At 46.1% G+C, this 57,671-nt stretch carries 44 protein-coding genes (1 of these 44 cut by a window edge); 16 read left to right on the top strand and 28 right to left on the bottom strand.

All coding sequences use genetic code 11. From position 1 onward, the window contains the following. Nucleotides 1–18: 18 nt before the first annotated feature. Both G9G54_RS14735 and G9G54_RS14740 read right to left on the bottom strand, forming a co-directional pair. Nucleotides 19–645, bottom strand: a complete 627-nt coding sequence (locus G9G54_RS14735) for a type 1 glutamine amidotransferase family protein (protein ID WP_165178622.1) — start codon at nt 643–645, stop codon at nt 19–21. Between the two features lie 109 nt (nt 646–754). After that, nucleotides 755–1,717 (bottom strand): helix-turn-helix transcriptional regulator, encoded by a 963-nt coding sequence (locus G9G54_RS14740; protein WP_165178623.1) that lies wholly within the window; start codon nt 1,715–1,717, stop codon nt 755–757. Nucleotides 1,718–1,997: 280 nt separating this feature from the next. Here G9G54_RS14740 and G9G54_RS14745 point away from each other — a divergent pair, with 280 nt between their 5' ends. The 8 genes from G9G54_RS14745 to G9G54_RS25710 all read left to right on the top strand — a co-directional run bounded on the left by G9G54_RS14745 (nt 1,998) and on the right by G9G54_RS25710 (nt 10,635). After that, the gene (locus tag G9G54_RS14745) at nt 1,998–3,500 is read left to right on the top strand and encodes a hypothetical protein (protein ID WP_165178624.1); all 1,503 of its coding nucleotides are present in this window, start codon (nt 1,998–2,000) and stop codon (nt 3,498–3,500) included. Nucleotides 3,501–3,521: 21 nt separating this feature from the next. Then, nucleotides 3,522–4,625, top strand: coding sequence for a pentapeptide repeat-containing protein (locus G9G54_RS14750; protein ID WP_165178625.1), 1,104 nt, complete (start codon nt 3,522–3,524; stop codon nt 4,623–4,625). Between the two features lie 12 nt (nt 4,626–4,637). After that, complete coding sequence (locus G9G54_RS14755) at nt 4,638–5,150, top strand: imm11 family protein (protein WP_023989775.1); 513 nt, start codon at nt 4,638–4,640, stop codon at nt 5,148–5,150. A 12-nt stretch (nt 5,151–5,162) separates the two neighbouring features. Next, entirely contained in the window at nt 5,163–5,792 is a 630-nt protein-coding gene (locus G9G54_RS14760) for a hypothetical protein (protein WP_165178626.1), read from the top strand. 31 nt (nt 5,793–5,823) lie between these two features. Further along, a complete protein-coding gene (locus G9G54_RS14765; protein ID WP_023989777.1) occupies nt 5,824–6,279 on the top strand; it encodes a DUF4280 domain-containing protein in 456 nt (151 codons plus the stop codon). A 24-nt stretch (nt 6,280–6,303) separates the two neighbouring features. Beyond that, on the top strand, nt 6,304–9,270 hold the full coding sequence (locus G9G54_RS14770; protein WP_165178627.1) for an HNH endonuclease signature motif containing protein: 2,967 nt from the start codon (nt 6,304–6,306) through the stop codon (nt 9,268–9,270). An 18-nt stretch (nt 9,271–9,288) separates the two neighbouring features. Beyond that, nucleotides 9,289–9,762 (top strand): SMI1/KNR4 family protein, encoded by a 474-nt coding sequence (locus tag G9G54_RS14775; protein ID WP_165178628.1) that lies wholly within the window; start codon nt 9,289–9,291, stop codon nt 9,760–9,762. Nucleotides 9,763–10,482: 720 nt separating this feature from the next. Further along, nucleotides 10,483–10,635: a hypothetical protein gene (locus tag G9G54_RS25710; RefSeq protein WP_181127247.1), complete on the top strand. Its 153-nt coding sequence runs from the start codon at nt 10,483–10,485 to the stop codon at nt 10,633–10,635. Between the two features lie 524 nt (nt 10,636–11,159). Here G9G54_RS25710 and G9G54_RS14780 read toward each other — a convergent pair. From G9G54_RS14780 to G9G54_RS14825, 10 genes are all read right to left on the bottom strand, one after another. Then, nucleotides 11,160–12,041 (bottom strand): carbohydrate ABC transporter permease, encoded by an 882-nt coding sequence (locus G9G54_RS14780; RefSeq protein WP_013311404.1) that lies wholly within the window; start codon nt 12,039–12,041, stop codon nt 11,160–11,162. A 55-nt stretch (nt 12,042–12,096) separates the two neighbouring features. Then, nucleotides 12,097–12,978 (bottom strand): carbohydrate ABC transporter permease, encoded by an 882-nt coding sequence (locus G9G54_RS14785; RefSeq protein WP_165178629.1) that lies wholly within the window; start codon nt 12,976–12,978, stop codon nt 12,097–12,099. 26 nt (nt 12,979–13,004) lie between these two features. Then, nucleotides 13,005–14,348 (bottom strand): extracellular solute-binding protein, encoded by a 1,344-nt coding sequence (locus G9G54_RS14790; protein WP_165178630.1) that lies wholly within the window; start codon nt 14,346–14,348, stop codon nt 13,005–13,007. 136 nt (nt 14,349–14,484) lie between these two features. After that, nucleotides 14,485–15,285, bottom strand: coding sequence for a response regulator (locus G9G54_RS14795; RefSeq protein WP_165178631.1), 801 nt, complete (start codon nt 15,283–15,285; stop codon nt 14,485–14,487). Nucleotides 15,286–15,287: 2 nt separating this feature from the next. Beyond that, nucleotides 15,288–17,054: a cache domain-containing sensor histidine kinase gene (locus G9G54_RS14800; RefSeq protein WP_165178632.1), complete on the bottom strand. Its 1,767-nt coding sequence runs from the start codon at nt 17,052–17,054 to the stop codon at nt 15,288–15,290. Between the two features lie 278 nt (nt 17,055–17,332). Further along, nucleotides 17,333–18,325 (bottom strand): Gfo/Idh/MocA family protein, encoded by a 993-nt coding sequence (locus G9G54_RS14805; protein ID WP_165178633.1) that lies wholly within the window; start codon nt 18,323–18,325, stop codon nt 17,333–17,335. 213 nt (nt 18,326–18,538) lie between these two features. Next, nucleotides 18,539–18,982 carry a HEAT repeat domain-containing protein gene (locus G9G54_RS14810; protein ID WP_029515623.1) on the bottom strand — a complete coding sequence of 148 codons (444 nt, stop codon included), beginning with the start codon at nt 18,980–18,982 and terminating at the stop codon, nt 18,539–18,541. 118 nt (nt 18,983–19,100) lie between these two features. Further along, nucleotides 19,101–19,442, bottom strand: coding sequence for a cupin domain-containing protein (locus G9G54_RS14815; protein WP_023989787.1), 342 nt, complete (start codon nt 19,440–19,442; stop codon nt 19,101–19,103). Nucleotides 19,443–19,532: 90 nt separating this feature from the next. Continuing rightward, the gene (locus G9G54_RS14820) at nt 19,533–20,771 is read right to left on the bottom strand and encodes a PTS ascorbate transporter subunit IIC (protein ID WP_230486389.1); all 1,239 of its coding nucleotides are present in this window, start codon (nt 20,769–20,771) and stop codon (nt 19,533–19,535) included. Nucleotides 20,772–21,103: 332 nt separating this feature from the next. Next, nucleotides 21,104–22,126, bottom strand: coding sequence for a substrate-binding domain-containing protein (locus G9G54_RS14825; RefSeq protein ID WP_165178636.1), 1,023 nt, complete (start codon nt 22,124–22,126; stop codon nt 21,104–21,106). 335 nt (nt 22,127–22,461) lie between these two features. On the opposite strand from G9G54_RS14825, the gene G9G54_RS14830 reads away from it, so the two are divergent. Further along, complete coding sequence (locus G9G54_RS14830) at nt 22,462–23,655, top strand: glycoside hydrolase family 5 protein (protein ID WP_165178637.1); 1,194 nt, start codon at nt 22,462–22,464, stop codon at nt 23,653–23,655. 302 nt (nt 23,656–23,957) lie between these two features. Beyond that, on the top strand, nt 23,958–24,593 hold the full coding sequence (locus G9G54_RS14835) for a LysE family translocator (RefSeq protein WP_165178638.1): 636 nt from the start codon (nt 23,958–23,960) through the stop codon (nt 24,591–24,593). A 431-nt stretch (nt 24,594–25,024) separates the two neighbouring features. Here the strand turns inward: G9G54_RS14835 and G9G54_RS14840 are convergent, their stop codons facing one another. The 3 genes from G9G54_RS14840 to G9G54_RS14855 form a co-directional block, all read right to left on the bottom strand. Further along, nucleotides 25,025–25,606 (bottom strand): NAD(P)H-dependent oxidoreductase, encoded by a 582-nt coding sequence (locus G9G54_RS14840; protein WP_165178639.1) that lies wholly within the window; start codon nt 25,604–25,606, stop codon nt 25,025–25,027. Between the two features lie 74 nt (nt 25,607–25,680). Further along, nucleotides 25,681–26,265 (bottom strand): TetR/AcrR family transcriptional regulator, encoded by a 585-nt coding sequence (locus tag G9G54_RS14845; RefSeq protein WP_165178640.1) that lies wholly within the window; start codon nt 26,263–26,265, stop codon nt 25,681–25,683. Nucleotides 26,266–26,704: 439 nt separating this feature from the next. Further along, nucleotides 26,705–27,328: a DUF4183 domain-containing protein gene (locus tag G9G54_RS14855; RefSeq protein WP_165178641.1), complete on the bottom strand. Its 624-nt coding sequence runs from the start codon at nt 27,326–27,328 to the stop codon at nt 26,705–26,707. Nucleotides 27,329–27,775: 447 nt separating this feature from the next. Here G9G54_RS14855 and G9G54_RS14860 point away from each other — a divergent pair, with 447 nt between their 5' ends. Beyond that, complete coding sequence (locus G9G54_RS14860; RefSeq protein ID WP_165178642.1) at nt 27,776–28,189, top strand: DUF4183 domain-containing protein; 414 nt, start codon at nt 27,776–27,778, stop codon at nt 28,187–28,189. Nucleotides 28,190–28,349: 160 nt separating this feature from the next. Here the strand turns inward: G9G54_RS14860 and G9G54_RS14865 are convergent, their stop codons facing one another. Further along, nucleotides 28,350–29,087: a cyclase family protein gene (locus G9G54_RS14865; RefSeq protein ID WP_165178643.1), complete on the bottom strand. Its 738-nt coding sequence runs from the start codon at nt 29,085–29,087 to the stop codon at nt 28,350–28,352. A 380-nt stretch (nt 29,088–29,467) separates the two neighbouring features. Between G9G54_RS14865 and G9G54_RS14870 the strand changes: the two genes are divergently transcribed. After that, nucleotides 29,468–30,751 carry a pectate lyase family protein gene (locus G9G54_RS14870; protein WP_165178644.1) on the top strand — a complete coding sequence of 428 codons (1,284 nt, stop codon included), beginning with the start codon at nt 29,468–29,470 and terminating at the stop codon, nt 30,749–30,751. A gap of 146 nt (nt 30,752–30,897) precedes the next feature. Here G9G54_RS14870 and G9G54_RS14875 read toward each other — a convergent pair whose 3' ends face one another. The 5 genes from G9G54_RS14875 to G9G54_RS14895 form a co-directional block, all read right to left on the bottom strand. Then, nucleotides 30,898–31,965 carry an ABC transporter ATP-binding protein gene (locus G9G54_RS14875; protein WP_165178645.1) on the bottom strand — a complete coding sequence of 356 codons (1,068 nt, stop codon included), beginning with the start codon at nt 31,963–31,965 and terminating at the stop codon, nt 30,898–30,900. 214 nt (nt 31,966–32,179) lie between these two features. Beyond that, the gene (locus G9G54_RS14880) at nt 32,180–33,559 is read right to left on the bottom strand and encodes a sensor histidine kinase (RefSeq protein ID WP_165178646.1); all 1,380 of its coding nucleotides are present in this window, start codon (nt 33,557–33,559) and stop codon (nt 32,180–32,182) included. 2 nt (nt 33,560–33,561) lie between these two features. Further along, nucleotides 33,562–34,272: a response regulator transcription factor gene (locus G9G54_RS14885; RefSeq protein WP_103049395.1), complete on the bottom strand. Its 711-nt coding sequence runs from the start codon at nt 34,270–34,272 to the stop codon at nt 33,562–33,564. A gap of 168 nt (nt 34,273–34,440) precedes the next feature. After that, nucleotides 34,441–34,947, bottom strand: coding sequence for a hypothetical protein (locus G9G54_RS14890; RefSeq protein WP_165178647.1), 507 nt, complete (start codon nt 34,945–34,947; stop codon nt 34,441–34,443). Between the two features lie 159 nt (nt 34,948–35,106). Then, complete coding sequence (locus G9G54_RS14895) at nt 35,107–41,331, bottom strand: WIAG-tail domain (protein ID WP_165178648.1); 6,225 nt, start codon at nt 41,329–41,331, stop codon at nt 35,107–35,109. Between the two features lie 189 nt (nt 41,332–41,520). On the opposite strand from G9G54_RS14895, the gene fabV reads away from it, so the two are divergent. Both fabV and G9G54_RS14905 read left to right on the top strand, forming a co-directional pair. After that, nucleotides 41,521–42,708 carry an enoyl-ACP reductase FabV gene (gene fabV, locus G9G54_RS14900; RefSeq protein WP_165178649.1) on the top strand — a complete coding sequence of 396 codons (1,188 nt, stop codon included), beginning with the start codon at nt 41,521–41,523 and terminating at the stop codon, nt 42,706–42,708. A gap of 298 nt (nt 42,709–43,006) precedes the next feature. Beyond that, nucleotides 43,007–43,159 (top strand): DUF1540 domain-containing protein, encoded by a 153-nt coding sequence (locus G9G54_RS14905; RefSeq protein WP_013311427.1) that lies wholly within the window; start codon nt 43,007–43,009, stop codon nt 43,157–43,159. 155 nt (nt 43,160–43,314) lie between these two features. On the opposite strand, the gene G9G54_RS14910 is transcribed toward G9G54_RS14905, so the two are convergent. Together G9G54_RS14910 and G9G54_RS14915 are read right to left on the bottom strand one after the other, a co-directional pair. Next, entirely contained in the window at nt 43,315–43,554 is a 240-nt protein-coding gene (locus tag G9G54_RS14910) for a hypothetical protein (RefSeq protein ID WP_165178650.1), read from the bottom strand. Nucleotides 43,555–43,647: 93 nt separating this feature from the next. Further along, nucleotides 43,648–44,019: a DUF4190 domain-containing protein gene (locus G9G54_RS14915; protein WP_165178651.1), complete on the bottom strand. Its 372-nt coding sequence runs from the start codon at nt 44,017–44,019 to the stop codon at nt 43,648–43,650. Between the two features lie 223 nt (nt 44,020–44,242). Here G9G54_RS14915 and G9G54_RS14920 point away from each other — a divergent pair, with 223 nt between their 5' ends. Further along, nucleotides 44,243–44,830: a hypothetical protein gene (locus tag G9G54_RS14920; protein WP_069080313.1), complete on the top strand. Its 588-nt coding sequence runs from the start codon at nt 44,243–44,245 to the stop codon at nt 44,828–44,830. Between the two features lie 11 nt (nt 44,831–44,841). Here the strand turns inward: G9G54_RS14920 and lpdD are convergent, their stop codons facing one another. The 5 genes from lpdD to G9G54_RS14945 all read right to left on the bottom strand — a co-directional run bounded on the left by lpdD (nt 44,842) and on the right by G9G54_RS14945 (nt 55,846). Continuing rightward, nucleotides 44,842–45,189 carry a prenylated flavin chaperone LpdD gene (lpdD, locus tag G9G54_RS14925; protein ID WP_165178652.1) on the bottom strand — a complete coding sequence of 116 codons (348 nt, stop codon included), beginning with the start codon at nt 45,187–45,189 and terminating at the stop codon, nt 44,842–44,844. A 302-nt stretch (nt 45,190–45,491) separates the two neighbouring features. After that, nucleotides 45,492–51,005, bottom strand: a complete 5,514-nt coding sequence (locus tag G9G54_RS14930; RefSeq protein WP_165178653.1) for a S8 family serine peptidase — start codon at nt 51,003–51,005, stop codon at nt 45,492–45,494. A 567-nt stretch (nt 51,006–51,572) separates the two neighbouring features. Beyond that, the gene (locus G9G54_RS14935; RefSeq protein ID WP_165178654.1) at nt 51,573–53,198 is read right to left on the bottom strand and encodes a S8 family serine peptidase; all 1,626 of its coding nucleotides are present in this window, start codon (nt 53,196–53,198) and stop codon (nt 51,573–51,575) included. A gap of 507 nt (nt 53,199–53,705) precedes the next feature. Then, a complete protein-coding gene (locus tag G9G54_RS14940; RefSeq protein WP_165178655.1) occupies nt 53,706–55,487 on the bottom strand; it encodes a SulP family inorganic anion transporter in 1,782 nt (593 codons plus the stop codon). 29 nt (nt 55,488–55,516) lie between these two features. Then, nucleotides 55,517–55,846, bottom strand: a complete 330-nt coding sequence (locus G9G54_RS14945; protein WP_013311437.1) for an ArsR/SmtB family transcription factor — start codon at nt 55,844–55,846, stop codon at nt 55,517–55,519. 544 nt (nt 55,847–56,390) lie between these two features. Here G9G54_RS14945 and G9G54_RS14950 point away from each other — a divergent pair. After that, nucleotides 56,391–57,671 carry the 5' portion of an RtcB family protein gene (locus G9G54_RS14950; protein WP_165178656.1) on the top strand. The gene runs 177 nt beyond the window's last position, so 1,281 of the gene's 1,458 nt are visible here — the first part of the coding sequence; the start codon lies at nt 56,391–56,393; its stop codon lies off the right edge, out of view.

The following is a 57,671-nucleotide window of genomic DNA, read 5'->3' on the forward strand; positions in this document are numbered from 1 at the left end:
AATTTAATGCTCATACCTTTATTGGATTGAATTCATCAACTCATAGTAATATTTGGATGCGCGAGTCTTATTTAGACTATACCAGGCTTCTAATGTTTTAGAAGAAAACACACCCAGAGCTTTCAAAACGTGTACGGAAAATTCCAACGGAGCTGTTCCAGATGCAGTGATTAGTTTTCCATCCGTTACAGCAGACTCCGTTTTGTAATACTTTTCGCCCGTGTAGGTGGGACAGGTCATTTTGAGATATTCCAGGTCATTGCTTGTATGCCAACGTGAATTCAGCAATCCTGCCTGAGCAAGTCCCATAGTAGCACCACAAATCGCTGCAACCCATATCCCTTCCTCTAAACACCTTTCAGCAATTTTTAAGATGGGTTGGTGAATGGTTTCTGTCCATGTATCTCCACCGGGTAAAATCAATGTATCTATGCTTTCAATGCTGCACTCATCCAGTGTGATGTCAGGCAGGATTTTCAATCCCCCCATTGTGGTTACAGGAGTCTTTTCCATTCCCACGGTAACTATTTTGGATGGAACCAGCCCCTTTTTATAATATCTCCCCGAGTTCAGTTCGGCAGTTAAGTAACCGATCTCCCAGTCTGCCATGGTGTCAAACACATAAAGATATACCGCACTATCCATTTACATATTCTCCTTATTTTATAATTTATCAAGTAATACCAACCCTCGGTAATCCATGACTATCCTCATTATAAAAAAGCTTCACTGACATCTGCTGTCAGTGAAGCTTTTAACGTTGATAATATTCCATTAACTCCGACGCAACAGCAACAAGCTTTTTCTTCAAACTCTGTGGTTCGATGACTTGAATGGACTTCCCGTAGGGTAGGAGTAAATAAGGGACATATGTATGAAGTGATTTTTCCTCAAGCAAAAAGATGGCTTGATTGGATGTCCGCTCTTTCAGATGATGCCCCAAAAACCAATGCAGACATAAGTCATCCAATGCCTCTGGCCTGCCTTCGATCATTAAAGAAATTAAACCGTCCTTGCCTACTAAATCAGGCAACAGATTTTGCATAAAAAATTCACGGGCCGAAAAAGCTTCGGAACGCTTAAATATGATTGGAGTACGCTTGATTTGTAGAATCCGATCTGCCCGAAAGCTACGTATCTCATTTCTTAGGTGACAAAATGCAACAGTGTACCATTTGTTGTTCCAGTAAACCATTCCATAGGGGTCTATCACCCTATTCTTGGGTTGTTCTTCATGGCTTGTGCGATAATCCATTTCTACAGAGAATTCGTTGGCTACAGCTTGCTCCAATTCCGCCAATATCGGCTGAAGAGAAGGGTCTCCCATGCGATTAATCACTTCAAATCCGGCTAAATGACGGCTAAGTATACTTTCCTGCTCTTGATTCGAATACATTTTCAATTTTGATGTTGCATTGTCTAATGCCTCACTCAAAGGGTATCCAGCCTCTTTTGCAAAAATAGCAGCATGAAGGAGTGCCTTTTTTTCCTCAATATCAAATAGTAAAGGTGCTCTGATGAAATTATTCAGCAAGCTATACCCGCCATTATGACCCGTGTCGGATATTATAGGCACCCCACTGGCACATAGTGCATCAATATACCGATAAACTGTCCTTATATTTATTTCTAACTTTTCGGATATTTGTTTTGCAGTCATTTTTACGCCCGAATTCAACATCCATAGAATGGCCAGCATATTATCGTTTTTTGGCATAACATGAACCCTCATCTCTCATTAAAGTTCAATCTTTTATAAATATCTTCTTATACTCTCTCTTACCATCTATTATATGCTTTTTTCCACCTTATACTTCCCTCTCATATCTTCTAATTCCAGATTTAAACATAGTAAATACCACAATGAATGGTTCATTCTGTAAACTAACTCTCTCTTTTAACCGATAAATACATATGCTGGATTTATCAATAACCACATTACTAGCTGGGAATCTCATAATAACATTTACCAAAAACAACTATAGAAGGAGACACCTATGGAAAACACCGTGACGTACGGTCATATCGAAATCATGCCTTATGAATTTGTACGCCTTCATGAACTTAAAATCTTAAAAACAGTCAATGACCATGCCCGAATGATCTGTACAGGTATCATTTCGGAGAAAAAGCGAGAGCTGTACGTACGTGCTTCGGATGAAGAAACCCAGGTCAAAGCTTTTGTTACAGACCAAAATGGCAATCGACAGCCCCTTTTTCGAGGCATTGCCTTGGATGTGGAGGAAAAAGTCGTTCACGGGGTCCATTACCTGACCGTCGAAGCCATATCTCATACCTACGAGTTAGATATTAAGCGGCATCAACGCTCTTTCCAGAACCCCAAGCTCACCTATACGGGCCTGATCGAAAGTATTGTATCGAACTACTCCAAAGCCGAAGCCATGGATGTTGTGTCCCATAAGAAGCCCATCGGCACTTTTATCATGCAATATGATGAGACCGATTGGCAGTTTCTGAAACGGATGGCCTCCCACTTCTACTCTCCGCTCATTCCTGCGGTGGGCTATGGAGTGCCGAAGTTTTATTTTGGCCTGCCTATGGGACTCAGCAAAGGAGAAATTAAATCTACCAATTATAAGATCACCAAACGGGTTGCGGATTTTCAAACAGCCTCAGAGAACCATATCCCTGGCGTACGTGATGCTGATTTTATCCAATATGAGGTCGAGACGGAGAAATTACTGGAACCTGGCTATGAAGTAACCTTTCAAGGTCATAAGTTGATCGTAGCTGAGGTGCTAACGGAGATGAAAGACGGGGTGCTGACCCATACCGCCAAGCTGTCACCACGAAGCGGCTTACGTCCAATTAAAGACTATAATCGCTCTATTATCGGCGCTTCCATTCATGGCAAGGTACTGAGCGTTCGTCGGGACAAAGTCCGCGCCCAGCTCGATATGGATGATCAGCAAGACCCGAACACGGATTACTGGTTTCCCTACTCTACCATTTATGCATCTGCGGATAACACGGGCTGGTATTGCATGCCTGAAGACGGAGACAGCATCCGCATCTATTTTCCCAGTTATAAGGAAGAAGAAGGGTACGCGATCAGCTCGGTTAAAAGAGAACCACAACCTTCCGGTGGAAAAGCTTCTGTTACTTCTGGACATGCCACAGCTTCTGCTTCGTCTGCTGGATCAAAGTCTTCTTCGGCACTGTCTGCGGCAGCTCCTGCGCCAGATCGAATGGCTGACCCTGCCATTAAGACGCTGCGAACCAAATACGGCAAAGAAATCATGCTCGCTCCGGATCAAATCGTTATTTCCGGGAATGGCATGTCTATTGTCATTAACGATAAAACAGGCATTGATATTGTAAGTGGAAAAAATGTGAGTATTAGCGCGGCTTCGGATATTGTTATGAGTTCCGGTAACATCCAGCTTTCCGCCGGAAAAATTGAGCTGTCTGGTAAAGGCAACACGATCACGTTGGATGACAAAACCACCTTCTCCGGCACGGAAATTAAGATGAACTAACGGAAGGCGAGAAACTAGCAGATGGATAAACAAGCGGCATTACACCATTTTAAAGAGCATCATTTTACACCTTTGCTGGACATTCAGTTGGACAGACTGGAAGCCATGTTTCATCGCTACCAAGCTCAACTGATCTCCGATTTCAAAGAATCGTTTAGGGATTTGTGTATACACATTCTGAGCATGCAGCAACAAGGTCAAAAAGAACCCATTGGATATATACACTACTCGTTTTTGCGCACTCAGATACTGGAGCAATCCTACCTGTATTTAGTCGAGGCTTATTCTGCAGAATGGTACGAAGATGATTCCGATTGCAAGTTGACCTATGACGCATCATGGGCCTATGCACCGATGAGTACCATGTTGGAAACCTTGGAACAGGAACGAAAAATATATATGGGGACGATTACTTCTGTGGACGTTGAACGAATGATGCTGGAATCCGCTCCTTTTTTCCACCAGTTTGTGAACTCCCTCCTGCGCTTAGGGATGGCAGAAGTGGTTCAAATGCCTGAGTATCTCGCCATTCATAAAGCTGATCGTGTAGCTATCCGAACGGGCGAGTACAAGGATATCAGCGAGAATCTATATGTCGAAGATCAGAAATCGCTTCTTGCAGATCAAGTGAGAGAGCAATTGATACATTCCAGTGAAGAAGAACCCTATGTTTACGAAAACCTAAAGCGGCTCTCTCTTCCCCACATTCACCTGATGCAAAAGGATTTGCGCTATAACGATTTTAGCCACAGTGACTTACGGGAAAGCCAGTTTCACAGCTGCATATTGATCGGAAGCATTTGGCAACGAGCGAATCTGGCAGGAAGCAGCTTTCAGGGATGCCTCCTGACCGACACGGATTTTAGATATAGCGATTTGAGAGGTGCTCACTTCAATAGTGCCAGCGGACAGCCGTATCGGGAACATGGAGTTCGGGTGCCGGGGCTATGTGGACTTCGTTTTGAACACGCCAACCTGGATGGGGCCGATTTTACAGATGTACATTCGTTTGAACATGTGTGTTTTGAGGGGGCTACAATGCAAGGAACCCTTGTCCCGCGAAAGTACCAACAGCATTGGAAACTAAGCGAAGCACAGCGTCAATCTATTGTGTGGACGGAATAAGGAGGAATGTGTATGCGCCATTATTATGTGCTGGTCGATGATCATCGTATTTCCCGAAACATTAAACCGATGAATTTAGACCTTTTTAAAACGCCATTTGTTGGCATGCCTCCGGCTCAGGTTTTAGATGTTCATGCGACAGAAGATGCCGAGTACACGGACTGGCTACCGTTTTCACCCTCACAACCGCTATTTTCCGATCCTATGAAACGGATTCTAGAACTATACAATACACAAGCTCGTTTTAAGCAGTTGTATATCGTGAACCGGGAACCCAGCCGTCAGGAGCTATATTGGATTCCATCTGTTACCTCCGTGGATGGTATTTCGGAACAGACTGAATTTTATCCGCATGATCAAACCCTGAAACGCCTTGTGCTGGATAGTCAAAAGGTGAATGGACACCATTTTTTCAGACTCTCCAACGTGAGGGAACCTTATTTCATCATTAGCTTAGAGGCTGCTGAAAGTTTGCTGCGACGGAGTTTGAGTGGTTTTCGGCTACAAAAGCTAGAACTCTTATAAGGAGGTTCAACCTTGACGGAGCATTGGGATGAATTTTTTTTGAAACTGCATCATCAACAAACGTTGAAAGAGCAACTAAGTACAGCGGAAAACGATGAAAGCTGGATGATGATATCTATTGAAGCGGCGATGGAGGGAATTTTGAAAGGCTCACTAACCCTACCGAATGAACAGGAAATTCGATTTCAAACCCTTTCTGTCTTTGAAAATCAACACACCATTTCCCTGCCTGACTCTCTTATTCCAGAAGTTCGGGCTGGACAGACGGTAGATCCGTCGAAAAGCTTCGTTGTTCAGGACAAGCTGGGTGGAATCCTGTTAGGTCTGCACCAAAGCAGGCAAGAACTGAACCCCACGCAAATAGAAATCTATCAACAGCAGATGATTGAGCAAACGAGTCGCGCACAACCAAGTATGAAGCTCGTGGATGAAAAGGCTCTTTCTATTCATGATACCGTCATTGGTTGTTATGAAGCTATTTTTCTAGTTTCCCCCTCTCCCTATTATCAGATTGTCTTTGTGCGTTCCTGGCATGGCAAGGCTGTGATCGGAAGTTGCCAATTTAAGCTGGAGGATGCTCCCCTCTGGGTTCCCTTAACCTATGCCATGCTGCACACCGCAACATGGTCGGAGCTTTCTTGATTCTATACCTTTTATTCAAGGAGGTACTTGTATGTTTTTACCTTTACTTATTAAAGCTCTGGCTCAAGGTGCACTCAGCGGAGAACATTCTTATGTGGTGAGAGGAGCCAAGTTACAGTGCAGTCAAGGAACAGACCCTGGTGTGCTCAATATGATGTACAGCCACGGTGTTTTCATTAAAGATAAACCCGTTCTGAACGTGGACGATGCCATTTGTGGAGCCAATATTAGCAAAATCAATGCTTTTGGATTGTGTAAATTGAAGCAGGGTCTTCCCTGTGAACCGGAGATTGCTTTTGGGTCCAAGTGGACAGGCGGTAAGGAAGACGTATTGATTGAGGGGGCACCTGCCCTACTCAACAATTCTACCTTAATGTGTAGCTGTCAAGGTGTACAAGAGGCGATATCCTCCTTTTTTGGTGCAGACAGCACGGGATCGGGTGGTGGAGGCATTATCTCCATTACAGATGACGGACAAGATGGCTGATTTTAACAGGCAAGGAGATTAAGGATGAACATCGTAGCGAAAGACCGCTTTACCTATCAGCACTTACATGTTACCTGGCCCTATGGCAAGCTGCGTCTTCGTAATGTCCATATGAGTCACGAGCTCGGAGAACATGCTAGACTGGTGATCACGGGTAGTCTAGAAGCCGATCAAGCACACACAATCATTACCAAAGCAAGCAGCGACGACAAAGTCGAACTCTGGTATTCCGATGCCAAAGATCAAAAGCATCCCTTATTTATGGGACAACTGTACTGCGTAGATGTGGAGCACAGACATCAGGAGATCGTGGTAACTCTCGACGTCATTTCTCATAGTTTTAAACTAGATACGCAGCTCAAAAACCGCTCCTTTCAACACATCAATCAAAAGTATGCGGAGATTGTAGATGCGGTGCTGGCCGATTACAAAGGCTCGGATAAGATTGATGAAGCGTTTGAGAAAAAAGAAACAGGCCAATTCATCATGCAATATCAGGAGACAGATTGGACTTTTTTAAAACGGCTGGCTTCGCATGTGGGAGCCCTTCTCGTCCCTAATATCGTTTCACACCATGCTCAAATTTGGATCGGTATTCCGCAAGCCAGACAGCATATTCTTTTGAAAGAGGTTCCTTTTTCGTTGCAGCGCAAGATTGCTCCCTATCTGGATCAGGAGGCGAATGGCTGGAGATCTGCCAGCATCGGAGATTACACCCGGTATACCTTTGAGTGGGATCAAATGCTGCAATTGGGAGATGAAGTCGAACGCAATCACGAAACCTACGTCATCACCAAACGTGAAGGACAGTTGATTCGCGGTTTGGTTACTTGGTCGTATGAATGCGCCCTGTTGGCGGGCTTGAAGGTCCCTAAAATATATAATCGAACGATCATTGGCGCCGCTATTGAGGGGAAAATATTAGAGGTCAGCCGGAATCAGGTTCGATTGCATCTGGATATAGACGATCAGCAGAATCCCAAGGATGCCCAATGGTTCCCCTATTCTGCTGAAGGTAATCAGGTTTGGTATCTGATGCCGGAAAAAGGTGCGCAGGTGAAGCTGTATTTTCCAAGTGCTGACGAAGACGATGCGATGGTCATACAATCGGTTCGAACGAAACCATCCAGCATTGCTGTCCCTTCATCTCACGCAGCTCAAGGTGCCGTGGTCGAATCGCCTGCAGTACGCCACCAGCGTAAAACAGCCGATCCCGGGGTCAAATCCTTTGCAAATCCGCAGGGAAAAGAAATTTCCTTAGGGAACTCCGAACTGTCGATGAGTGCTCAGGAAGGATCACTATACATCTCCATGAATACCCATAACGGTGTCAGCCTGAACAGCACCCAACGTGTACAAATTCAAGCCACAGGCAGTCTTAGTCTTTCGGCAGGTAGCATCCTGCTGCAAGGAACCAACGGCTTACACTTAAATACGACAACCGATACGTTGGATCTGGAGCAGGAAGTTAACAGCGTGAGTTCAGAAATCCAGCTTAAAGCTTCCCTCCATCAATACTACCCAGAACCGATTTTGTCTGACTTTGAGAAGCAAGTCGCTGAAAACGGAATCCAAAGTGTGCTCGGAGCACGCGTTAAGGAAAATGTAGGCGCCACGCTCAAGGGAGAATGGGATGCGGGTATAGAGTTTTTAAGCGGGGTATGGGACTCAGTTGTCGATATAGCGGATATGGGGACCATGGTAATGACTCCTTTCGTTATGCCGGGAAATTACACTGGTAAAGGTTTTCTGGAGCGCAATGAGACGCTCGAGGGTATTAAGGGCGGTGCGAAGTTTGGCTGGAACTATATTGCCGATTCATTCCAAGGGAAAAAAACAAAGAAAGATGTAGTTCACGACCTTGAAACCGTGTGGGACGGCATAAAAAGCATACCCGATCCGATTGAGCGAAAATTGAATAATTTCTTCCCTAATCCATTGACCGATACCAAACAGGAAAGTTACGATGCAGGATATGACAGTATCAAGGCCGTTGAACGTGGAGCCGACATTTATACAATTGTCAAAGGTGGAGCAAAATTAATTAGAAATCTAGGAAAGCTGGGCAAAGAAGAAGCCTCCTTATCTAAGGGGCTCAAGGAAGCTGAAGAAAAGAAAGCCAGTAAAGGAGGAACACCGGGGTTATTCGGAGATTCAGCAAAGGCCGACTCTGCTCTAGCCAAGGTTGGAGATGGAAAATTCAAAACGAATGCCATCCGTTTTCCAACCAATTTTGAATCCTTAGGGAGTTACTTGCAAAGTGTAGCTAGAAAGATGAACATCCGTATAACTAAAAGGTTACCCATTTTCGAAACTGCTGGAGGTCATTATCGGTTTCATGATCCTGGTCCCGACGTCCCACATTCTAAAGGTTCCGGTGCAAAGATTTCGCCTGAGAGACAAAAACAGATTGATGCGTTAGAATCAGGAGAGTATACGGGTAAGAGCACTAAGGGGACGGGAGAAGGTGGCAATGGTAGTAGTAGTAAGCTACCTTATTTAAAAAACATTGATGATTTCTTGTCAGGTAATAAGAAATTTGATGAAGTATTAGATGACTTTGCTACAGTTTATGCAGAGAAAGTTAATTCAAACGTCCCTTGGAAGTGGAGAAATGTACCAGGGGGAGATACTCTAACACAAAAGCAAATTAAGTTGATTAGAGAACGAGCGAAAGAACTAGAGAAAATACCTGATATACCTATGAAGCCTGGTACAAGACATCCTGATTTTGAGAAAGCTGATTTAATCATAAAGTTTGATGGGAAACCTGTTATTTTAGAGTTGCCGAAAGACTATTGGAAGAAATCTGATCCTAAACAGTTCCAATGGCTTGATTCACAACTTCCAGGTGGAACACGCCCACCTGGAACAACATGGCATCATTCTGAAATTAACGGTAGAATGGAATTAGTACCTTTTGGAATACATAATTCCATAAATCATAAGGGTGGAAGAGCTCCAGGTGGTTGGGCGCATGCTAAAAGATAAGAATAGGGAGTGAAAAAAGTGAGATTAGATGTTAATACAATTGTTTTTCCATTGCCAACCGACGAATTATTAAATGTAGTTGAGCGAAGCTTGAGAGTCTCATTTCCTGATACTTATAGGAATTTTATTAAGGAAAATAATGGAGTTGTGCCTATCACAAATGTGTTTAGTTTTAATCATCATGAATATATAATTGAAAAATTTCTTTGTATATTGAATGATAGTGAAGCTGATCCTATTAATGGATGGTATGATATTGAAGTTATTATTACTCAAATAGGTGATAGATTAACTGATAATGAAGATTTAGTGGGGATGAATGTAGTTCCTATTGCGGCGCTTTTTTCAGGGGATTTTATTTGTTTGGATTTTAGAGAAACGGAAGAGCCTACTGTAGTTATTTGGTTTCATGAAGAGTCGGAGGAGTTTTCTCCTGTGACACAAAGGGTCGCCCCAAATATATCTGAATTTTTTGAAACGCTAAAAGAGTAGTGTTTTTCTAGTTCATGTTAGCACGTGATGAATAGACTTCACCCAGTGCCGAATAAGTCGGGCGTCTAAGTCCAAGTGGACCTAACTCGGTAATGCCCGTATAAAGATTTGTTTGTACACGCATCAATGCTTAAATTTCATCCCCTAAATTACTCTATTCCGTTACGTTTGAACAGGTCGATTATGGTTAGGTATCACCATGATTGACCTGTTTTTTGTTATTCTTATTACTTAAATAAATTTTTTACGACATTTAAATTTCATGTCCAAAAATTTCTTAATGAAAAATATATTTCTAAAGATAATTCAACATCTCACTACACAAAACAATGAATTTCCATTCCTCCCCATCAGAGTTAACATACACACACTTCAACCACGGGAGGGAAATATGCTATGTCAAATTAACCAGATTGGTTTCTGGAAGCATTACGCCACTATTTTATCGACAACATGATTTAAATGTAGCAGAATGTCTACAAGTTTCACCAATTTCTAACATGTCTATGATTAGAAGCAAAAACCCACTCAATGAGCGGGCACTCAATGTGAAGACGTGGGGAATCGCCCCTGCTCCAAACTTTTTCTGCTATTCTTTAACTATTTATTGTTCCTCAGGCCCTACATGCCAAGAATTGAAAAGTAATTCCCTTTGCTATTAATGGATCTGAAGATAAATTTTTATTTGATTTTCGGAAAGATAAAAATGAACCCCAAATTTTGTTTCAAAACCATGAAGATTTAATTTTAGAAAGTGAAATAACCGAAGAGGAATTAGAAGAAAAATCACTTGAAGACTGGCAAGACGAAACATTAGATTTTGTATGTGAATCATTCGCAGCTTTTCTTAAATTAATTTCTCCTAGAGACTAAATGGATTACTCTTTAAAGCTACTGCCCTAAACATAGCTGTAAAATAAATGAACCTAATTATATAGATTCGGGAGTGAATTATATAGAGAAATCATTACTAAATATATATTAAATTCATTTACTCTTTTATTTAAGATGGGTCACTCTAAAATTTTGAAAGTCCATTCCAATTTGAATCATAAGAGGAATGGACTTTTTCAATTTAAAGAAGAAATAAAAATAGCAGTCCCACCAATCTCCCTGCACCAAAACAATAACTTGCCATCCCCCTATCAGAGTTACCAACCACATCATAATCTCTGATGGATTCGCAATTGGCCGGCATCATAAATATCAACATGTTTGCTCATCATTTATTTTCAGAAAAGCTTAAATCTATGGATTTTCCACTTCATTTATGTATTCCCCATCAACTCAAACTAAACTCACGCAAAAAATACACCCTCTAGCATTCATCGGACAAACCAAGAGGTTTGTTCCAATGTCTACACTAGGGGGTGCTCTTCTAACCAGGGGAATTTGTTTTACCCCTTAACCGACCCGGCCGCGATCCCTTCCACAATCCGGTCACTCATGATGAGGAACACTAGCAAAATGGGCAAAATGCTGATCATCAACGTAGCTCCGATAGCTCCCCAGTCGGTCGTATATTGTCCGATAAAGTTCTGGACACCAACGGTCAGTGTTTTGTTTTCGTCCGAGCTGATGAACGTATTGACGAAAATAAACTCATTCCAGTTATAGATCATGTTAATAATAGATGTCGTTGCCATGACAGGGGTTGTCATGGGCAGCACGATTCGGAAGAACATCCGGTTGACGGAGCAGCCGTCCATAACGGCCGCTTCTTCCACTTCACGGGGCAAGGCGTAATAGAAGCCCAGCAAGATCATCATCGTTGTCGGCAGATTAAAAGCAACATACGACAGGATGATGGAGAGTGAAGTATCTGTTAAATGCAGTTTGAGAAACATACTGAACAACGGAATCAAGGTGGAATGGACTGGAATCATCAGTCCGACCATAAAGAGCCCGAGAACCAGCTGGCTTCCTTTCCACCGCATACGTGTAATGGCAAACGTTACAAAGCTGGCTAGCAGCACCGTTAGCGCCACGGATATGACCGTAATCCACACACTATTGAAAAAGTACCGCCCGATGTTGCCGCTGGTCCACACATTCATATAGTTCTCCCAATGCGGCTGGGACGGGAGTGCAAACGGCGGAAGGTTAAACACTTCCTGATTATTTTTAAGCGAGAACAGCATCAGCCACACCAGCGGTAAAAGCTGCGTCACCGCCAAGATGATTAAAATGATATACAAAGCGGCATAACCGACCCGAGTTAACATTTTGCCGCGGGTAGCGACTCCAAGCGGATAGTTGGCGGCTGCCTGGGTTTTCATATCCGTTCCTCCCTCTTCCTGTCCTTTGTTACCCTCATCTGTTTGCAAGACTGGATTATGAATACTGGATGGTTTCACTTGTGGCCGTAACCTTACGGATCAGCCACGTAGCGATCAGACAGATGAGCAGCAGGGCAAAGGCTGTAGCGCTGCCGTATCCAAAATCAAAGCTGCGGAATGCCTGGTGGTACATGTAAGAGGCCATCACTTCACTGGCTCCATTCGGTCCACCGTCCGTCATGACATAGATCAGGTCAAAATATTTGAGCGAGCCGACAATCGATAATATGATCGTAACGTTAATCACCTCGCGCAGCAGGGGCAATTTGATACGAGTCGCAATCTGCCAGGCACTGGCCCCGTCGATCCGGGCAGCCTCCATCAGCGTTTCGGGAATGTTTTTCAGCCCGGCATAATAGATCAGGATATAAAATCCTGCATATTGCCAAATAATCGGAATGAACAAGGCCAGCAGCACCAGAGACGGATTGGCTAACCATTCAGGCGGGTTGTGAACTCCGACCGACGTCAGTAAGGAATTGAGCACTCCGTTCGTTGGATGATATATTTTAAGCCATAGCTGTGCGATCGCTACAGAAGACAGCAGCATGGGAATCAGATAAATTTTCCGCAGCAGATTCGCTCCCTTGATTTTTCCTGACAAAATCATCGCAATGGCCAGATAACCGATCAGACTAATTCCTGAAAACAAGGCCAGCAGCAGCGAATGCCAGGCACTTTGCCAGAATGCACTGTCTGTGAGCAAATGTTGATAGTTGTCCAGCCCCACAAAAGTCATAGAGCCAATTCCATTCCACTGATTCAAGCCGTAATAGCCGGTCAGTACGATGGGTACATATATAATAGCGAATAGCAATAGTAGAGAAGGCAATACATATAGAGCAATGACGAGCTTATTCGACATGACCTTTTCCACGGTCGGACCTCCTTAGGTGGTCAATTTCAATTTCCTTTCTCGATGGCAGCCTTATGCTGGTCGGCAAATTGTTGCGGTGTCACCGCTTTACCAAACAACGCCTGAATCATATTCAAGTGCACCTGCGCTGCATTCGGCTTCATCTGTACATCGGCGAACAATGTAATGCTGCTAGCTTGATTCAGTCCGTTCAGCAAATCGACATACAGCTTGGGCAAATTTTCTTTGGAGGTGTCCACTTTCGTCGCCGGAATAACGCCTGCCTGTGTGACCGATTGTTCTCCCCATTTGACTACGAAGTATTCAACGAACGCTTTGGCCTCTTCTTTCACCTTGGAATTTTCCGAAACGAACAAGCCTACTCCCGGACCTCCTACCCAACTGTTCTCGTTGCCCTTGCCGCCTGCAACCATCGGGAATTTAAAGAAGCCAATTTGATCTTTAAATGCTTGTGGGATTGCGGGATTGGTCGTAAAATTCGGCAATTCCCAAGTAGCCATCAAATACATAGCTGCCTTATCGTTCATAAACTCGGATTTTCCCTCATCATTGGACAAGCCGTTAAATCCTTTGTTAAAGGCATTCATATCCACAAGCGTCTGGACTTCGGAGGCCGCCTGAATTAAACCAGGGTCATCGAACGATCCTGAACCGTCAATCGCTTTTTTCAGCGTTTCGTTACCCGCTATACGGTCCGCCAGATACATGTACCAGAGCGAGCCAGTCCAGCGGTCTTTATTGCCCAATGCAATCGGTGCAACTCCATGATCCGTAAGTGTTTTCACAACCTGCTTAAACTCGTCAAATGTCGCAGGTACCTTCAAGTTGTATTTTTGGAATATGGCTTTGTTGTAATAAATAGGTGTAATATTCAATTCAATCGGAAGCGCATACGTTTTGCCATTCAGCGCATAAGCTTCGGTCGTTCCCGGTACAAATTTGTCCTTCAGCTTGGAACCATTCAACAGGTCATCCATCGGTGTAAATAATCCACCTTTAACGTAAGGCTCCATAAAGCCCGCTGCCCAGGTGATGCCGATATCCGGCAATTCATTGGAAGCTGACAGCACTTTGAGTTTGTTTTTGTATTGTTCATTTTCCAGCACTTCCTGCTGAATGACGACATTCGGATGATCCTTTTGGTATTGATCTATAATCTGAGTCACAAGCTTGCTCTGCTGTGCCGAGCTTCCCTCTGGCCACAGGTGCATCATTTTGAGTGTAACCTTTCCCCCTTCTCCACTGGAACCGCCTTGACCATCCTTACCAACACTGCAACCGGATAGCACCAGCATGAATGACAGCAGCAGGGTCAACCCAGCAAACCATTTTTGATGTGAGCGCTTACGTAAACCATACTCGTTGGACATCGTTAGACCTCCGTTTGTTGTAATTATATTTTTTGTAACCGTTATCATTTGTAAGTTTAGCACTCCATTCCTGCTTCCAACAGGGTACGCTCATTGGGTATAATTCCACTTTTATTGGGTTTGATCTGCCTATACGTCAGTCGATATTCTCCGGCCCTGTACGCATCTGCTGCCTGTAGCGGCTGGGGCTTACCCCCTCCGTCGCTTTGAATACTTTAATAAAATATTTATCTGTTCGGTAGCCTGATCGCTCGCCGATTTGGGCAATCGTTAACTGAGTATGCAACAGCAACTCCTTAGCCCGTTGGATCCGTAGCCGATGCAGATATTCGCTGAAGGACAAACCACTTTGCTCCTTGAATAAAACACTAAAATAGCTGGCATTCAGGTGTGAATGCGCGGCAGTCTGCGCCATCGTAATGGATTCGTGAAGATGCTCCGCCATATAAGTGAAGGCACGCCGTACCGGATCACTAAGAGTAGCCGCCTGGAGATCAAGCTCTAGCAGAACAGGGTCAGCCAGCTTGTCCAGCTTCTCGTACCGCTGTCGCTCCTCTTCCAGCCGAAGCGCTTCATTTACCGCATTCAGCAGCTCCTGCTTATCAATCGGTTTGAGCAAATAATTGACGGCTCCCAGACGAAGAGCCTGCTGGACATAATCAAACTCCGCATAACCCGAGATGACAATGATCGCTGGTCGTCGTGAATCCCGTTCCAGAGAGCGGATTAAATCCAGCCCACTGAATTCCGGCAACCGGACATCCGTAATCAACAGATGAACGGTCTCTGCACGCAGTATATTTAACGCTTCCAAACCATTACCAGATGTCACAATCCGGTATTTCCCGGCGGCCCATTGCTCCAATGTCTGGTGTATCCCCTGACGTGTTCGCTGCTCATCGTCTACAATGACAATGGTTTTGGATGAAACTCTCATTCCTACCGCCCTCCATATTCATCAGGAATTTCAAAAGTGACCACAGTTCCTTCCTGCTCAGCACTATGTATCAGCACACCGTCCGTTGGATAAGATGCGCTATCATAATAAAGAGCAAGCCTGCGCTGCACATTCACTAGTCCCATACCGGTTCCCTTGCTCTGGCAGGCTGCTCCCCCCATCAACGCTGTACGCACAGCTGCAAGTTCTTCCAGTGTCATTCCAGGTCCGTTATCTATGACCGCGATCTTGGTCCAACCCGATCTGGTCGAAGGAGTGACACTAATTTCAACACGGCCGTTGCCGATGCGATTTTCGACACCATGCAAAATGGCATTCTCTAGAATAGGCTGGATCAGCAGTTTAGGAAGCGGAATTCTGGCTGCCTCCGAAGGCATATGAATTTGCCAGCTCAGACGTTCACCCAGACGCATCTCCATCAGTTCCAGATAACGACGGATTTGCGCCATTTCTTCCCCGAGGGTCACCCAAGAGTCATGGTGAGCCGGTTCGATAACATAACGAAACAGCCGCGACATGGACACCATCAGCCCGGCAAGCTCCTCTTCTCCCTTCTCCTGTAGTGACCAGTTGAAAGCATCCAGCGTATTAAAAAGAAAATGCGGATTGATCTGCGCCTGCAGAGCTTTAAGTTCGGTCTGGCTTTGTAAAACCTCCTTCTCGCAAATAACACGGATCAATTCATTGATATCGACAATCATTGTGTTGTACTCTGCGTTCAATTCTCGCAGCTCGACCGCTGCTGCCGGTTCTGGATTCAGGGCCAATGCCCCTTCCCGTGAACGACGCATCGCCTGAATCAAGTGACCTATCGGTCTTGTAATCAACGTAGACAACATAAAGGACATGAACAGGAATAGCACGGCACCAAGAGACGCGGAAATGATAAGTGTAGTCCGTAAAACCGTAATTCCGTCTGTGACGACGCTAACCGGAATCAGGATCAGCAGCGACCAGCCCGTCCGCTCCGACTGCTGAACTGCCTTCACATATTCCCGCTCCCCAATATGAACCGTCTGTGTCTTGCTATGCAGAACACCTGACAAATCCGCCTGGTTCATAGGTTCGCCCGACAGCAGCTGACCTTGACGATCTACAAGCAGCATGGTTTCATCCGCTTCTTCATTGACCGCTGACGCACCATTCAGTCCAAAATAACTTCGCTCCATACGGGTAATCAGGTACCCTCCACGTGAGAACCAGCGATCCACCAGGCTCACCTGCCGAATTGCCAGCAGTGACCGGGGGTCTTCGGGATCAATGCCGATCCAGACCAGTCTTCCTTTCATCTGATTCGCTTCCCGGATGTCTGCCTGTCCAATACGTTCCTCCAGACTGCCCTCTCTAATCGGAAACAACATCTTTCCTTCGGCGGTATACAGCTCCAGTGAGCCGACACTCGGCATATATGCCTGATAGCTATGCATCACTTGCAGTAGTGATTGACGCTGTCCGAAATTCACCTTGACCCCGTTGCGCTCCTCCAGCAGAATATGCTGAACAGACGGGTGATTCGCGACCTGCTCCGTCAAGCTATCCATCTGGCCGATTAATGCATCCAGCCTACCGCTTGCTTGTACCGCAGTCTGACCAATATGCCGCTCGGCACTGTCTTTTAACAGGTGAGACACATTGAGATAAATGAACGCCCCCGCCACACTCATCATAATGAGCATCACCAGTATAAATCCGATAAAAATCTGATTACGTAATGTGTTTAATGGCTGAAACCTTGACCTTGAACGCATAAGCCTTCTCCCCCTGAACCATCGCAGAAAAATGGGTGATGATAACGCTTTCCTTTTCCTATTCTATCGCATCGTTCGTCTTTGTTGGCATATTTTCAGCAGAGATTAATCAAAAGGGGCAGGAATGCTATGAAATAGAAAGGTCGTAGGGTAAACGAAAAAAATGACTCCCGACAAATGCAGGAGCCATCTACTGACCAGTTACACCGAAGCTTCTTTCAAATCACCCAAACTAAGGTACCGTCTAGGCTCCGAAACTTGTATATGAAATGGGTATCCTATTGGAGCGCAGCCAAAATGCGGTCGCACAGCTCCATCGTTTTCACGTTATCCCGTCCACTTGAATCAGGCGTCCGTCCTTCTTGGCAGCAGTTCATGAAATGTGCGATTTCACCAACAAAACCGCGCAAGTACAAATCACGGTATCCGCCCGACATCGCGGAGGCTGACGGTGTCAGAACCGTATCGTTTTCCGCAAGGGATTTCCAAGGAAGCTCTGTATGACTCTCCGACTTGTGAATGATCAGTGTATTCACCTCATCCGCGTTCGCAAAACCATGATCAAAGGTTACCGTGAACCCTTCGCTCTCGCGTGTCCATGCTGTCATACCTGCGAAGTATAGGCTACCCACTACACCATTTTCAAATTTCAGGGCAATCGTATGGGAAATACACTCGCCGTTATCGTTCGCAAATCCGGTAACCTGCACCACTTCTCCAAACAAATAACGTACCAGATCGACCATATGAACCGCCGCCAGCTTCATGAAATCTTCGCCAGTTTTGCAAAACAGGGTACTGTCCACGAGGAATTTCGCCTGAAACGAGCGTGCGGCTCCAAGTGAGCCACCCTCAATCAATTCTTTTAATTTTATGTATACAGGCGCGTAGCGCTTCATGAAACCGACCATCAGCACGACACCCGCTGCTTCTGCCGCATCTGCAATTTGGGCCGCTTCCTCGGCATTCCAGCCCAGTGGCTTGTCTACAAAAACATGTTTTCCAGCCTTAATGCAGTCTAGTACGAGCGAAGGATGATCTGCCGCTTGTGCAATCACGACAACTCCATCATAGTCTTCCTGCTCCAGCATAGCCTTGTAATTGTCATAAGGTGTGCCACTGCTTCCAAACCGCTGGAGTGCCGTCTTCGATCTGCTTAGATCTCTAGTCGCAATCGCCTGAATTTCAGCACCTGCCCCAATAACAGCAGGATATATATTCGTTGAAGCGTGAAAGCCAGCCCCGATAAAACACAGCTTCGCCTTGCTCATGTTAGTCCCTCCCATGTACACACTAAAATAATCCGATCCCATCGTACCATATTGCCGAAGTATATATACAGTGGCATAAAGATAAAGGACATGATTCTTAAGGAGAACAAGCTAAAAAAACCTTAACAAAGATAATCCCTTATCCTTGTTAAGGCTCTGTCTGTATCACCAGCAACAATCCTTAAAAATACATTCAATTACAGGGTTCAGACATTATCTTGTGGATAACGAAGCCCATTTTTGCTCCAGCCACTGATCAAATTCAGCACCCTTGTCGCCTTCGTAGATGTCATAAATATCGACTCTCATCTTGTGCAGCTTCTCGCGAAAATCGTTATAGGTATGGTCGGCTGGTAGGCTTTTTTTAATCCGCACCAGAATCTTCGTCAGACCCTTAACAAGTTCACCCTCTTTGCGAACAGGCGGCTGTACATTCTCGCCCCATTCCTGAAGTCTGCGGTAAGCGGCTTCCTGAACGGCATATACCGTATCATGATTCAAACGGTGTGTCAGCAAGTCAATCGTCTGCTGGTTCTTCCATGCACCCAGATCATTTACCGCGGCTAGGCGTGTTTTCCAATCGGAGGTTCGGTTTGCAGCTACTTTAAGCTGCTCATATACTTCTGCAAATTCTTGCTGAGTTTCGTTGTTCTCCAAAATCATCTCATCCTTTTCTAAAAATCACTATATTACTGTTCATCACGATTGCCGTTTGTTAAATATAACATACTTGCAGGTCTTCTTCTAAAAAAGATAAAAATGAAATGATCGGACGTTACAGGAAATCTGCACGTGCTGGTGTAAATGCATCTAGCAGAATACCGCCATCCTCCAGTGGGATACAGCCATGAAGAGTATCGGATGGAAAATGGATGCTGTCTCCTTCTTTGACGGTCTGCACTTCCTTGGTTTCGCCATTATCGATCATGAACTTAAAGCTTCCCTTTATTACATAAGTGACTTGTTCATGGACATGCTTATGCAACAGAATCTCCCCTGTTTGGGCTTTAGCAAACATCACTTTGACATACATAAGCTGGTCACTGTGGGCCAGCACTTTCCGGGTGGTATTACTGTCAACGATATCAATTTGAATATCTTGATCGTTAAAAAACATGGATAATTCCTCCTCTTTTTAAGCGCAAATGATTTTGACGCAAATGATTTAGATAAGTTATTTTGGAAAAATCTCATAAATCGATTTAGTTTAAAACCAGCGGAAAATAAGCCAAAGTACTCCTGAAAGGGTAGTAAAGTCGGGATCGGCGAATGTTACTCCTTCGGCACCCAAAAAGGAAAAGAGCGGCAAGGTGAGGGCCGGCAGCAGACAGAGCAAGAATCCATTAAGACAACTGGAAATAACAGCTCCTCTGAAACCACCGCTGGAATTGCCGAATATCGCGGCTGCACCACCAGCGAGGAAGCAGGCCATGATCCCCGGCACAATGACAGGCAATCCGATAAACGGGAAAAGAAAGACGCAGGCAACGCCTGTGAAGAAGCTGACCAAGAAGCCTACCAACGCGGAATTGGGTGATTTATCGAACAGTACCAGAACATCCACACCAGGGATTGCTCCAGGTGCGAACACTTGGGAGAAGCCTTTGAAAGCGGGTACAATTTCAGTTGTAAAAAGCTTAACACCTGCTTTTGCGATATACAAGCCGGCAGCAAAAATAGCTGACTGTTCGAGAATGAAGACGATATATTCTTTGCCATCCGATAATTTGCTGACATAATCAGAACCAGCAACCAGTCCAGATACCAGTAAAAGCACAAGCATCGTCAAGGTCGTTGCAACATTGGGGTCGCGCAAAAAACTGATGCGGTCATTAATTTTCACATTTTCGGTGTCATTTTCACGGTTGCCAAAAACTTTCCCTAAATAGGTACCCAGAATGTAAGAGGTCATGGAAGCATGAGCAATCGTATATTCATCCGATTTAATAATGTTTTTGCTGGCATTCCGGAGTAGGTAAGGAAACACCGCCATATAGCTCCCAATTACCAAAGAACCGACGATAATCGTAGTCAGCGAACTGAGACCCAGACCTTTCATAACGGCTGTAGCGGCAAAGCTCATAAACAAAATCAAGTGAAGAGACAAATAAATGTACTTGAACTTGGTCAGGCGTGCAAGCACGATGTTAAGGATCATGGAAAAGAGCAGAATGAGCGCAGCATCCGCCCCGATCTGATCAATGGTCAGTGCCATAATGGCTTCATTGCTTGGTACGACACCTTTAAGGTTGAACGCATAAGAAAAAATTTGGCTGAAGTTAGTGAGAACGCCACCTAAAATGCCGCCGCCGACCTTGATCATGGTGAAACCCATAAAAGAAAGGGTAGTTCCCGTAATGATCTCTGATACTTTCTTCCTCTGGAATATAAGGCCGAGTAATGTCACAATCGCGATAATGATGGATGGCTCCCTGATAATGCTCATAAACATTTTCATAGTGATCTCCGACTTTCTTTTATTTATTTTCCATTCTTACTAAATCGATTTAGTAATACTCGAAAAAAATTTCCCTCTCGGGAATGTAAAAAGAAGCAGAATCATTTTTTGTGAATTAAATCACAACTTACTCCATACATTATTCGTTAAGTTCCATTCCTCCCCTCTCTTCAATCGCAATCATCACTAAAATCAGGACATACATAAATGAAAGGGTATTCATGACTCGAATCATAAGATCATTATAGCTCTTTATTTTCTTTTTACAATAGAATTCATAAAAACGTTTTCAAAAAGATAAAAAGGACTTATTCAATCATTCAGTTCAGTTTTTGGACAGATTCTCTGTGGTTAATGACCGGATTCATTCGGATGATTTCTGACAGCTCCTCATGATCCTGTTCTTTTTGATCAATTTTCTCCAGCAGTAGCCTCGCACTTCTTTTCCCCATTTCAAAACTCGGCTGGGAAACGGTTGTGATCGGCGGATTATAAAAAGATGCAAAGGATACATCATCTATGCCAATCAAGGAAAAGTCATTAGGTATGGTCAGATGATTATTTTTTGCATAAATCAGCACCTGCTCCAAAATCATGTCATTCGTAGCAATAATTGCGGTGGGCGGATTCTCCATGTGGAATAGTTGTCCAATCAGATTAGGCATTTCATCCAACCTGCCGCTTTTGATATAGTTTTCATTCACTGATATGTCATGTTTGCCCAACGTATTTCGATAACCTGACAGCCGCTCACTTCGTGTGGTGATCGCTTTTTTGCCTAAGGGGAACGTGATAATCCCAATGTTGTTATGACCATGCTCAATGAGTGCTTCAACCGCAAGCTCGCTGGCCTTTTCATTATTCAATAGCACCGTATCCACGCTGATTTCATCGATTTTCCGGTCCACAAACACAAAAGGATAGCCATTCTTGGCAAGGGAAACATATAATTTCTTGTTCTCTTCCGTCGGGAAAATGATAAGTCCATCCACTTGCCGAGCAATCATCGACTGGACATACTTTTTCTCTTTGAGCGAATCATCATCGGTATTGCAGACAATGACCTGGACATTTTCCAGTTGGCATTCATCTTCAATGGCACGCACGACTTCTGTTGTAAATCTCGATAAAATGGTTGAAGAAATAACCCCCACAATGAAGGTCTTCTTCTGCTTGAGACTACGTGCCACCTCATTAGGTATATAACTGAGATCCTCAATCGCTTGCTCGATCTTCTTCTTGGTGTTTTCACTCATATAGTTGTACCTCTTTTGCAGAAACTGCGAAACTGTACTCTTCGACACCCCGGCACGTTCTGCAACTTCCTTCATCGTTGTCACCATAATTACCCTCCTTTCTTTTTCTGCATGTCAGGCGTATTAATTTTCAAATATAATTCTGCAACCTGTATGTAAAGTGAATTTCACTTTATTATATACCTTCTTTTACAGCAGGAAAATATAATAAATGAGGAGTTAGAGCGTGCCCTCAGCCCCTAAACAACCGCTCCCACAAAAGCTGGACACTTAGCTTAACCATCCGTTGCTACGAATCTATTGAATTCGAACGAAATCTTAGAAATATACGAATTTTATGAACTTGTTTGATGGAAGATTTGAACATAAAATGAAATTGTAATCGGTTACAAAAACATTCATATAAAGGAGGAAGCAAAAACATGAAGAAAAAAGGACTGAAAAAAACATTTTTCGTCATTGCCTCCCTCGTAATGGGCTTCACACTGTATGGCTATACTCCCGCTTCAGCAGATGCAGCCAGTGTGAAAGGATATTATCACACCCAAGGAAACAAGATTGTAGACGAATCCGGGAAAGAAGCGGCATTTAACGGCCTGAACTGGTTCGGTCTGGAAACCCCTAATTACACCTTGCATGGACTGTGGAGCCGCTCAATGGACGACATGCTGGATCAGGTGAAGAAAGAAGGCTACAATCTGATTCGTCTGCCTTACAGCAATCAGTTATTCGATTCCAGTTCCCGTCCAGACAGTATTGATTATCACAAAAACCCTGACCTGGTCGGATTAACTCCGATTCAAATTATGGACAAGCTGATCGAAAAAGCTGGACAACGCGGTATTCAGATTATCCTTGACCGTCACCGTCCAAGCTCAGGTGGGCAATCCGAGCTGTGGTACACATCCCAGTACCCTGAGTCTCGCTGGATTAGCGACTGGAAAATGTTGGCTGATCGTTATAAAAACAACCCTACCGTCATTGGTGCGGATTTACACAATGAGCCACACGGTCAAGCAAGCTGGGGCACAGGCAATGCCTCCACAGACTGGCGTCTGGCGGCACAACGTGCAGGGAATGCGATTCTGTCCGTGAATCCGAATTGGCTGATTCTCGTAGAAGGTGTAGATCACAATGTACAAGGCAACAATAGCCAATACTGGTGGGGTGGCAACCTGACAGGTGTAGCCAACTATCCTGTCGTTCTGGACGTACCGAACCGTGTCGTATATTCTCCTCATGATTACGGCCCTGGTGTGTCTTCGCAGCCATGGTTCAACGACCCGGCCTTCCCGTCCAACCTGCCAGCGATCTGGGATCAAACCTGGGGCTACATCAGCAAGCAAAACATAGCTCCGGTGCTGGTCGGTGAATTCGGCGGTCGTAATGTTGATTTGTCTACTACTGAGGGGAAATGGCAAAATGCACTCGTAGACTATATTGGTGCCAACAACCTGTACTTTACGTACTGGTCCCTGAATCCGAATAGCGGCGACACAGGCGGTCTGCTACTGGATGACTGGGTTACCTGGAATCGTCCGAAGCAGGATATGCTGAGCCGGATTATGAAGCCTGTTATTTTTGTAGCGGAACAAGCGAAAGCAGCCGCCGAATAAGCCTGTCGCCTGCTCCGCGGGTATATGACAACGGCCCATCCTTTGGGCATTTGACACAGGACAGGCTGCCCATGTTTTTTGCTGATTATCGTGAATGAGTAACTACGTAGTATCCTCATTTTAAAAGCCGCTTTTCCCTCCTTCAGGATCAGGTCATGCCAGACCTATAGAGGGGTGAAAAGCGGTTTTTTTAGGTAAACTTACATATACGTATAACAGATATTGAAGATTGACAATGAGCTATTTACTAAATTATCATTACCTTTTAATGTATTTCATAATGAATAGGTGGTGTTCACAAAATGTTTGGAATCGTAAATTATGAAGTATTTTTGCTTACTGGAATCCTCCTAAATCTAATTCCTGGTGCAGACACCATGTATATAATTGGGAAAAGCATTGCACAGGGGAGAAAAGCCGGTGTGTATTCTGTTTTCGGTATCATTAGTGGTTCTTTGATCCATACGTTGTTAGTTGCTTTTGGTTTATCAATTATACTTACAAAGTCAATTATCGTGTTCAACATGATTAAAATAATTGGAGTTATTTATTTAGTTTATCTAGGGGTTAGAATGCTATTAGATAAAACAAATGCAAGTTTTAGAGCATCTGAATCCAATAAACAACACAGCAACAGAAAAACATATCTACAAGGGATGTTGACCAGTCTTACGAATCCCAAGGTTTCTTTGTTTTTCATTGCCTTTCTTCCACAATTTATTGATACAAAGGCTTCTGAGCCCATTCCATTTATCATTTTAGGACTTACATTTTCGTTCACTGGATTGTTATGGTGCTTGTTTATTGCCTATTTTTCCTCTTACATTACCCATAAAATAAAAGTCAACCAAAGGCTTAGCAGCTATTTAAACAAAATAACCGGGATAATCTTCATCGGATTAGGATTAAATCTTCTTCGAACAAAGGCTCCTCAATAGACCTGAATAATTGTTCTCAAATGTTCCACTAACAGGAACGTTTTTGGATTCATCATATGACCGCCTATAGCTAAATGGTGGTCATATTTTTTTCAAGAATCAAAACAGTACAATAACAGCTAAGCTTTCCTCTTCTTCTTGACGCCTTCTTACCAGTTTTACACATTGTAAATTTCCCATCGAATGGGAACCCAGCACAGTCTGTTTTTTATCCCCATGCATTATTGGGGCCCTGCCGGTCTAGCGATCGGATTTATTTTAATCGTTGCATCGATATTTATATAACGTTGATTGCAAAACATGAGCTATTCCAAAGACCACAATGCGGGCCAGTTGCTCCCATTGTGGTCTTTTTCCTTTTCGCAGGTCAATTATGATCGGTTACCGTCATGGTTTACCTGTAGGCCAATGGATTTGGGGCAGGTGAAAACCTAGCTCATGCTTCGCCCCAGCTGCTCCACCTTGCTCAGCCAATCGTTGCGCTGCTGATCCGATAATTTATTCATGAGATCAATCGCAGTAGAATGCACTGGTTTGACCCCACATAGATGCAGCGTGGAATCCTTCATCATCCGATGCCCAGGCTGTCCCTGGAAAAATCGGTAATACCAGTGCGGACCATCCATCGTTGTAATGAGGCGGGCCGTTCTTCCTTTTAGAAGCTTGTCAGGCAGGGGTTTTCCTTTTTGATACTTAAACGCAAACCCCGGCATAAAGGTACGGTCAATGAATCCTTTCATTAATGCAGGCAAGCTGCCCCACCAGATCGGAAAGACAAAAACGAGATGTTCTGCCCATTTAATCGACTCCTGTGCTTGGATCAAATCAGGTTCCAGCGGCAATTTATTACGATATCCCCCTAATAGATTTGGATTAAAGTCCAACGCGGATAGCTGCAACAAACGAACCTCTGCCCCTGCAGCCTTCGCTCCTTTTACATAGGATTGAGCCAATGCTTCTCCATAACTGCCAGCGACTGGATTCCCTTGAATCACCAATATTTTTTTAGACATATAAGCCACTTCCTACCTTCATATTATGATTTTGGTTAGAAAACACTAACTTTATATTTAAAAAGAAAAGGTCACTACTGACCTTTACTTAATAAAGCAGTTAAACGTTGTTTGACCTCTGCTGCAAATGGAACCAACTGCTGTGGAAGTTCACCTTCCAGGCTGGACACGGACAAGCGTGTAATGGCTCCAATGATGAGCACACCGGATAGCAGAGCATCCTGCTTCGGCAGTTCACCTTGTTGAATCCCCTGTTCGATGAATTCAGTCAACGCCTCCAGCGGCTGACGCACATTCTGGCTCTGGCTTGCTTCAACATACAGCTCATGATGCTGTGATAGTAGAAGCAAACCATACTGGTCCTCATCATGCATATTCAGCACTTCATCCACCAGTTGATGGAAACGACTGACGAAGCTCCCACTCTGCTTGCGATAGAAGTCAATTAATGTGGTGTAGCTATTGCAATATTGCCCGAATACTTCCAAAGCCATCGCATCTTTACTCTTAAAATGCTTATAAATCGCGGCATCCGTCACACCGGCAGCCTCTCCAATTTCTTTGACCGAAATCCCGTCAATTCCTTTGGTTGCAAATAAGCACATCGCTGCCTGCAGAATATCTTTCTTTTTGCTGTCTATATGTGTTTTCTTATTCATAAGATTATAGTAAGTGATAACTAACTAAAATGCAAATTATATTTATGCAGGCTCATTCCTTCTTTAATACCTTCATTTAAAATCTATTGTAATTAACTAAAAATACCATTTTTTATAAGTGGATGTTCTTAAATACGTTAAATGATACGTGTATCATCCCATTTTATTCATATAAAAAAGATATGTAACCGAATAAAACGGGCGCTAGGACAGGTGGGACTCATTATGCTTGAGGTGCATGCAGTCACCCAGCAGGGAAAAGACTCAGGCAGTCTTGGATATGGAGCGACGAGCACATTTCCCCGCTGCAAAAAGTCGTGCAAGCCATCCATGACCAAGGCCCCAAAGATAGTCTACAGCTTTGGCATGTCGGACGCAAAGGCTCGTTGCCCCAAGAAACAGCTATATCTGCCTCTGGGTTGCCTCACCGCGAACAGTATCATCCACTGGATCGCACACTAAACCGAACAATTTCCACAATAATAGGTGTGCCGGGGAGAATTGCTTCCCCTTCGTTAAGGCGAATCGTCAGCGATGCAGGTGTCAGGCTGTACAATGTGCTTTCTTGTATCATTCCATTAATGTATAGATTGGCATAACTGTTACTTCCGACATTAAACCGCTGAAAAGCCTCCTGCACACCATCTACAGAAAATTGATCCGCCATAATCGTGACTGAAGAATCAATCTGGTCAGGAGCAAAATAAAAATACCGCTCAGCCGTAGGAACAATTTCAATATTTGAAATGTCAGCTGCCGGGCCGGTTGGCCCTGTTATACCTCGGGCTCCAGTAGGGCCAGGTGCACCTGTTGCACCTGAACTACCTTGGACTCCAGCCGGACCTGGCACTCCTGGCGCTCCCCGTGTTCCTGCTGGACCCTGTATTCCTGGTATTCCTTGGACTCCCGGTGCTCCCGCAGTTCCCGGTATGCCTTGCGCTCCTGCTAAACCTGGAATGCCTTGTACTCCGGTCAAACCAGTTTCACCCTGTAACCCTGTCAAACCGGGAATGCCTTGTGCTCCTGTCGAACCCGGAACACCTCGCTTTCCCGTCTTGCCCATTCTCCGCCTCCGCTTGGTAGGAGTATTTCTACATCTCCGTTGCATGATTAGCTTCGGATGCTTTTTGGCATGGAACCCCGTTTTTGTTCTACCTTGGAATGAATAACTTGTTTTACACTTTTTACGTTTGTTGATCTTGCAATGTACGGTTCTCTTTCCTTGCCTTCTTAGTGATGAATCGCGTCTACTCATATCAGCCGTATACACCTCCTTCTCACATGCTTATTTATGTATTGTATGCACATCCCCCTTTAGGGTTTTAGGCATTTGTAACCTTCAGATTCCAAGTATTCGCTTCCATCTGTATTTGTAGCAAAATAGGGCCTTCTCATTTACCCTATTATTAATAGAAAGGTTAATATGCCGTTTCCAAATAGGTTGAAAAATCATTTATTGATTAAGAGCCAGCGAATGGCTCATTACCAGTAAAGAAAGGAGATGAAAACTATGCCAATCATAAAACCTGTATATACAGCAGTAGCTACTGCTCCCGTAGCAACTGGTGGTGCCGTAACCACGACTGTAACCCCAGCCGTGACTCGTTTTTTTGCAACCATTACAGCCGGGATGATCGGCGCAACAACAACAACTGTTCCTGCCGCAAGCTTTGTTGATGACGCAGATGCTCCAGTTGTTGCTCTGCCGACTTTAGCGGCTACGGATTCTTCTAATTTTTATATTAACGGAGTTATTCAGCAAAGCTCCTTATTCACCCTAACCACAGCAAGTTTGGTCATTGCCTCCGTAGATATTACACCAGGTGTCCCAGTTGTTATAGAAATATCCGACTTTAGCGGCACGACCTCTTCTATCACAACTCAGCCTACCATCTCTGCGCCTACGGTCACTATTATCACTTAAGACGTTTCATTATTTTGATTCAAGATGGACTGAACGGTCATTCACGCTGTACATTACCCCATATAAGCTAGAAAAGACCGATTCAGATGTCGATATCTGAATCGGTCTTTTAGTTCAAGATGATTATATAATCGTTTTTAAATGACTGGGTACTGTATGGTTAAGGTAAAATAGCAAAGGAGCGCACCGGAAATCCAGGGGAATCCTGAACGCTCGGAACAATATTATATATGACCGCGCCCGTCGGGGGTAGCTTGTCCAAATTCGTCAGCACCTCAACTTGATACCGATCCTGCTCCAATATGTAATATTCCCCTACCAGCTTGCCAGCATTGCGATAAGCTACAGAGGAATCAGTATCTAGTGTTTCATGTCCAATGGCAGCTACATTCCGTTCTTCTACCAAAAAGCGCAGCGCTTCCAGCGACCAGCCCGGACAGTGTGCATCTCCAGCGTCATCCTTGTTTGAGAAGGCATCTGAATCAGGCCAACGTTTGCTCCAGTCACTGCGAAAAGCGACAAAGGACTGATCAGCAATGCGTCCATGCTCTTTCTCAAAGTCCAAAATATCCGCAACCGTAAGTTCATAGTCAGAATTGGCTGCAACGGCTGCTGAACGGTCAATGACAACTAGCGGCAAAACCAGTTCCTTCAACGAAAGCTCATGCAAGTAACGTTTGCCCTTCACAAAATGAACGGGTGCGTCAATATGAGTCCCATACTGACCGGGAAAGCAGTATTGTTTTACAAAAAAGCCATCGTCGTGGGTAAACAGGGTATCCACCTGAACATTATCGAATACTGGAAAATGAGGGATTTCAGGATAAAAAGCGTGGGACAAATCTACCCACTCTTTTTGCTTCAACAACTTCAAGATATCTGCTAAATGCTCTGCCATGATGCCCATTCCTCCTCAGCTTTATTACAAGCCATTTTACCTGAGGATTCTTCAAAAATCTATAAATCGATCTGCTAAACTAATATAGAATGAAATCGTTAACATTCTGAGAAAAACACATAAACAATTCCATATATTCATATATACATTTCCTATTCCGTGTGATTGTTAACGTTTTCATTATTACATATACGTCTTGATTGGAAAAAGAAGGGGTCTATTGAATTATATAAAAAATTCGACAAAAATTTTAGTATGTAACTTTTATTATATTAACAAATACTGGAACACGAAGTATGATAGAAAATGTAGAAACCACAGGAGCACCCGGGACTCCGTTCGTTCATCTACTCCATTAATCCAATATACGGAGGTATTTTATGAAAAAGAGATTTTCACTCGGAATCGCAGCGGCTCTACTGTTCACTACTCTGGCTCCTATAGGTGCACCTGCTCATGCAGCCAGCGATATTGGCAAGGAGACGCTCGGCAGCAAAAACGGATGGGCAGCCTTTTCTACAGGCACAACAGGTGGAGCTGCGGCGACTACCTCCAATATTTTCACCGTAACGAATCGCAAACAACTTGTCGATGCCTTAGGCAAGAGCAGCAACACAGCGCCTAAAATCATTTATGTCAAAGGAACGATCAACGCCAACGTCGATGACAATAATAAACCGTTAGGATTGGACGATTACAAGGACCCTAAATATAATTTTGACGCCTACCTCAAAGCGTATGACCCGTCCACATGGGGGAAAAAGGCTCCGTCCGGCACATTGGAAAAGGCACGTGAGGCTTCACAAAAAAATCAAGCCAGTCGTGTCATTATTGATATTCCGTCCAATACAACCATTGTCGGGCTGGGTAGCGACGCCGTCATTAACGGCGCAAACCTCCAGCTGAAAAAAGGGACAGACAACGTTATTATCCGTAATATTGAATTCCAGGATGCCTACGATTATTTCCCTCAGTGGGACCCAACAGACGGCAGCACAGGCAACTGGAATTCGGAATATGACAGCATTACAGTTAACGGCGCCACACATGTATGGGTAGACCACAATACCTTCAATGATGGATCTCACCCTGATAGCCAAAACGGTACGTTTTACGGTCAAGAATACCAGCATCATGATGGACTTCTTGATGTGATTAACCAAGGCGATCTGGTTACGGTTTCTTACAATCATTTTTACGATCATGATAAATCGTCGATTATTGGCAACAGTGACAGCAAAACAGCAGATGAAGGAGCTTTACGTGTAACCTTGCATCACAACTATTATGAAAACACGGTACAACGCACACCACGTGTACGGTATGGACAAGTCCATCTGTACAACAATTACTATACAGGTGATGTAAAACGCTTCGAATATCCTTTACTGTATATATGGGGTGCAGGTAAATCCTCCAAAATCTTCGCCGAAAACAATGTCATTGACGTTGCCGGTTTATCTGCAGCTAAAATCGTGACTGTCTTTGGAGGAACTGCCCTGTCAGATACGGGCACAATCCTGAATGGACAAGCTGTTAACGCAGGCTCCAGCGCGGGTCTTAGCTCCTCTGTAGGCTGGAAACCATCGCTGAACGATAAAATTTCCCCATCCGCCAGTGTGAAGACAGAAGTCACTTCCCAAGCTGGTTCCGGTAAGCTGTAAGCACTGCCCGCTAACACCAATAACCACAGGCGCATACAACCTGCGATATTACACCAAAAAGGCTGTTTCCTCCGTAGAATGATTCCACACGGAGAGAACAGCCCTTTTTTATTTCTCATTGGTTTAGTTATAAATTACGTTGCGCATTAACTGCCGTATTGTTCTACCAAAACCGGCTTTTCAAATGCGTTATCCAGCTTGCGAAGTTTAGCCTTTACCGCTTCTGGTGGCTCAACCGCAGGCGCATCTGGATGCAGCAACCATGATTTTACAAAGTGCGTATCGGATAATTGAAAGAGTGGAGGCTCTTTCTCAAAGTCAATTTTCATAGCATAAGAACTGCGGGCTGCAAAAGCATCCCCTACAGGTGGGTGAAGCAGATCCGGAGGTGTTCCCGGAATAGCTGCCAGCTTCTGACCATGGCTGTCCAAACTTGGCATAGAAGCGAGAAGGCCCCATGTATATGGATGTTTCGGGTTGTAGAAAATTTCATTAACCGTACCTGTTTCCACGATTTGTCCTGCGTACATAACGGCAACACGGTCCGCCATCTTCGCCACAACACCGAGGTCATGCGTAATAAAGATGATGGAAGTATCGATCTTTTTCTGAAGATCTTTCATCAGCTCCAAAATTTGAGCTTGAATCGTTACGTCCAACGCAGTCGTCGGCTCATCGGCAATCAGAAGTTTCGGATTAGCAGCCAATGCCATCGCAATGACGACACGTTGACGCATACCGCCACTAAATTCATGCGGATATTGGTTAAAACGCTGTTCAGGATGTGGGATACCTACCAGATTCAGCAACTCAATACCCCGCTTGCGAGCAGCATCCCTGGATATTTTTTCATGCTTGAAAAGCACTTCCGTGATCTGCTTGCCCACTTTCATCGTCGGGTTAAGCGAAGTCATTGGGTCCTGAGAAATCAGGCCAATTTCCTTACCACGAATTTTTTGCATCTGCTTTTCCGTTTTATTAATCAGCTCTTGTCCGTCAAACATAATTTGACCCTTTTGATAGATGCCCGGAGGGGTCGGAATCAACTTCATAACAGCTTGTGAGGTTACGCTTTTGCCTGAGCCGGATTCGCCCACAATCGCCAGCGTCTCTCCTTTATTGACATGAAAGTTTACGCCACGAATGGCCTGCACTAGTCCCTGACGGGTCTTGAAAGATATCGTTAAGTCCTTCACTTCCAAAAGGCGGTTCATCTCATCACTCTTTCATTTATTATTCATCGCTATTATTGACCACTATCTAAAAAAACGACGTCCAGGAGTCAAGGTATATACGATTAATTTTACTCAGTTTAGTACCTACCAGTCAAGCTATATCTAAAATATCATCAAAAACCTATCACGATATGTTAGATAAATGGGATATTAGACCGAAAAAACGATCATTTTTAACCATTTCTGTACTCATTTATAACATGCGCTGGATATAGCTGAAGCGCGCTCCACCCAATGGCGAACGGGTGCAGAGTAGTTCTCCGTTCAATCGGGTAGCAATTTGACGACAAATAGCCAATCCAAGACCTGTGACACCATTCGAGCCTGCATAGAATCTTCCGAATACCTCTGCTGCCTCTTGTTCGGTCAGCCCTTCCCCATCATCATCCACATGCATAACCCATACAACCTCCGATGTTGTCCCTGTCTCCAAATGAATGACAACCTCCGTAGAGGTGTGCCGAACTCCATTTTGCAACAAATTCAACATCATACGGAACAATTGCTCGGCCGGAACGGCCACATGCAGGCCCTCTCCCTCCACTCGAAGCGAGATAGAACGTTCAGCAGCCACCGGCATCAATAGATGAACAGCATCCTCCGCCATGCTTCTAAGATCAACGAGAGAGACAGGCCATTCCTCATTCAGCGCTTCCAGCCTTGATAGCTGCAGCAGCTTTTCCACCATGTCAATTAACCGCTGGGACTGCACTTTGATGATACTCAGCCCCTCGTCCTGGGATACCACTTGATCCTGAATGGCATATACATAGCCTTGAATGGACATTAACGGTGTCCTTAGCTCGTGAGATACATTTTGTAGAAATTCAATTTGACCCTGGTGGTGCTGCTGAATACGGGCGGACATGGAATGAAAGGTACCGATCAGCTCGCCAATCTCACTTTTATCCGCCTGCGGAAAATCACTATCCTGTGGCTGATTCGGTTCGTAGTTGCCTACCGCCTCTTTCAATCGTTTGAGTGGACGCACTAGACGTGAGACAACCATCAGACCAATGACGAGAATCACCAAAAACCCCGCGATGATAGACAGTAATGTGGTTCTCATTAACGGTACATACAGTGCTCTCAAGGAAGATAAGGGTGAGTATACAAAAATACGAAAAGGTTGTCCGGGCAATTCTTCATTCGTAAACAGTACCTTTTTACCTTGAAGCACAGCTACCCCTTCATGTGTAGCGGTCAGATCCTGGGGAGACGGATGAACCGATGCAAAAAATCCCTGGCGGATCAAAAGCAAACGCTCGATCTTTTTGCCTTCCATTCCAGAGACGCTTGAGTCGATGATACGGTTATCCGTGCTTAAAATAAAGTAATCGGCAGATAAAAGCACGCCCTTGATAACATAGTTGAATTCAGCATTATCCAGTCGATCAAATCCTCCGTCGCTCATAATATGGACGGCTTTGCGCGCCTGCTCATGAAGCTTGGATTTAGCCTGATTCACCAGAATGTCGTCGATAAGCCTGATGAATAAAACGACCGTAATACAGACGGTAATAAGCATGGCGATGGACAGGGAAAGCAGTATTTTAGCTCTCATCGTACGCATGGTTACAACTCCTGAACCGTTGCTTTATAGCCGAAACCCCATACGGTGTTAATGACGAGCGTAGAGTGATATTCAGCTAACTTTTTACGAATCCGTTTGACCAGATCATCCACGACTCTCACATCACCTATAAAATCATAGCTCCACACCTGCTGAATCAGATGTTCTCTGCCAAAAGGTCTCTCCAGATGATTCGCAAGAAACAGCAGCAGGTCGAATTCACGTGAGGTCAAATTTAGCTCTTGTCCGTCCACTGTAACTTTACGAAAGTCAGCAAAAATACACAGATTGCCCGCATGGCATATATCTGCGCTTTCTGCCGCTTGCCTATCGTCCGATGCAGACATTCCGGCCTTGCTCAGCCTCAGCATCGCTTTGACCCTTCCTACCAACTCTCTTGGATTAAAGGGCTTGGTCAAAAAATCGCTGCATCCCAGCTCCAGTCCGTGAATACGGTCGTTTTCTTCTCCACGGGCAGAGATCATAATGATCGGCATTTCTGTAAAATCACGAAGCTGAGTCAGTAGAGAAAGCCCATCAATGCCAGGCATCATAATATCAAGAACGAGACAATCCGGACGGTTCGTACGGATATGCTCTACCAGTGTTTTACCACTGGAAAAGGAAGTGACCTCGTAGGATTCTTTTTTCAAATATTCAGATATTAATTGCAAAATGAACACATCGTCATCCACTACTACTATTTTTGTCATGGCCTTAACCCCTTGCCGTTGTTCTGGATGCTTCCATCCTCTCTTTAAGCTTAACAGAAGCCCAACAGAATAGACAAAAGACGGGTATACCGTTCCCGGTCCCGTCTTTCTTATCATGAATCGCTGCTGTATATGCCAGGCGAGCTGAAAGCTAATTACACATCAATCTTATTTCTTGGTTGTTACTACTTTAGCAGCTGTTTTTGGCGCTGTTTTCACTGTTTTTGCTGGGACGACTTTCTTAACTGGAGCTTTGTGGGTCACTTTTTTAGCTACGGCATGATGTGCACGAGTTTTATGAGTTGTTGCTTTGTGTTTAACAACATTATGTTTTTTTGCATGATGTTTAACTGTACGGTGCTGCACTTTCACTGCTTTTGTTTTGTGGCTTGCCACTTTTTTCGCAACGGATTTTTTGGCAGGGGCTTTCTTCGCTTTGGTTGTTGTTTTATGAGCTGTTGCAACTTTTTTAACGGGTGCTTTCACCACAGGTGTTTTCGTCACAGGTTCTTTCACCGGTGTTTTGGTAGCCGGAGTCGTAACCGCAGGAGCTTTGATCGCTGGTGCAGTGCTCGCTGGAGTCGTTGTTGCTGTAGCAGCGAATGCACTGCTTGCTCCTCCCAGTACACTTACTACGGTCAATACAGCTGCTGCATTTTTAGTCCATTTTTTCATGATTGAATCACCTCTCCTTTAAAGTATCTTTAGCTTATCAGGAGAATTCGGGATAATTGTGGAGCAAATGTGTGAAAAGTATATGAAATAGCGTACAGACTCATGTATTTAGAAATTACATGAGTCTGTACGCTATGAGTTCTACAATAACCATCTTCACTAGCCAATGGCGATCCAGGAAATAATACCATAGTTATGCGAGGTTTCGTTCCACTTGGTTACGACGATCACTGCTCCATTCGGCGTCTGAGATTTCAGCGTCGCATGAAAGAGAGGGTGGTTCGTCATCGCTACCAACGTGTAGTCTGGGTTTACAAAAGGCTCCCCGAATACAATGGTCACTTCCGTCTCTCCTTCACTACCTTTCAAAAGAAACGGGGCTCTGCCAAACTGCTGCAATGCGGGCTGATTCGCACAAGTACGGACCGGAGTGATGCTCAAATGCTCCGGCTTCACTGCGTTCAGCTCCAACTCACGTGAGCCTACAGAGCCTTCCACCAGATGATGACCCTCAATGCTCTGCTCTGCCACATGATGGCTTTGTACCGCAGCAGCCTGCAGATGCTCTGGACCCACAGCTTCCGGGCTCAGCACCTCGCTGTCGACGGCCTGAGCTTGCAGATGGCTGCGAGATATACTGTTTGCCTGAAGTCTGTCGCCACTGACACCTTCCTCTGGCAAAAGTCCGGAGAGATGAATATCTGTGGACAGCTGAGCCAGTGTCACCGAGCCCGGCTTTAGGTGATGCGAATCAATAACTTCCTCTCCAATGTGGTGGCTTGCAATAGCTTCCTCAGCCACATGGCGGGACTGTATCGTTCCATCTGCAAGCTTGCTGGACGTCACCGCACCTTCCTGTATAGCATCCTCAGCTACCGCCTGCCAGCCTACATGCTGTGGCTGAATTGCCCCTGCTTGCAGATGTTCCGACTGGATTGAATCCAGCGCGATATGCCTGGACTGCACCACGCCCTCTGCCAGTGCTGACCCTTGGATCGCCCCATCGGCCAAATGCTGAGCGTGTACGGCATGCTCCGTCAAATGCACGGAGTTTACGCTGGCTTCTGCCAGATTCGAAGCACGCACCGCCCGAAGCGCAAGCTTCTCAGCGTTCACGCTGCCTGCCTGAAGCGCGTGAACCGATACACTCCCGGGTGCAATATGCCGGGTCATCACTGCCGAAGCCTCCAAATGGGCAGAGGTGACAGATTCAGGAGCCAGATGGCTCGACTGGACGGCCTCTTCTGCCAAATGATTGGCTTGCACCGCTTCGTCCGTAATATGCCACGGCTGGACCGAATGAGGAGATATTTTGGCAGCAGTCACGCCATCATCCGCCAGTTTATCGGACGTAACGGACTCATTCTGCAAAGCATCGGTCGATATCGCCTGTGAGGCGATATGCACACCCTGAATGGCTCCAAGGTGCAGGTGGTGCGGCTGGATGGACTCCGGTGCGATGTGCACAGATTTCACCGCCCCATCTGCCAGCGCTCTGTCCTGTACTGCGCCAGGTGCCAAGTGCCGGGGGTGTACGGCATGCTCAGACAACTGTGAAGGGCCGACGCTTCCTTCCGCGAGATTCGTCGCTTGCACCGAGCGTGCCGCCAGCTTTTCCGAGGTGACGCTTTCTGCTTGAAGCGCACGACCTGACACACTGTCCTGGGCCAGATGTCTCGCAAATACCGAGGAAGCCTGTAAATGATCAGAGGTGACGGATTCAGGTGCCAGATGGCTCGACTGGATGGACTCTTCTGCCAAGTGATTGGCTTGCACCGCTTCGTCTGTAATGTGCCATGGCTGGACTGAGTGGGCAGACAGCTTGGCGGCAGTCACGCCCTCATCCGCCAATTTGTCGGACGTAACGGATTCATTCTGCAAAGCATCGGTCGATATGGCCTGTGAGGCGATATGCACACCCTGAATGGTTCCAAGATGCAGATGGTGCGGCTGAATGGACTCCGGTGCGATATGCACGGACTTCACCGCCCCCTCTGCCAGCGCTCTGTCCTGTACTGCGCCCGTTGCCAAGTGCCGGGGGTGTACGGCATGCTCAGACAACTGTGAAGGGCCGACGCTTCCTTCCGCGAGATTCGTCGCTTGCACCGAGCGTGCCGCCAGCTTTTCCGAGGTGACGCTTTCTGCTTGAAGCGCACGACCTGACACACTGTCCACGGCCAGATGTCTCGCAAACACCGAGGAAGCCTGTAAATGATCAGAGGTGACGGATTCCGGGGCCAAATGGTTTGACTGGATAGACTCTTCTGCCAAATGATTGGCTTGCACCGCCTCGTCTGTAATGTGCCACGGCTGGACCGAGTGGGCTGACAGCTTGGCGGCAGTCACGCCCTCATCCGCCAATTTGTCGGACGTAACGGATTCATCCTGTAAAGCATCGTTCGATATGGCCTGTGAGGCGATATGCACACCCTGAATGGTTCCCGTTTGCAGATGGTGCGGCTGAATGGACTCCGGTGCAATATGCACGGACTTTACTACCCCTTCTGCCAGCGCTCTGTCCTGTACTGCGCCGGGTGCCAAATGCCGGGGATGTATCGCCTGCGCAGACAGATGTGAAGGGCCGACGCTGCCTTCCGCGAGATTTAACGCTCGCACCGAGTGTGCCGCCAGTTTTTCCGAGGTGACGCTTTCTGCTTGAAGCGCACTACTGGATACGCTATCCGAGGCCAGATGGCTCGCAAGCACCGTCGAAGCCTGCAAATGGGCAGATCTGACGGATTCCCGGGCCAAATGGTTGGACTGGACAGCCTCTTCTGCCAAATGATTGGCTTGCACCGCTTCGTCTGTAATGTGCCACGACTGGACCGAGTGGGCTGACAGCTTGGCGGCAGTCACGCCCTCATCCACCAGCTTGTCGGACGTAACGGACTCATCCTGCAAAGCATCGGTCGATATCGCCTGTGAGACGATATGCACACCCTGAATGGTTCCCGTTTGCAGATGATGCGACTGGATGGACTCCGGTGCGATGTGCACGGATTTCACTGCCCCTTCTGCTAGCGCTCTGTCCTGTACTGCGCCCGTTGCCAAGTGCCGGGTGTGTATCGCTTGCGTGGACAGATGTGGAGGGCCGACACTGCCTTCTGCGAGATTCGTCGCTTGCACCGAGTGTGCCGCCAGCTTTTCCGAGGTGATGCTTTCTGCTTGAAGCGCACTACTAGATACGCTATCTGGAGCCAGATGGCTCGCAAGCACCGCTGAAGCCTGCAAATGGGCAGAGGTGACAGATTCCCGGGCCAGATGATTGGACTGGACGGCTTCTTCTGCCAGATGTTTGGCTTGCACCGCTTCGTCTGTAATGTGCCACGGCTGGACCGAGTGGGCTGACAGCTTGGCGGCAGTCACACCCTCATCCACCAGTTTATCGGATGTAACGGACTCATCCTGCAAAGCATCGGTCGATATGGACTGTGACGCGATGTGCTCTCCCTGAATGGTTCCAATTTGCAGATGATGTGGCTGAATGGATTCCGGTGCGATGTGCACGGACTTCACTGCCCCCTCTGCCAGTGCTCTATCCTGTACTGCTCCAGCTGCCAGATGCCGAGTGTGCACCGACTGCGCAGAAAGATGTGAAGGGCCGATGCTGCCTTCCGCGAGGTTCATTCCTTGTACCGAGCGCGCTGCCAGCTTTTCCGAGGTGACGCTTTCCGCTTGAAGCGCACGACCGGACACACTATCCGGGGCCAAATGTCTCGTGAGCACCGAGGAAGCCTGTAGATGCACCGAGGTGACCGCTCCTGCAGCCAGATGTGCCGAATCCACGGCCGCCACAGCCAAATGGTTGCTTTGTACAGCTTCGTCCATAATATGTCCGGACTGCACGGCATGGGCAGAAAGTTTGGTGGGAGTTACGCTTCCCTCCGACAGTTTGGCAGAGGTGACCGATTCATCCTGTAAGGCCGGAGTCGCTATAGCCTGCAATGCGATATGCTCTCCCTGAATGACCCCGCTTTGCAAGTGCTCCGATTGGATGGATTCGGGCGCAAGATGTACAGACTTTACAGCGTTCTGGGCTAATTCCGTCTCCTGCACTGCTCCTGCAGCCAAATGCTGAGTGTGTACGGCTTGCGCAGCCAAATGTCCGGGACCCACGCTGTTTTCTGCCAGATTGGAAGCCTGCACAGCACGGGCCGCTAGCTTCTCAGAGGTGACACTTTCTGACTGAAGTGCATGACCGGATACACTGTCGGGGGCGAGGTGTTTGGTTTGGACCGATGCAGATTGCAAATGATTAGAGGTGACGGATTCCGGAGCGAGATGATTCGCCTCCACTGCTTCAACAGCCAGATGGTTGCTCAGCACCGCTTTATCTGTAATATGCCATGGCTGCACAGAACGAGCAGACAGCTTGGAGGAAGTGACACTACCCTCAGCTAACTTAGGCGCAGTAATCGCCAAATCATTGATTTTATCCGTGGCTACACTTTCCGGCGATAGTTTCAACGAAGTAACGGCATGGTCTTGCAAATGGTGGGAGTACACCGCTCCGCTGGCCAAGTGCGCGGTTTGAACAGCGCCTTCACCTAGTATGTCTGCGGTAACGGACTGTTCTTGCAACGCCGCGGTTCCGACACTGTCTTCCCCAAGATGTTTGCTCTGTACAGAGCTCTGGGCCAAATGGGTCGAATCGACGGATTGAGCCTGCAATGCCTTTCCACCCACACTATTGTCGGCAAGGTGGTTTTCACGAATTCCCCCCGTTGCAATGTGTGCATGTGTAATGGCTTGAGAGGCAATCTTATTTCCGGTTACCGCTCCTGTGGCAATTTTAGGTTCCGTCACTGCTTCGTCAGCGATTTTGTCAGACTTAATCGCGCTCGAAGCAATGTGATTTTCCTTGACAGCCTGATTCGCCACATGGTGTTCCAGCACTGCTCCCTTCCCTAATTTCTCGCTTGTCACAGCCCCGGAATGCAAATGTTGCTCCGTAACCGCCTCTGGTGCAATATGATCTTTCCGAATAATTTCGGATTGAAGATGCACGGAAGAGACTGCCTCCGGAGAGATCTGAGGCCCTTGTATGGCTGCTGTTGCAATATGTCTGGTAAGTACTGCCTCATCGGCAATTTTGTGTGGGAGAATGCTCTGATCCGATATTTTGGATGAAGTGACGGATTGATCAACAATTTGCAATGAGCCTACAGACTGATCTGCCAGTTTATTGGACTGAATACTCCGATCCGCGATATGCCGGGCTGTTACTTGGCCTGTTCCAAGCTGTTCTTCCCCGATGGAGCCAGGACTCAGATGCTTTCTTTCAATCGCTCCAGCCTGAATGTGCGCACTGGTCACTGCCTCAGACTCCAGATGACGTCCACTGACAACACCTTCCTCCAATTGTTCCTTGCCCACAATTCCATTGGATAGCTGCTTGCGATTAATCGAACCGGGGGCCAGATGCCTTGCATGAACGGCATGCTCGGTCAGGTGTGAACTCTCAATGCTGCCAGCTTGGATTTTAGCTCCATCCACAGCACCATCCCGCAGTTTGGAAGTGGTCACAGATTGATCGCCCAGCTTGGAGCTATCAACAGCTTCATTAGCCAAATTGTTCGATTGAATCGTACCACTGCGAATTTTATCCGAGGTGACCGACTGATCTTGAAGCATATCTGAAGACACGATCCATTGCTTGAAGTGACGGCTCTCAATGGAGCCATTCGCAATATGATCGCCGCTGATAATCTTATCAGCCAGCTTCTCAGGAGTGATGCTGCCATCTCGAAGTTTTTCACCACCGATGGAGCGATCCTGCAATTTACTGCCTGACACCGATGCGTCCGACAGATGTTCCACCGTAATGGAGTCTGCGGCAATCTTCGAAGAAGTCACAGCACCGTCGGCTATCTTAATCGTTTGAACGGCATAATCCGCCAGAGATTCCGTGTGGATGCTCTCTTGTTTCAGCTTGCTGAAATCTATGGAAGCGGGAGCGATCTTCTCACCCGTCACAGCGAAATCGCTCAAATCGTCTGTATAGATGAAAGCGTTGTTTACATGAGGAGCCTTCTTATTGCTCAAAATTTCCTCCACATCAATTGGATCAGGTTCTGGTTCTGGTTCTGGTTCTGGTTCTAGCTCTTGGGGTTCCTCCATCGACACTTGAGTCTCCTCTGCATCCGCACCTTCAACCTCTGTCTCATGCGAAACCTCGATTTCAGGTTCGACAACAGTCTTTAGCTCCGGCTCCTCTTTGGTTGGGGGAGGCGGAGAAGCAACTTGATGAAGTCTTGCTTCTGTCTCCCTCTCCGCAGGCTGTGGCTTCACGCGCTGTATCATACTTAATTCATTCATATCCGGGTCAATTACACTATAGAGCGGCTTTTTGTTTCTTATGGTTTTACGGCTCTTATTCTTCAAGCAGCTCTCTCCCTTCTCGTATTTATCGTTACAGCATCATATGCAGGCCCTTAGGCACTTGCCACCCCGTGCAAGGATACACTTTTGGGTAAAAAGGATACTCACTGAAATCCACGTTTGAAAAAAAATAGTTAAAAGTTAAAATAGTAAGGGTGAAGATCGCTACAAGAAGAGAGGAATTACAATAACATGATTATCAAACCAAGAACACGTGGCTTTATCTGCACCACTGCTCATCCGGTGGGCTGTGCCCAACATGTTCAGGAGCAAATTGACTATGTACAGGCTCGTCCTGCTATCCAGGGACCGCGTAATGTACTTGTGATCGGGGCATCTGCCGGATATGGGTTGGCTTCTCGCATTACTGCTGCCTTCGGTGCGCGTGCCAATACAATTGGTGTATATCGCCCTAGTAATGCTACTGCCACACGTACAGCATCGGCAGGCTGGTACAATTCTGCTGCATTTGAAAAAGCTGCTCAGGAAGCTGGGCTTAAATCCTTAAGCGTGACAGGCGATGCCTTCTCGGATGAGGTCAAAGCCAAAACGGTGGAAGCCATTCGCGAAGAACTGGGACAAGTCGATCTGGTGGTTTACAGTGTCGCTTCAGGTCGTCGTACAAATCCTCGCACAGGCGAAACGTTTAATTCCGTGCTCAAACCTATTGGTAAGCCTTACACAAACAAGACCGTTAACTTCCACACCGGGGAAGTCAGCAGCGTGACGCTTGAACCCGCAACAGAAGAAGAAGTACAAGCAACGGTAGAGGTTATGGGTGGTGAAGACTGGAAATTGTGGATTGACGCCTTGCGTGAAGGCGGTGTATTGGCTGATACTGCAACAACCTTCTCCTTTTCGTATATTGGTTCAGATATTACGCAAGCCATCTACAGAGAAGGCAGTATCGGAAGTGCAAAGGATCATTTGGAGGAGACAGCGCATCAGCTGAACGATCAGCTGAAAGTTACAGGCGGACGCGCCTTCGTCGCAGTCACCAAAGGACTCGTTACCCAATCTAGCTCCGCTATCCCTGTCGTTCCTCTGTATATTTCTGCTTTATATAAGGTAATGAAGGAAAAAAGGCTGCATGAAGGGTGCGTAGAACAGAGCTACCGCCTGTTTGCTGAGCGTCTGTACGCACCAGAAACTCCTGTAGATGAAGAAGGACGTATTCGTATTGATGATTGGGAACTGCGCGAAGACGTACAGGCAGAGGTTGAGAAGATATGGGAGGCGCTGACGACCAACAATATCTACGAATTGTCAGATCTTGAAGGATATCGTCACGAATTTTTCCAACTGTTCGGCTTTGAGTTCGAGGGCGTAGACTATGATGCTGACATCGATCCCATCGTAAATATTCCTAACGTGCGCTAAGTCTTTTCATATCGTCATTATGTCAGAAAAACAAAAAAAGCTGTTCTCCAGCAGAGAAACATTTCGTTCTGCATGGAGGACAGCTTTTGTTTTTTAATTAAAAGGGACACTTGTGTCCGCTTTGAACTGCAAAATGAAGCAAACATTGCAATTTTAAATTTCATTTGATATTGTACCAGTAGGCATAGCAAAGTCCCTCTTCCTGACAAGAGGGTAAACACAGTTGGACAAGTCCTACCTTGACTGACCGTGATACTATTTGCTCAGCCCATCACAACCATATAAGGAGGTGTACAACATGGCAAAAGACGTTCTGTGTGAAGTCAATTCATGTACGTACTGGGCCCAAGAAAATAAATGTAGCGCTAGCTCCATTTATATCGTAAGCAACAGACCTGAAGACACTCACAAATCCGAAGAAACAGACTGCAAAACCTTCGAAGCCAAGTAAATCTTTGATTTCAAGCCTAAGCTTTATAATGAAGGAGCCCATGCCCGGGTTCCTTCTTTCTTATGATATTCTAACAAGAATGATAATTATTATCAAGTCCTTTTTCGGTACAGAAAAAATGCTATTCGCTTGTATACAATCATTTCTCTGCTACTTTATAAAGCCACGCCGAAAAGGACCCTGCTGTTCTCTCTAAAAACAAAAAAAGAAGCGTCGCTCTGAACGATTCGCTTCTTGTGCTTGACCTTTTGTAATTGTTCTTGCTTGGTCGGCTTCATTCGTATGTGCTGTGAAATCTCGCCATAATGGCCATTCGTTTTGCGGCTCTGTGCCGCACAATAGATTCCAGCGCGTTTTGCCTTGCTCAGCGCTTTTTGTGTTTGAGTACGTGCCATACGGCTTCACTCTCCTTCATTGGACTCCTTTTATCATAACATCCAATAGTCAAATCGTGAATGGTTTGTCTGACTCAAGCATTCTTCAATTCATTAAATGTCTGAAAAAATATCCGGATCGCCACTGGAGGCTGCCACAACAAAAACAATGACCAAGAAAATGATGATCAGTGTATAAATCAGTGTACCGATAATACTACATACCAGTCCAGCAATGGCCATACCTCTGCCTTGTTCGCCATGACGGTTAATTTCCTTCAGGGAAAGACTGGACAAAATAATACCCACAATTCCGATAATCAACCCGATATAGGGAATGACCACAGATAAAATCCCGAGCACCATCGAGGCAACAGCTTTACTATTCGTAGGTGGAACTACTGGGGGCGGGTTAAATGGGGCGTTATAATCGTTCGTCTCCTGAAAAGGATCGGAAGATCGAGGCTCCTTGTACAAATCACTCATCCGTTAAATTCAACTCCAATAAGTAAAATAGCAATTATATAAGTTCTAGGGTACCACAATCTTACAAATCAGGACAGTACTTATTTCAATTTTTTAAATTAGAACGTTAAAAAGAAGAAACATAGCGATATTAGCACTTTTTGAGGTAACCGGGCATACAGTATTTTACCTGTTACAGATCAATTGCGCTCCATGAGAGCATCCTGCCAAGGAGGTCGGAGCTATGTTATATCGTGCAACATCCCGCAGAAAGGGCTCGCCTCACAAACGATTAAATGCAGATACACTTAGGAAAATATCCGCTGCCATGCTGCCCTTTTACAAAGCTATTGCAACCCGACGTGCTTTTGCCGTCCAATGGTCACGAGCTGTCGTTCAGGGCAATTTGGATCGGATGAAATCCCTTCTCTGCTCAGTAGCGCCATTTGCCGCCAAACAAGGCTTAGGCACGAATGGCATTGGCTACTTTATTTCCTTTTTAGCTCAGCCACCGATGCTCTATTATACGAATGGAACGACGATTCCACCCGGGACTGTGCAGTTTACGTTTGAGCCGAGAGTTCATCGCGCCATCGCAAAAGCCGTTTTTCCACTGTATCGCGAATTGGCACGCAATCCATGTTTTGCTTCTGCCTTAGCCAAAGCAATCAACAGACAAGACCAGCGTGCAGTTCATGTCATGATCCGTAGTTTGATTCCATCCTCTGCGCTGAAATCCGTACAAATTGAGGATGATGGCTTTGCCTTGCTTTTTAAGTATCCCTTTAGCAAGTATCCGTATCGCAATCTGCTCTTTCGGGAGTTCACTTAAAAAGGTCGCTACTAGCGTTCTTGCTTGAGTTTTCCAATGAGCTCTTTTCCCAGTTGTATAGCCATATCTGTCAGCACTCTGATTTCGTCCTTGGTTGCATGATCCAAATGTGCTCCGCAGCAAATGGCAAAATTGCCCGCAAACTCTTTTCGCAAGCGAACTGCAATTTCTTCGGTAATATAAAATTCCTTATGGTTTTGTAATTGCACAGTTTGAATCGGCTCGAGCCTGGCCCCTGCTGTAATCGTTCCCAAATGAGGCTGATCACCGCCTGAAATGAGTACAATGATATCTTCCCCCATAAAATAGGCATCCAGCACAAGACGGATACGTCCGCTTTCTTTTTGCAAATGAATCATATAATCCTCTCCTGCTAAAAATATTATTCAGGATTTTGCAAAATTCGATTCCAGTCGCTCCAAAGTGCAATATATAGACGAACTAGACCATTTCGATCTATATATCGTTTATTGAAAATCGCTTATTGGATTTTTGCAAAATCCTCTATTGTGAAACGATTCACTTTATAGAGTTCTACTCATTGTATCGCTTCTTGAACGGCTCGACAATTAAAAATGGCCCACAGCAGCCTCTATAAACCGTGGCTTGCTGTGGGCCTTCATTGCTATTCTAAAAGAAGCCTTCCCTTTCCTACTGGCTGTTAACGGATCGTGATCGTATGCACAGTCTTACCACTTGCGCCGTCATTATCCGTCACCGTTAGCTCTACGGTATACGTTCCAGCTGTGGTGAATTTATGCTTCACCTTGGAACCGACTGCCGTATCGCCATCGCCAAAATTCCAGCTGTAGCTGACGATTTCACCATCTACATCACGGGAAGCTTTGGCGTTAAATTGTACATTTTTGTTCTTCTTAGCTGATTCATTAGCCTGAATAATGGCTACTGGCTTTTCATTGGATGTAGGTGGATTCGGATCAGGGTTCTGTCCTCCACCATTGGTTACATACAATTTTCCCGGCGCCTCCGTCTCCACTTCATTTCCCGCTGCATCCCTTACCCGGATCACAATGACTCCGCCTTCCAGGTTCAGAGAAGATGAAGTGAAATAAGTACCTTCATAGTGGCCTGACGAAGTTTCATTTAATGGAATATCGTTGCGGCCCAAAGTGGACAGGTTGAAAGGCAGCTCCACATGGAAGGACGCCTCCAAACCGGATGCACTGTCAAAGGATACTCGTACCGACTGCCCTGGAGTAATACGCACATCCTCAGCAGGGCTAATGTTTTCAAGCTTCGGCAGAGCTGTATCTACATACACCGAGCGCGTAACGGTTGTTTCGTTTTCGGCAAGATCCTTGGCCGTCACCGTAATTTGATTTTCGCCTTCGTTGATAAGCAATCGCTTGTTAAAGCTGCCATCACTTCCAAATTCAGCGGGCTCACCGTTAATCGACAATTCGGTGAGGAACTCGTCGTACACGGTACCGATAACACTAACTACACCCGCGTTCGTACGGGCTCCTTCATCAGGAGAAGTCAGGATCAGACCCGGTTTAGTCTGATCGAGCGTCACAACTACCGTTTCGGAACGATCCGTTAATTTGCCGTATACCGCTGCTTGAACACTTAGCGGATTAGCACCTGGCTGAAGATCAACCGACAAACTGAACTGACGATCCTTCACTTTCGTTGTGCCAGCCAGCTCCTTACCGTTAAAGAGCTGAATATCGGCTCCTTCTGCCGGGGAAGTTCCTGTTACGGTAATCGACTCTTCCTGCGTATACGTAGCCTTCGTAGGAGTCGTAATCGTTGGAGCATTCACCGGATATCTGACGATAGCCCGGATCATGTAGTTCCCTTCCTCCTCAGGTGATTGGCTCCATACGCCGCTTACACCTTGCCAGCTGCGAAGTGCATTCGGGCCACTCTCATCTGTAGCAAGACCCGGCGACTGTGTGCCTACAGCAGACTGTGTATATACGATGTAGAAGTCACCTTGAACCGTCACCGGCTCTGGAAGCTGCACTGTCGTCCATTGTGTCTCATCCCTTACGGCAGTCCCGTCGAATGGACCAGCCAATAATCGTCCAGGTGCTCCTGCCGCACCGGAGGCGTCATAGATAGAATATTGGAATGCCGTTCCTCCCGGATTCGGAAAGGCAGAGTTCCAGAACAAAAGCGATGCTCCTGTCACTTGAGCCACTTCCGACTCAGGCGTCATTCTGACTGCCCATGAATTGCCTGCCGCGTTAAAGGCTCTAGCATTTTCTCCTGTCCCGTCATCGTAGGCAATGCCTCCCTGGAACCCGATAAAAGGTTTCAACGTGACATTCGCTTCCACACTACCGTTCGGAGGAGCAGTAACGGATACACTGTCACTATAATAATTCTCAGCTGAAATGGACAATGTGTATGTTCCTTCCAGCACGTCCAGCGTAAATTCTCCAGCCTCATTCGTCTCTACCGGAGCAATACGCGCATCCTCCAGCACCAACACTTTCGCTTTTTGGATCGGTTCACCGGATTGCTTGTCGGTAATGACCCCGTGAATCGTACCGTGAGGTACGGCCTGAAGACTAAAGTTTGCTCTGATGACTTTGTTATTCTCAATCGTGACTGCTTTCGTTTGAGGCACATAACCATAGGCTTCAGCCTTCAGCGTATAGTCGCCCGCTACATGGGTGAAGCTGTATTTGCCCGTGGTCTGATCCGTTTTCACCGAACGTCCGGTTTCCAATACCGTAACCGTAGCGCTGGCTGGAAGACTGTCGAGCCCGACACGTCCACTATCCACCGTTGTTTCTGCCGGCTTCACTTTCTCCTGGAATTCACTCTTTTCAGTGCTTGTAATTTTGTACAGCGGGAATTGTTCTTCCGCTTTTTCCAGCTTGATATTCGACTCAGGTACGATGTCCTTGGTCACTGTCGTAGCTGGAATGCCCAGCACACGGAAATCGTCAATGTACCAGCCGTTCTTGTTCACACTGTTATCCGATTTCAAACGGAAGCGAATTTGAATCTCATTGCCGGTGTAGCTATCCAGATTGTAATAAACTGGAGTCCACTTTTTCCCGTTCGTGTTGTGAGAGAACTTGCCCAGCTCGCTCCACGTGTCGCCATTGTTTTTGGACACTTCCACATAACCGTAATCATAGCCGGCCTCAATTTCAAACCAGTGATTGAAGGTCAGTGTTGCGTTGCGTACAGCCTGCAAATTAATTTTGGGAGAAACCAGCGAAAATTCAGCTCCGTTCTCATAATTGCTATCAAGATCGGTTGCCCACACATTGGGTCTGGACGCTGCGCTCTCTGGTCCTACTTCCTTGGGAATGCCGCGTTCCCACTCATCCTTGGTACCGGAATGAGTCCAGCCATTATCCGAGCTGCCGTCAAAATGATCGCTATACAGCGTATCCGGCACGTCTACTCTCAGAGAAGCCTCATTCGACTTGATTCCTTCATTGCCACTATAATCCTCAGCCGCCACTGCATAATGATAGGTCGCTCCACCGACCGTGATGGTATCTGTGAGTGTCAGTGCTGAGGTTGTACCGATGGAAGTATAATTTTTGCCTGATTGGGTAGAACGATACACCTTGTACTGCTTTACATCCTCATCGGAGGAAGCATTCCAGGCCAGTGTGACGTTGCCCACAGTATCTGCTTCAGCAGTCAAATTGCTCGGCGCAGCAGGTGCAACGGTGTCTGGCTCCTGAATCGACAGATCGTCAATATACCAGCCATCTTTCACAACCGTATTGTCACTCGTAAAGTTGAACAGGAGGTATACCTTTTGACCCGCGAATGCCCGCAAATCAAGATATTGTGTTTTCCAGCCATTGCTGGTGCCGGTAAACGATAATACCTGCTCAAACGCATTCTGATTGTTTGTGGTTGCTACGTACACTTTGCCGAAATCAGAATTGTTTTCAAGATCGTACCAATGCTTGAAGCTGACCAGTGCCCCTTTTGAGCTCTCGGTCAGATCAATCGGAGGGGCCATAAAATAACTGTTGGAGTTGGCCTGATATTGGCCTTCGAGATTAGTCGCGATGACCTTTGTACCCGAATGTGCGCTTTTAGGTCCGCTTGTCGGAGTTCCCCATTTCCAAACACTGCCCTGTCCACCGATATTAATACCGGCAATGTCTTTTTCGAAGTCTTGTGTGTAGCCTGGTTTTACACCTTTGGAGATTTTAACCTTGTATACTTCAGTTTCAAATCCATTATTACCATAATCATTTACACGAATATAGTATTCCAGACCAGCGCTGTCCACCAAAAAAGTCGGGATAGACGCTTGATATGTACCATCTTTGCTGTCGCCGGAGGTCCGTTCCAACGGAATATATACATAGTTTGACGTACCTGCTGTTTTGGCAAATGCCTCAACGGCTGTCACGCCGACATCATCCGTTACATGAGCAGTCAGAGGTATATCAATACCCTCGAATGCCGCTGCGGGCGGTGTATGCTCGAGAACAGGTGCTTCCAGATCGTCGCCACCCGTTACAACTTTACCAGACACGGAGCCCAGACCTTGCATGACCGAACCGACTGCATCCAGCGCATTAATGACACCATGTCCGTAGCCATTATTTGGCGAAGTAGGATATGTGCTGTCCGTGCGCGGTGTAGCTGTGTTCATCAAAATTTCCTCAAGCTGATCTACGGTAAGCGAATGATTCGCTTGCAGCAACAGAGCTGCAAGGCCCGCAACATGAGGTCCCGCCATGGAAGTACCGTTATACCCGCCTTTATAGGCGCCACCAGCGACAGATGACCGGATATTAACACCCGGTGCGGAAACTTCTGGCTTCACCTCACCATAGGGTGATGGTCCTAACAATGAGAAGCTGGCCAGATTATCATTGCTATCCGTGGCTCCAGTAGCAAAGGATTCCGGATAGTTTGCCGGATTGGCTACCGAGGCAGGTCCGCCCGGATTGGAAAGAGAGGTATTACCTGCGGAGAATTCGGGGAAGATTTGAGCATCCCGCCATGCCTGAACCACAGGCCGGAACCATTCATCAAGACCCGGTCCGCCTCCCCACGAGTTGTTCACTACATCTGGAGCAAGCTCGGGATGAAGATTCCCTTGAGCATCTTTTGGCGCAAGCAGCCATTGACCGCCATCCAGTATAATCGCATCCGTCGTTTCCGGATTAAAAATCCGAACTGCAATCCACTTCGCACCAGGAGCAACGCCTACTCGGTTCGTTCCGTTCTCCTCGGAGCCGACCATCGTGCCCATCGTATGCGTACCATGGGAATCGTCTTCCTGATCGACCGGAAGCGTCGCATGACTATGCGGATCGTACCAGCTCAGCTCGGGATTCACGACATTGCCTGCCGCGTTCAGACCCCGCCATTTGCGATGAAGGGCCGGATGTGTATAATCTACACCTGTATCCAGATTGGCAACTACGATTCCGGTTCCGTCGATTCCTTTTTCCCACACTTGTGGTGCGTTAATATGGGATATGTTCCATTCCACCGTAGATGGGTCTACAGCGTTCTTACCTGCATTGCCAGGCTTAGCCGATGTTTTGCCATCGTCCTTCTCCAGTTCTACAGCTTTCTCTACCGTTGCAGACTTCGCCGTTGCTGCTGTCGCTGTTTCAGCTGTTACAGCCGTTTTGGCATTTGCCCCCTCTGCTTGCTTGTCAACCGTCACCTTTTGCAGATAACGCGTTTCATTCGGCAAGACTTTATCGACCTCAGGCAACTGCGAAATATGATCCAGCACCTCCTTGGTGCTTGTTACAGCCAATGCATTGACAATAAAAAAGCTTTTATATTCCTTCACTCCGCCGCTCTCTGATTGCTTATCCAAATAATTTTCAAGCCCATATTGGGTTCTTGAAGCCGTTTCGCGCAGAGAACTGATCACATGGCTGCGTGCAGCCATTTTGGCAGCGGAAGGTGTTATTTTCTCAAGTGAGGCCTTTTGGAGAGCATTTTTGGAAACCTTGTTGGTGTCTACCTGTTCTTTTAATTTGACCAGATAGGTAACATAGTTATTCTCCTCAAACTGTTTGGTCAGTTTCGGGGACACCTTCGCGGTCGTGACCTTGTGCGAGGCTGATTTCAGCTCCAGCTTGGAGCCATCCGGTGTGTTATTCGCCAAAGCAGGTTGAACAAAGGAAAAGGCCATTAGCAAAGATAGTCCGATAGATAGTGGTTTCTTGAATCGTTTAGGTTTAATCAATTACTTCTCCACTCCTTTTACTAGGTTTAATGTTTCTGGAATAACCTGTACAGAGTAAGACCTCATACCTTACACATCAAACACACGGGTTGCGCAACACGATGTGGTTGGCGACCACCTCCTTCATAGAATATAGAGGCACAAAAATATTTGGTTGTTCATAGGTGGTGGTACTTCATAGGTGAGTTTACAATCCTAATAGGAAGCGATGAAATTCAGTAGAAACCAAGGAGAAAAAGCAGGAGAACTTCGAAGAAAAACATGTTATATCATTACAGTTTATATTAAAAATTGATATATAATCATATATTATGGAATAGTATAAAGTTATCAAAACAGATATACAAGTCATTTTTTTGCATTTTTCTTGAAATTCTATGACTTTTATATTCTTTTAGTGTACGAAACCCCCTTTTTGCGGCTACGTAATAGTGCATTACACGGTTAACAGTTGTATGCAATCTCTGTACGAGCCGCTCAAAGGGATTTTCGGGGGTCTTTCTTAATCCTATCTTTTGCTCTATATCTTGTTCATTGGAAGTCGCTTATGGGATTTTTGCAAACTCCTCACTTAAGTACGGAGTTCACCGCAGCAAGCGCGTCGATCAGACCGTATCCGTAACCATTATTTGGTGAAGTCCGATACTGGCTGTCAGTCAGCGGCGTCGCTGTTTTCGAAATCACATCCTCCAGTTGATCCACCGTCAATGATGGTTTGGCCTGAAGAAGCAGTGCCACCAATCCGACTGTATGCGGACCTGCCATGGAAGTACCGTTCCATCCCCCCTCATAAACTCCGCCAGGTACAGAAGAGCGAATATTTACACCAGGAGCCGAAATTTCAGGTTTCACTTCGCCATAAGGAGAAGGACCGCGCAGCGAGAAGCTGGCCAGCTTGTTGTTAACGTCGGTGGCCCCTGTGGCATAAGCCTCCGGCAAATTCGCCGGATTGGCTACAGACCCGGCTCCGCCCGGATTTGACCATGTTGTGTTCCCTGCGGAGAATTCGGGGAATATCTGAGCCGCTCTCCACGCCTGGGTAACTGGACGATACCATTCATCCAGGCCAGGTCCACCGCCCCAGGAGTTATTCACCACATCCGGTGCAAGCTCAGGGTGCTTTTTGCCGCTTTTATCTACAGGAGCAAGAATCCACTGCCCACCATCCAGCAAAATGGAGTCTGTAGTATCCGGATTAAACACTCGAACGGCAATCCATTGGGCACCGGGAGCAACACCGATCTCATTTGTACCGTTACTGTCCGAGCCAACGATCGTACCCATCGTATGTGTACCATGTCCATTTGAATCGGTTGGCAGCGATGCTCCATCAACCGCATCATACCAGCTCAGTTCTGGATTAACGACCTGACCGGAAGCGTTCAGACCACGCCATTTTCTTTTCAACGCCGGGTGAGTATATTCAACGCCTGTATCCAGATTGGCGACAACAATCCCTTTGCCGTCAATGCCTTTGGCCCAGACCTGTGGTGCTTTGATTTTAGAAATATTCCACTCGACACGGCTTGGCGTTACCGTATCCTTATACACGGATTCTTCCACTGATTTTTGTGCATTCTCTTCCGTTACAGCCGTGTCTACAGCGGCTTGATCTGCAACCGCTTGGTCAGCTGTCGGTTCCTCAACTACGGGCTGGGCATCCTTATCTATTTCTACCTTTTGCAGTTCCCGCTTTTCGTCCGGTAAAATTTTGTCGATCTCAGGAAGTGTGGCGAGATTATCCATGACCTCTTTCGTGCTGGTTACCGCAAATGCGTTCACAATAAAGTAACTCTTGTACTTTTTGACGTTTCCATTATTGACTTCCTTCTTTAAGTATTCTTCCACGGATTGTTGCGTTTTTTCTGCTGTATCCATGAGAGAGTTCACAACCGTTGTACGTACAGAAAGCTTAGCAGCAGCAGGTGAAATCTGCTCGGCAGAGGCCTTTTGGAAAGCATGCTGGGCAACCGACTCCGTATCCACCTGATCTTTTAATTTAACCAGATAGGTGACGTACTCACTGGCACTGAATTGTTGGTTCAGCTTGGCTGAAACTTTGGCGGAAATCGTCGATGCTCCTGCTGAGGTGGTTGTGCTGGAATCTCCATATACCGGAGAAATCAGAGAAAAAGCAAGAAGAGCGGTAAAACTGACCGACAGCGTCTTTTTGATATTTTTCGACTTAATCAATACTTTCCATCTCCCTTTACTTGGTTTTTTAATTCTCAAGGACAACCTTCCGGGCAGCTACGTCAAAAGCTCACAAAATAGCCTCTGGTACTCACCTCCTTTAAAAAATATAGATTCCGCCGCGGTGAAATCCATAGATCATCATTCTGAGGTGAACAACCCTTGGTGCAGACCGTAAAGAACGAGCATCGGGTAGAAACAGGTGGACAAGTTTGAAGATGATAAGTGAAAAAATGAAGAAAAAGGTAGGGTAAGAAACTAGAAGTGATCGAGGAGGTTGATATGCAAGTATTAAAATATAATATAAAACAAAATAATGATACATATGGTATCTTTTGAATCTAGTATAGTGTCATAAAATCAGATATTCAAGCATTTTTTTGAATTTTATTCCTTTTTTTCTTTAAGATGAGAAAAATCTCTTCCATTTTCGAAGCAAATGCAAGTCTTCATTGTGCACTTGGTTTCGGAGATTAGAAGAGATTTTTCGGCATTCACCAATAAATTTTATCTGCCGCTATTTACAGGTATGGGAACCGAAACGGCTCCATCTGCAAAGGAAGATTTGGTTTGCTGCGATCTGCGGCACAGACTCGTACATTCTCGGAAAGCCATTTGTCTGCATCCACAGCATTGATCCTGATTCACCAGTGCAAGGGCAGCCGTAAGAGCCTCTCCTGTATGTTCGAAAAAATGCTTTTGTCCAATCATGTCGTAGCATCCGGTTTTCTGTAGTAATGCCAGCGGTTGAGGTTGGAGTCCGGAAACAAGCACTGTTCCACCAGACTTCCGGTATTTCTGAATTAATGCGGTAAAGTTAGCTTCTCCCGTCATATCCATAAAAGGCACCTTTCCCATACGCAACAACAAAATCCCTTGCAGATGATCAGTCTGACCTCCCACACCTGAGTTTTCCAATACTGAAGCTGCACCAAAAAATAGAGGGCCTTCCACATTGTAAATAGCCACCTGTGGACAATCATGCTGATCTGTGACCATATGCGCGCCTACTTTTTCATGTTTTACAGAAGGATCAGGAAGTACCTTGTCTACTGAAAGTGTACTGCTCATCCGTTTAACAAACAATACAACCGCTAGAATCAGACCTACCTCTACAGCCGTTGTCAGAGTTGTAAAAACCGTCAGCAAAAAGGTAACAACCAGCACGATAGAATCCGCTGTCCGTGTTTTGAGAATGTGCGCAAAATGCTTGCGCTCACTCATATTCCAGGCTACTACCATCAGCACCGGAGCCATACTGGCCAACGGAATGTTAGATGCATAAGGTGCAAAAAGCACCAGAATGAGGAGCACCACGAACCCATGTACAATGCCTGACATAGGAGAAACAGCACCGCTACGGATATTTGTGGCAGTGCGGGCAATTGCACCTGTCGCAGGAATACCGCCGAACAGCGGTGTCAGCAAATTAGCAATCCCTTGCCCAACCAGTTCACGATTGCTGCTATGCCGGGCTCCCGTCATACCGTCAGCTACCACCGCTGAAAGCAGAGATTCAATAGCTCCCAGCATTGCAATAACAAGTGCTGGCGGCAAGAGTTTCACGATCAAATCCCACGTCACCGCAGGAATATGTAGCTCAGGCAAAGATGCTGGAATTGCGCCATACGCAGAGCCAATCGTAGCCACCTGCCCTGGAAAAAGTAAAGCTGCCACCAGCGTTGACAAGAGTAGGCCAACCAGTGAGCCAGGTATCTTGGGCCATTTTTTAGGCACCAAAATAAGCGCGGCAAGACAGATACAAGCCGTCAGAATACTATACACATTTAGTGAAGGAAGTCGATGAATGAGCTCTGCCATGGAAGGCAGAAAAGTTTCATGCCTCTCTACCCCGCGCAAGCCGAGAAAGTTAGCAATCTGACCGCTGAATATCGTTACAGCAATCCCTGCCGTAAAGCCAATCGTTACTGGTTTGGGAATAAACTTGATCAATGCCCCCAGCCTGAGTACACCCATTAAAATGAGCATAATGCCCGCCATAAAACCGGCTATGAGTAAGTTCTCATAACCGTATTGCATGACAATAGCCAGCAAAATCGGAATAAACGCGCCTGTAGGTCCTCCAATCTGGAATTTGGACCCTCCCAGCAGCGAAACCAAAATTCCCGCAACAATGGTCGTATACAGCCCATACTCCGGCTTTACTCCTGAAGCAATGGCAAACGCCATACCGAGCGGAATCGCCACAATCGCTACAATACTTCCGGAAATGAGATCCTTTCGCAAAGCCCCTGCGTTATAGCCTTCGAACCTTCCTATCCACTTCATTCCTATAACCCTTCTTTTCTGTAATAGCATTACTTCTCGTTACGTATACCTTCCAGCAACGAGATAGCTTCGACCAAATGATTGTCAAAAATCCGCCGCGCGACCGCAAGCAGCTCAGTCAAAAGCGGATCACGTAGTGAATACACGACCGATGTACCTTCCTTAAAGCTGTTCACCAAATTTTTGGCCCGTAAAACGGCCAATTGCTGCGATACGGCAGAGCCTTCGGAACCGAGTGCAGTCTGCAGCTCGTTCACATTTCGTTCCCCTTCACTCAGCACCTCCAAAATACGGATGCGCAGAGGGTGAGCCAATGCTTTGAAAAAGTCGGCCTTAAATTTCTGGAGATCTCCTTCCATGCCTGCTCCGTCCCCCTCACAGATTTGTTCTATAAACGATCAACAATATCTGAATATTTGAATATTTAGTACAATAACAGCTTCGGGCCAATTGAACTATGATGTTACTCACACTTCACCATGAGTAAAGTCACATTTTCCCACACTTCTAACTTTCAGGGGTTGACAGCTTCCACAGGTTTCCATTAACATAGCAATTAACTTTAAGAAAAGGGGGCCGACAGACATGACCGAGCTTTACATGATAACGACAGACAGGCAGCATGATACAACCACATATTTGAGTTTTCGTCTCATCGGCCCCGTTCGGGCGACATGATGGGTGATATCACGCTGTCTGACGGCGTGATTAGCCAGGCTTTTTTATTTTTTTATGCTATTGGAAGAACAGGTTATTTTACGTATTTATGATGTGTTGATCATAAAATGTAATGACACTTTCGGTGCAGGAAGCCGTAGACGACAAGTCTGCGGCTTTTTTTGTTTTTTAATCTTTTATGCAATTATTTATGAATTTACTTGAAGAAGGGAACTCCCCATTTATATGAATATACAACATACAACCGACTCGTCCTTGCATGAAGGACCATACAGCCATCTGATGAAGCTTCCGGCAGGTGATCTATCCGTATATGCTTCTCAGCAACTTTTCTCCTCACTAGATTACAAGGTGTTCGAGATGGCTAATAACAATTTACAAATTCCAGGTATCCGCTATATGGGGTACACACCAGATGTACATGTAGGCGTCGGAACCTGCATCGGTACGACTGCTGTATGGGGAATGGAGGACGGCTATGTATCTCCTTCCATCGTCGGCAGTGATATTGGCTGCGGCATGCGCGTACACCTGACCAATCTGCACAAGGATGCTTTGAAGGAAACCAAGCTGCGCCGTAAGCTGGTCAAAACCATCGACAAATACTTGCCCATGGAAGCCCACCAGCGCGGGCATTATTCGGATATCCGACTGGAGCATATTGTACGCAAAGGTCTACACGGCTTACCCAACAAATATATTCCGGACAGCTACACTCCTAAGAAATCCACCTCACTCACCCATGTAGAGCACAGTAAGTTCTCATTTGACGAGGAGGTGCTGAATCTTGTCGAAGATCGTACATGGCATCGGGCCCACCGACAGCTCGGCACGCTGGGTGGAGGCAATCACTTCGTCGAAATCCAGGCGATTGAAATCGCGGAGGAAAACCGCGAAACAGCTGAAGCTTGGGGGATGTTCGACGGTCAGGTGGCTGTGATGATTCATTCGGGATCACGGGCTTGGGGTGGAGCAGTCAGCCAGGCCAGTTCATCTGCCATTGCCAAGGTAATGAGCCGTCTCGGGCTCGGTACCTCCGATCCAAGACTGGTATTCGCACCGCTGGATCATCCCGAGGCTGCACATTATGTCGATATGATGTATTCGGCGCTGAATTATGCTGTGGTGAACCGACATCTCATCGCATACTCCGTGCGTGAAGCCTTTCGCGATGTCTTTGGTACAAAGTGCGAGTTGCGTACTTTGTACGATCTAATGCACAATTATGCTTGGGAGGAATCCCATCCGGATCACGGGAGCGTGTTTGTGCATCGTAAAGGTGCTACGCGTGCTCTTCCAGCAGGACACCCCGACAATCCGCGGCCTTATCAGGCGACAGGGCATCCGGCTCTGATCCCCGGCTCTATGGGGACAGCCTCTTATATTATGGTAGGTTTACTGGGCGGTCAGGATAACTTCCACTCCATTTGCCATGGAGCAGGCCGTATTCGTTCGCGTTCTGCGACCAAACGACTCGTCAGTGTGGACGATTTTGCAGGAGCCCTG

This window comes from Paenibacillus sp. EKM212P, from assembly GCF_011066115.1.
Classification (GTDB): domain Bacteria; phylum Bacillota; class Bacilli; order Paenibacillales; family Paenibacillaceae; genus Paenibacillus; species Paenibacillus polymyxa_B.

What these genes read in the sequence shown, in the direction of transcription:
- G9G54_RS14735 (WP_165178622.1), bottom strand. Translation starts at nt 645, where the DNA reads ATGGATAGTGCGGTATATCTTTATGTGTTTGACACCATGGCAGACTGG.
- G9G54_RS14740 (WP_165178623.1), bottom strand. Translation starts at nt 1,717, where the DNA reads ATGCCAAAAAACGATAATATGCTGGCCATTCTATGGATGTTGAATTCG.
- G9G54_RS14745 (WP_165178624.1), top strand. Translation starts at nt 1,998, where the DNA reads ATGGAAAACACCGTGACGTACGGTCATATCGAAATCATGCCTTATGAA.
- G9G54_RS14750 (WP_165178625.1), top strand. Translation starts at nt 3,522, where the DNA reads ATGGATAAACAAGCGGCATTACACCATTTTAAAGAGCATCATTTTACA.
- G9G54_RS14755 (WP_023989775.1), top strand. Translation starts at nt 4,638, where the DNA reads ATGCGCCATTATTATGTGCTGGTCGATGATCATCGTATTTCCCGAAAC.
- G9G54_RS14765 (WP_023989777.1), top strand. Translation starts at nt 5,824, where the DNA reads ATGTTTTTACCTTTACTTATTAAAGCTCTGGCTCAAGGTGCACTCAGC.
- G9G54_RS14770 (WP_165178627.1), top strand. Translation starts at nt 6,304, where the DNA reads ATGAACATCGTAGCGAAAGACCGCTTTACCTATCAGCACTTACATGTT.
- G9G54_RS14780 (WP_013311404.1), bottom strand. Translation starts at nt 12,041, where the DNA reads ATGAAAACCCAGGCAGCCGCCAACTATCCGCTTGGAGTCGCTACCCGC.
- G9G54_RS14790 (WP_165178630.1), bottom strand. Translation starts at nt 14,348, where the DNA reads ATGTCCAACGAGTATGGTTTACGTAAGCGCTCACATCAAAAATGGTTT.
- G9G54_RS14795 (WP_165178631.1), bottom strand. Translation starts at nt 15,285, where the DNA reads ATGAGAGTTTCATCCAAAACCATTGTCATTGTAGACGATGAGCAGCGA.
- G9G54_RS14800 (WP_165178632.1), bottom strand. Translation starts at nt 17,054, where the DNA reads ATGCGTTCAAGGTCAAGGTTTCAGCCATTAAACACATTACGTAATCAG.
- G9G54_RS14805 (WP_165178633.1), bottom strand. Translation starts at nt 18,325, where the DNA reads ATGAGCAAGGCGAAGCTGTGTTTTATCGGGGCTGGCTTTCACGCTTCA.
- G9G54_RS14815 (WP_023989787.1), bottom strand. Translation starts at nt 19,442, where the DNA reads ATGTTTTTTAACGATCAAGATATTCAAATTGATATCGTTGACAGTAAT.
- G9G54_RS14820 (WP_230486389.1), bottom strand. Translation starts at nt 20,771, where the DNA reads ATGAGCATTATCAGGGAGCCATCCATCATTATCGCGATTGTGACATTA.
- G9G54_RS14825 (WP_165178636.1), bottom strand. Translation starts at nt 22,126, where the DNA reads ATGGTGACAACGATGAAGGAAGTTGCAGAACGTGCCGGGGTGTCGAAG.
- G9G54_RS14830 (WP_165178637.1), top strand. Translation starts at nt 22,462, where the DNA reads ATGAAGAAAAAAGGACTGAAAAAAACATTTTTCGTCATTGCCTCCCTC.
- G9G54_RS14835 (WP_165178638.1), top strand. Translation starts at nt 23,958, where the DNA reads ATGTTTGGAATCGTAAATTATGAAGTATTTTTGCTTACTGGAATCCTC.
- G9G54_RS14840 (WP_165178639.1), bottom strand. Translation starts at nt 25,606, where the DNA reads ATGTCTAAAAAAATATTGGTGATTCAAGGGAATCCAGTCGCTGGCAGT.
- G9G54_RS14845 (WP_165178640.1), bottom strand. Translation starts at nt 26,265, where the DNA reads ATGAATAAGAAAACACATATAGACAGCAAAAAGAAAGATATTCTGCAG.
- G9G54_RS14855 (WP_165178641.1), bottom strand. Translation starts at nt 27,328, where the DNA reads ATGGGCAAGACGGGAAAGCGAGGTGTTCCGGGTTCGACAGGAGCACAA.
- G9G54_RS14860 (WP_165178642.1), top strand. Translation starts at nt 27,776, where the DNA reads ATGCCAATCATAAAACCTGTATATACAGCAGTAGCTACTGCTCCCGTA.
- G9G54_RS14865 (WP_165178643.1), bottom strand. Translation starts at nt 29,087, where the DNA reads ATGGCAGAGCATTTAGCAGATATCTTGAAGTTGTTGAAGCAAAAAGAG.
- G9G54_RS14870 (WP_165178644.1), top strand. Translation starts at nt 29,468, where the DNA reads ATGAAAAAGAGATTTTCACTCGGAATCGCAGCGGCTCTACTGTTCACT.
- G9G54_RS14875 (WP_165178645.1), bottom strand. Translation starts at nt 31,965, where the DNA reads ATGAACCGCCTTTTGGAAGTGAAGGACTTAACGATATCTTTCAAGACC.
- G9G54_RS14880 (WP_165178646.1), bottom strand. Translation starts at nt 33,559, where the DNA reads ATGCGTACGATGAGAGCTAAAATACTGCTTTCCCTGTCCATCGCCATG.
- G9G54_RS14885 (WP_103049395.1), bottom strand. Translation starts at nt 34,272, where the DNA reads ATGACAAAAATAGTAGTAGTGGATGACGATGTGTTCATTTTGCAATTA.
- G9G54_RS14890 (WP_165178647.1), bottom strand. Translation starts at nt 34,947, where the DNA reads ATGAAAAAATGGACTAAAAATGCAGCAGCTGTATTGACCGTAGTAAGT.
- fabV (WP_165178649.1), top strand. Translation starts at nt 41,521, where the DNA reads ATGATTATCAAACCAAGAACACGTGGCTTTATCTGCACCACTGCTCAT.
- G9G54_RS14905 (WP_013311427.1), top strand. Translation starts at nt 43,007, where the DNA reads ATGGCAAAAGACGTTCTGTGTGAAGTCAATTCATGTACGTACTGGGCC.
- G9G54_RS14910 (WP_165178650.1), bottom strand. Translation starts at nt 43,554, where the DNA reads ATGGCACGTACTCAAACACAAAAAGCGCTGAGCAAGGCAAAACGCGCT.
- G9G54_RS14915 (WP_165178651.1), bottom strand. Translation starts at nt 44,019, where the DNA reads ATGAGTGATTTGTACAAGGAGCCTCGATCTTCCGATCCTTTTCAGGAG.
- G9G54_RS14920 (WP_069080313.1), top strand. Translation starts at nt 44,243, where the DNA reads ATGTTATATCGTGCAACATCCCGCAGAAAGGGCTCGCCTCACAAACGA.
- lpdD (WP_165178652.1), bottom strand. Translation starts at nt 45,189, where the DNA reads ATGATTCATTTGCAAAAAGAAAGCGGACGTATCCGTCTTGTGCTGGAT.
- G9G54_RS14940 (WP_165178655.1), bottom strand. Translation starts at nt 55,487, where the DNA reads ATGAAGTGGATAGGAAGGTTCGAAGGCTATAACGCAGGGGCTTTGCGA.
- G9G54_RS14945 (WP_013311437.1), bottom strand. Translation starts at nt 55,846, where the DNA reads ATGGAAGGAGATCTCCAGAAATTTAAGGCCGACTTTTTCAAAGCATTG.